Annotated in this window: 51 protein-coding genes, 1 tRNA gene and 1 pseudogene (2 of these 53 cut by a window edge); 39 read left to right on the top strand and 14 right to left on the bottom strand. The window is 62.5% G+C overall.

All coding sequences use genetic code 11. The annotated features are described in order from the left end of the window. The 10 genes from ACVIGB_RS16950 to ACVIGB_RS16905 all read left to right on the top strand — a co-directional run. Positions 1–627 carry the 3' portion of an SDR family NAD(P)-dependent oxidoreductase gene (locus ACVIGB_RS16950; protein WP_456721756.1) on the top strand. Its footprint begins 291 nt before the window's first position, so the window shows 627 of its 918 coding nt (coding positions 292–918); its start codon lies off the left edge, out of view; its stop codon occupies positions 625–627. Positions 628–836: 209 nt separating this feature from the next. Next, entirely contained in the window at positions 837–1,289 is a 453-nt protein-coding gene (locus ACVIGB_RS16945; RefSeq protein ID WP_456721757.1) for a hypothetical protein, read from the top strand. A gap of 257 nt (positions 1,290–1,546) precedes the next feature. Then, positions 1,547–2,734, top strand: coding sequence for an efflux RND transporter periplasmic adaptor subunit (locus tag ACVIGB_RS16940; protein WP_456721758.1), 1,188 nt, complete (start codon positions 1,547–1,549; stop codon positions 2,732–2,734). 11 nt (positions 2,735–2,745) lie between these two features. Continuing rightward, the gene (locus ACVIGB_RS16935; protein WP_456721759.1) at positions 2,746–5,856 is read left to right on the top strand and encodes a multidrug efflux RND transporter permease subunit; all 3,111 of its coding nucleotides are present in this window, start codon (positions 2,746–2,748) and stop codon (positions 5,854–5,856) included. 168 nt (positions 5,857–6,024) lie between these two features. Further along, positions 6,025–7,335, top strand: coding sequence for an ABC transporter substrate-binding protein (locus tag ACVIGB_RS16930; protein ID WP_456721760.1), 1,311 nt, complete (start codon positions 6,025–6,027; stop codon positions 7,333–7,335). Between the two features lie 241 nt (positions 7,336–7,576). After that, positions 7,577–8,350, top strand: coding sequence for an ABC transporter ATP-binding protein (locus tag ACVIGB_RS16925; RefSeq protein WP_173637918.1), 774 nt, complete (start codon positions 7,577–7,579; stop codon positions 8,348–8,350). Positions 8,351–8,355: 5 nt separating this feature from the next. Then, complete coding sequence (locus ACVIGB_RS16920) at positions 8,356–9,060, top strand: ABC transporter ATP-binding protein (protein WP_342729148.1); 705 nt, start codon at positions 8,356–8,358, stop codon at positions 9,058–9,060. 187 nt (positions 9,061–9,247) lie between these two features. Further along, a complete protein-coding gene (locus ACVIGB_RS16915) occupies positions 9,248–10,129 on the top strand; it encodes a branched-chain amino acid ABC transporter permease (RefSeq protein WP_342727726.1) in 882 nt (293 codons plus the stop codon). Continuing rightward, entirely contained in the window at positions 10,126–11,136 is a 1,011-nt protein-coding gene (locus ACVIGB_RS16910; RefSeq protein WP_092115807.1) for a branched-chain amino acid ABC transporter permease, read from the top strand. The genes ACVIGB_RS16915 and ACVIGB_RS16910 overlap by 4 nt, the downstream gene beginning before the upstream one ends. After that, positions 11,102–12,046 carry a polyphosphate kinase 2 family protein gene (locus ACVIGB_RS16905; protein ID WP_456749173.1) on the top strand — a complete coding sequence of 315 codons (945 nt, stop codon included), beginning with the start codon at positions 11,102–11,104 and terminating at the stop codon, positions 12,044–12,046. Before ACVIGB_RS16910 ends, ACVIGB_RS16905 begins: the two co-directional genes overlap by 35 nt. 221 nt (positions 12,047–12,267) lie before the next feature. Here the strand turns inward: ACVIGB_RS16905 and ACVIGB_RS16900 are convergent, their stop codons facing one another. Together ACVIGB_RS16900 and ACVIGB_RS16895 are read right to left on the bottom strand one after the other, a co-directional pair. Next, positions 12,268–14,475: a spermidine synthase gene (locus tag ACVIGB_RS16900; RefSeq protein WP_456721761.1), complete on the bottom strand. Its 2,208-nt coding sequence runs from the start codon at positions 14,473–14,475 to the stop codon at positions 12,268–12,270. 359 nt (positions 14,476–14,834) lie between these two features. Further along, positions 14,835–15,260 carry a nuclear transport factor 2 family protein gene (locus ACVIGB_RS16895; RefSeq protein ID WP_456721762.1) on the bottom strand — a complete coding sequence of 142 codons (426 nt, stop codon included), beginning with the start codon at positions 15,258–15,260 and terminating at the stop codon, positions 14,835–14,837. A gap of 124 nt (positions 15,261–15,384) precedes the next feature. Between ACVIGB_RS16895 and ACVIGB_RS16890 the strand changes: the two genes are divergently transcribed. Together ACVIGB_RS16890 and ACVIGB_RS16885 are read left to right on the top strand one after the other, a co-directional pair. Beyond that, a complete protein-coding gene (locus tag ACVIGB_RS16890) occupies positions 15,385–15,954 on the top strand; it encodes a bifunctional transcriptional activator/DNA repair enzyme AdaA (protein ID WP_456721763.1) in 570 nt (189 codons plus the stop codon). A 402-nt stretch (positions 15,955–16,356) separates the two neighbouring features. Next, on the top strand, positions 16,357–17,919 hold the full coding sequence (locus tag ACVIGB_RS16885) for a 2-isopropylmalate synthase (RefSeq protein ID WP_456721764.1): 1,563 nt from the start codon (positions 16,357–16,359) through the stop codon (positions 17,917–17,919). Positions 17,920–18,025: 106 nt separating this feature from the next. On the opposite strand, the gene ACVIGB_RS16880 is transcribed toward ACVIGB_RS16885, so the two are convergent. Continuing rightward, on the bottom strand, positions 18,026–19,408 hold the full coding sequence (locus ACVIGB_RS16880) for an FAD-binding oxidoreductase (protein ID WP_456721765.1): 1,383 nt from the start codon (positions 19,406–19,408) through the stop codon (positions 18,026–18,028). A gap of 228 nt (positions 19,409–19,636) precedes the next feature. Between ACVIGB_RS16880 and ACVIGB_RS16875 the strand changes: the two genes are divergently transcribed. Further along, positions 19,637–20,773 (top strand): helix-turn-helix transcriptional regulator, encoded by a 1,137-nt coding sequence (locus ACVIGB_RS16875; protein WP_456721766.1) that lies wholly within the window; start codon positions 19,637–19,639, stop codon positions 20,771–20,773. Between the two features lie 293 nt (positions 20,774–21,066). Beyond that, entirely contained in the window at positions 21,067–22,059 is a 993-nt protein-coding gene (locus tag ACVIGB_RS16870; protein ID WP_456721767.1) for a LysR substrate-binding domain-containing protein, read from the top strand. Between the two features lie 58 nt (positions 22,060–22,117). Here ACVIGB_RS16870 and mobA read toward each other — a convergent pair whose 3' ends face one another. Together mobA and ACVIGB_RS16860 are read right to left on the bottom strand one after the other, a co-directional pair. Next, on the bottom strand, positions 22,118–22,735 hold the full coding sequence (gene mobA / locus ACVIGB_RS16865) for a molybdenum cofactor guanylyltransferase MobA (protein ID WP_456721768.1): 618 nt from the start codon (positions 22,733–22,735) through the stop codon (positions 22,118–22,120). Continuing rightward, entirely contained in the window at positions 22,728–23,612 is an 885-nt protein-coding gene (locus ACVIGB_RS16860; RefSeq protein WP_456749172.1) for a formate dehydrogenase accessory sulfurtransferase FdhD, read from the bottom strand. The genes mobA and ACVIGB_RS16860 overlap by 8 nt, the downstream gene beginning before the upstream one ends. A gap of 195 nt (positions 23,613–23,807) precedes the next feature. Between ACVIGB_RS16860 and ACVIGB_RS16855 the strand changes: the two genes are divergently transcribed. From ACVIGB_RS16855 to ACVIGB_RS16835, 5 genes and pseudogenes are all read left to right on the top strand, one after another. After that, complete coding sequence (locus ACVIGB_RS16855) at positions 23,808–25,061, top strand: molybdopterin molybdotransferase MoeA (protein WP_456721769.1); 1,254 nt, start codon at positions 23,808–23,810, stop codon at positions 25,059–25,061. A 207-nt stretch (positions 25,062–25,268) separates the two neighbouring features. Beyond that, positions 25,269–26,981: an NADH-ubiquinone oxidoreductase-F iron-sulfur binding region domain-containing protein gene (locus tag ACVIGB_RS16850; RefSeq protein WP_456721770.1), complete on the top strand. Its 1,713-nt coding sequence runs from the start codon at positions 25,269–25,271 to the stop codon at positions 26,979–26,981. Between the two features lie 34 nt (positions 26,982–27,015). Then, positions 27,016–29,803, top strand: a pseudogene (gene fdhF / locus ACVIGB_RS16845) (formate dehydrogenase subunit alpha). Positions 29,804–29,859: 56 nt separating this feature from the next. Then, positions 29,860–30,654 carry a dienelactone hydrolase family protein gene (locus ACVIGB_RS16840; protein ID WP_456721772.1) on the top strand — a complete coding sequence of 265 codons (795 nt, stop codon included), beginning with the start codon at positions 29,860–29,862 and terminating at the stop codon, positions 30,652–30,654. Positions 30,655–30,685: 31 nt separating this feature from the next. After that, positions 30,686–31,420 carry a substrate-binding domain-containing protein gene (locus ACVIGB_RS16835; protein WP_456721773.1) on the top strand — a complete coding sequence of 245 codons (735 nt, stop codon included), beginning with the start codon at positions 30,686–30,688 and terminating at the stop codon, positions 31,418–31,420. A gap of 38 nt (positions 31,421–31,458) precedes the next feature. Here the strand turns inward: ACVIGB_RS16835 and ACVIGB_RS16830 are convergent, their stop codons facing one another. Then, on the bottom strand, positions 31,459–31,998 hold the full coding sequence (locus tag ACVIGB_RS16830) for a hypothetical protein (protein ID WP_456749171.1): 540 nt from the start codon (positions 31,996–31,998) through the stop codon (positions 31,459–31,461). An 89-nt stretch (positions 31,999–32,087) separates the two neighbouring features. On the opposite strand from ACVIGB_RS16830, the gene ACVIGB_RS16825 reads away from it, so the two are divergent. The 7 genes from ACVIGB_RS16825 (at position 32,088) to ACVIGB_RS16795 (ending at position 39,784) form a co-directional block, all read left to right on the top strand. Next, positions 32,088–32,675, top strand: a complete 588-nt coding sequence (locus ACVIGB_RS16825; protein WP_375776042.1) for an exopolysaccharide biosynthesis protein — start codon at positions 32,088–32,090, stop codon at positions 32,673–32,675. Between the two features lie 108 nt (positions 32,676–32,783). Continuing rightward, positions 32,784–33,995, top strand: a complete 1,212-nt coding sequence (locus ACVIGB_RS16820) for an ABC transporter substrate-binding protein (protein ID WP_456721775.1) — start codon at positions 32,784–32,786, stop codon at positions 33,993–33,995. 1,608 nt (positions 33,996–35,603) lie between these two features. After that, on the top strand, positions 35,604–36,608 hold the full coding sequence (locus ACVIGB_RS16815; RefSeq protein WP_207831615.1) for a TRAP transporter substrate-binding protein: 1,005 nt from the start codon (positions 35,604–35,606) through the stop codon (positions 36,606–36,608). A 290-nt stretch (positions 36,609–36,898) separates the two neighbouring features. Beyond that, positions 36,899–37,471 carry a TRAP transporter small permease gene (locus ACVIGB_RS16810; protein ID WP_456721776.1) on the top strand — a complete coding sequence of 191 codons (573 nt, stop codon included), beginning with the start codon at positions 36,899–36,901 and terminating at the stop codon, positions 37,469–37,471. Next, on the top strand, positions 37,471–38,754 hold the full coding sequence (locus tag ACVIGB_RS16805; protein WP_092115778.1) for a TRAP transporter large permease: 1,284 nt from the start codon (positions 37,471–37,473) through the stop codon (positions 38,752–38,754). The genes ACVIGB_RS16810 and ACVIGB_RS16805 overlap by 1 nt, the downstream gene beginning before the upstream one ends. A 207-nt stretch (positions 38,755–38,961) precedes the next feature. Next, positions 38,962–39,543, top strand: coding sequence for a Spy/CpxP family protein refolding chaperone (locus tag ACVIGB_RS16800; protein ID WP_456721777.1), 582 nt, complete (start codon positions 38,962–38,964; stop codon positions 39,541–39,543). A gap of 165 nt (positions 39,544–39,708) precedes the next feature. Continuing rightward, positions 39,709–39,784 (top strand) — tRNA-Lys (locus ACVIGB_RS16795). 305 nt (positions 39,785–40,089) lie between these two features. On the opposite strand, the gene ACVIGB_RS16790 is transcribed toward ACVIGB_RS16795, so the two are convergent. Together ACVIGB_RS16790 and ACVIGB_RS16785 are read right to left on the bottom strand one after the other, a co-directional pair. Further along, positions 40,090–40,437, bottom strand: coding sequence for a hypothetical protein (locus ACVIGB_RS16790; protein ID WP_456721778.1), 348 nt, complete (start codon positions 40,435–40,437; stop codon positions 40,090–40,092). Between the two features lie 80 nt (positions 40,438–40,517). Then, positions 40,518–40,940 carry a hypothetical protein gene (locus ACVIGB_RS16785; protein WP_456721779.1) on the bottom strand — a complete coding sequence of 141 codons (423 nt, stop codon included), beginning with the start codon at positions 40,938–40,940 and terminating at the stop codon, positions 40,518–40,520. Positions 40,941–40,975: 35 nt separating this feature from the next. On the opposite strand from ACVIGB_RS16785, the gene ACVIGB_RS16780 reads away from it, so the two are divergent. From ACVIGB_RS16780 to ACVIGB_RS16765, 4 genes are all read left to right on the top strand, one after another. After that, a complete protein-coding gene (locus ACVIGB_RS16780; protein ID WP_076865209.1) occupies positions 40,976–41,179 on the top strand; it encodes a cold-shock protein in 204 nt (67 codons plus the stop codon). 349 nt (positions 41,180–41,528) lie between these two features. Next, positions 41,529–41,798 carry a hypothetical protein gene (locus ACVIGB_RS16775; protein ID WP_456749170.1) on the top strand — a complete coding sequence of 90 codons (270 nt, stop codon included), beginning with the start codon at positions 41,529–41,531 and terminating at the stop codon, positions 41,796–41,798. Positions 41,799–41,800: 2 nt separating this feature from the next. Beyond that, positions 41,801–42,028 (top strand): hypothetical protein, encoded by a 228-nt coding sequence (locus ACVIGB_RS16770; protein WP_456749169.1) that lies wholly within the window; start codon positions 41,801–41,803, stop codon positions 42,026–42,028. A gap of 52 nt (positions 42,029–42,080) precedes the next feature. Beyond that, on the top strand, positions 42,081–42,440 hold the full coding sequence (locus tag ACVIGB_RS16765) for a hypothetical protein (RefSeq protein WP_456721781.1): 360 nt from the start codon (positions 42,081–42,083) through the stop codon (positions 42,438–42,440). 128 nt (positions 42,441–42,568) lie between these two features. Here ACVIGB_RS16765 and ACVIGB_RS16760 read toward each other — a convergent pair whose 3' ends face one another. Then, entirely contained in the window at positions 42,569–43,828 is a 1,260-nt protein-coding gene (locus ACVIGB_RS16760) for a CaiB/BaiF CoA transferase family protein (RefSeq protein ID WP_456721782.1), read from the bottom strand. A 229-nt stretch (positions 43,829–44,057) separates the two neighbouring features. On the opposite strand from ACVIGB_RS16760, the gene ACVIGB_RS16755 reads away from it, so the two are divergent. After that, entirely contained in the window at positions 44,058–44,549 is a 492-nt protein-coding gene (locus ACVIGB_RS16755) for a MaoC family dehydratase (RefSeq protein ID WP_456721783.1), read from the top strand. A 3-nt stretch (positions 44,550–44,552) separates the two neighbouring features. Beyond that, positions 44,553–45,065: a MaoC family dehydratase gene (locus ACVIGB_RS16750; RefSeq protein WP_456721784.1), complete on the top strand. Its 513-nt coding sequence runs from the start codon at positions 44,553–44,555 to the stop codon at positions 45,063–45,065. A gap of 32 nt (positions 45,066–45,097) precedes the next feature. Here ACVIGB_RS16750 and ACVIGB_RS16745 read toward each other — a convergent pair whose 3' ends face one another. Continuing rightward, positions 45,098–45,967 (bottom strand): IclR family transcriptional regulator, encoded by an 870-nt coding sequence (locus ACVIGB_RS16745; RefSeq protein WP_456721785.1) that lies wholly within the window; start codon positions 45,965–45,967, stop codon positions 45,098–45,100. Positions 45,968–46,168: 201 nt separating this feature from the next. On the opposite strand from ACVIGB_RS16745, the gene ACVIGB_RS16740 reads away from it, so the two are divergent. Next, positions 46,169–47,410: a CaiB/BaiF CoA transferase family protein gene (locus tag ACVIGB_RS16740; RefSeq protein ID WP_456721786.1), complete on the top strand. Its 1,242-nt coding sequence runs from the start codon at positions 46,169–46,171 to the stop codon at positions 47,408–47,410. Positions 47,411–47,446: 36 nt separating this feature from the next. On the opposite strand, the gene ACVIGB_RS16735 is transcribed toward ACVIGB_RS16740, so the two are convergent. Next, positions 47,447–48,247, bottom strand: a complete 801-nt coding sequence (locus ACVIGB_RS16735; protein WP_456721787.1) for an SDR family NAD(P)-dependent oxidoreductase — start codon at positions 48,245–48,247, stop codon at positions 47,447–47,449. A 283-nt stretch (positions 48,248–48,530) separates the two neighbouring features. Here ACVIGB_RS16735 and ACVIGB_RS16730 point away from each other — a divergent pair, with 283 nt between their 5' ends. Beyond that, positions 48,531–49,445, top strand: coding sequence for an HpcH/HpaI aldolase/citrate lyase family protein (locus tag ACVIGB_RS16730; protein WP_456721788.1), 915 nt, complete (start codon positions 48,531–48,533; stop codon positions 49,443–49,445). Between the two features lie 26 nt (positions 49,446–49,471). Here ACVIGB_RS16730 and ACVIGB_RS16725 read toward each other — a convergent pair whose 3' ends face one another. Then, positions 49,472–50,302, bottom strand: coding sequence for an IclR family transcriptional regulator (locus ACVIGB_RS16725; RefSeq protein WP_456721789.1), 831 nt, complete (start codon positions 50,300–50,302; stop codon positions 49,472–49,474). A gap of 128 nt (positions 50,303–50,430) precedes the next feature. Then, on the bottom strand, positions 50,431–52,338 hold the full coding sequence (locus tag ACVIGB_RS16720) for a flavin-containing monooxygenase (RefSeq protein WP_456721790.1): 1,908 nt from the start codon (positions 52,336–52,338) through the stop codon (positions 50,431–50,433). 672 nt (positions 52,339–53,010) lie between these two features. Between ACVIGB_RS16720 and ACVIGB_RS16715 the strand changes: the two genes are divergently transcribed. Genes ACVIGB_RS16715 through ACVIGB_RS16705 form a run of 3 tightly spaced genes read left to right on the top strand, consistent with a single transcriptional unit; the run spans position 53,011 to position 55,277 of the window. Further along, positions 53,011–54,219 carry an ABC transporter substrate-binding protein gene (locus ACVIGB_RS16715; protein WP_456721791.1) on the top strand — a complete coding sequence of 403 codons (1,209 nt, stop codon included), beginning with the start codon at positions 53,011–53,013 and terminating at the stop codon, positions 54,217–54,219. Positions 54,220–54,268: 49 nt separating this feature from the next. Beyond that, complete coding sequence (locus tag ACVIGB_RS16710; protein WP_456749168.1) at positions 54,269–55,177, top strand: alpha/beta hydrolase; 909 nt, start codon at positions 54,269–54,271, stop codon at positions 55,175–55,177. Further along, entirely contained in the window at positions 55,140–55,277 is a 138-nt protein-coding gene (locus ACVIGB_RS16705) for a hypothetical protein (protein ID WP_456725319.1), read from the top strand. The genes ACVIGB_RS16710 and ACVIGB_RS16705 overlap by 38 nt, the downstream gene beginning before the upstream one ends. A gap of 14 nt (positions 55,278–55,291) precedes the next feature. Here the strand turns inward: ACVIGB_RS16705 and ACVIGB_RS16700 are convergent, their stop codons facing one another. Then, complete coding sequence (locus ACVIGB_RS16700; RefSeq protein ID WP_456721793.1) at positions 55,292–55,900, bottom strand: hypothetical protein; 609 nt, start codon at positions 55,898–55,900, stop codon at positions 55,292–55,294. A gap of 286 nt (positions 55,901–56,186) precedes the next feature. On the opposite strand from ACVIGB_RS16700, the gene ACVIGB_RS16695 reads away from it, so the two are divergent. Beyond that, positions 56,187–56,789, top strand: a complete 603-nt coding sequence (locus tag ACVIGB_RS16695; RefSeq protein WP_456721794.1) for a hypothetical protein — start codon at positions 56,187–56,189, stop codon at positions 56,787–56,789. A 634-nt stretch (positions 56,790–57,423) separates the two neighbouring features. Then, positions 57,424–57,671: the beginning of a CoA transferase gene (locus tag ACVIGB_RS16690; RefSeq protein WP_456721795.1), read on the top strand. Its footprint extends 907 nt past the window's final position; 248 of the gene's 1,155 nt are visible here — the first part of the coding sequence; the start codon lies at positions 57,424–57,426; its stop codon lies beyond the right edge, outside the window.

Raw genomic sequence — 57,671 nt, 5'->3', positions numbered from 1 at the left:
GCCGCGGTGGCGCGGCACCACGGCGTTGAGGCTTTCGTGAACATGTCGCAGATGACGGTCTCGCAGATGAGCATCAACGAGACCACCGACAGCCCGCAGCACAGGCTGCACTGGCTGGCGGAGCAGGCTCTGGCCTGGTCGGGACTGCCGGTCGTCACGGTGCGGCCGACAGTGTTCCTTGAGGGCTTCTTTCTGATGCTCGCCGCCGCCGGTGTGCGGGCCTCCGGCGAGTTGGCGCTTCCGATGGGCGATGGCAAGACCTCGCCGATCTCGGCGGTCGATGTGGCGCGCGCGGTCGCGGCGATCCTCGACGATCCCGCACCACATATCGGACGAATCTACGATCTGACGGGGCCGGAATCCGCCGATCTGAACCACCATGCGCGTGCTTTCTCCGAGGCGCTCGGCAGGCCCATCCGATATCGCGACGTCCCGCTCGCGGCGTGGAGCGAAGGCCTTCGGCGGGCGGGGTTTCCCGAGCATGTCGTCAGCCATCTCTCGGCCATGACCGAGTTGAACCGGCAGGGGCGTTACGACCGCATGACGGACACCATATACAAGCTCACAGGCGAAGCGCCGGTGAACACGCGCGATTTCGTGAAACTCCATGCCGCCAAATTCAAATAGTATAGACCTGCGCTTTGATGAGGTGCTCGGCACCGACCGAAGCGGAATCCGACCGTTGCGGCGCCAGGATGGCGTGCTTTGGATCGAGGCCGTGCAATGGCTCGGCCGACCGAAATTCCGGCGCAACAATCTGCCCGCGGTCACGCTCTGTCGTCGGTCTGGCGCAAAGCGTATCGGGGCTATCCGACGCGGGCAGTCCGATGAGACCGATGAGGCAAGGGCAGGCGCTTCTGGCACGCTTCGTTTTGCTGCTCTTGTTGAGCGGCTGTGACGAAGCGGACCAAATTGCTGAGCAGGAGTGTCGTTCTTTGAATGCCCGCAGTTCGGTACTCAAGACATTTTCGGACGATCAAAATAATAAGCTGGTGACTTTTACTCTCAAATACTCGAGTTCGCTTGACGCGATGATGAATGCTGCGAAATCGGAAACTGAAAAGTCGGCGATTTTGGACGGTGCAAAGAAAAGCGCTGTCTACAGCCTGGATGGCACGATACTCGTGAAGTCGAGGGACAAGGCAACGCGAGAAGTCACGTGCATTGCGATACTGTCCGTTAGCGTTCTGGATACGAGCGCGGAAAAAGAGATAGAATTTCGAGTGAAGCAAACGAGCGACGGAACGCCGCTCGTTTCAGTCAGTCCTTTTCTTTTCTCGGTAGACTAGTCCTGAAACCCCGAGCGGCCATGCTCGGTATTCGGTCTGGTGCACAGCGTAGTAGCGCTCCGCCTTCTCGCCCTCCGACTGCCACCGGGCCTCGGCGGCCTTCAAGATCCTGTGAGCCAAGCCCCCCGATCGGCGTTCTGCGGCATCAGCCCTTGCTTTTACGTCGTATAAGTTATACGTCGTATAAATAATAACCCCGTTCCGAGGGACGCGCCAGCGGAAGGACAAGTCAGCCCCTTCCATGACAGGACAACACGATGAAGGTTCCCAAGATATGGATTGCGGGCCTGTCTGCAGCCGTGCTTGCGGTATCAGGCACCTATCTGTGGCGCGAGGGCATTCCGTCCAGCGTCATGAAACCGGCCGCGAAGTCCGCACCTGCGCGGCCTGTACCCGTGACGGCCGGTGTGGTGAAGGATCAGGACTTCGCGATTTCGCGCGTCGGACTCGGCACGGTCCAGGCCTACAACACCGTGACCGTCAAAGTGCGCGTCGATGGTGAGGTGCAAAAGATCGCCTTTCGCGAAGGCCAGGATGTACAGGTCGGCGACCTGATAGCGCAGATCGATCCGCGCCCCTATCAGGCGCAACTGCATCAGGCCGAGGCCGACAAGGCGCGCGACGAAGCGCTGCTCGCCAATGCCAGGCTGGACCTGGAGCGCTACAGCAAGCTCGTGGTCAAGGAGTTCGCCACCCGCCAGAGCGTCGATACCCAGCAAGCGCTGGTCGCGCAATATCAGGCTGCGATCGCGCATGATCAGGCGGTGATCGACAATGCGCGCGTGCAGCTGGGGTATACAACGATCGTCTCGCCACTCGCCGGCCGCACCGGCATTCGCCTGATCGATCAGGGCAACATTGTTCATGCCTCCGATCCGGGCGGACTTGTCGTCATCACGCAAGTGGCGCCGATCGGCGTGATCTTCACCTTGCCGCAGAAATATCTCCCGGAGATCGTCGATGCGATGCAGGGCGGGGTGCTTGTCGTATCGGCGTATGATCAGGACGACCGCATCAAGCTTGCCGAAGGCCGTCTCGAACTGATCGACAACCAGATCGATCAAGGCACGGGCTCGATCCGGCTGAAGGCGATCTTTCAAAATCTCGACGGGCGGCTTTGGCCCGGCCAATTCGTCAGCGCCCGCCTGCTGCTCGGCGTCCGCCGCGGACCGGTCGTGCCGGAATCCGCGCTGCAATCGGGACCTAACGGCAGCTACGCGTTCGTCGTCCGGCAGGATTCCACGGTCGAACCCCACCTCGTGCGGATCGCCGCCAGCAGCAACGGCGAGGCGCTGATCGAGAGCGGCCTCGCTGCCCATGAAACCATCGTCGTCGACGGCCATTACAAGCTCCGGCCCGGCGCCCGCGTCGTGACCGCGCCCGCGCCCGCGCCGGTGGCTCCCGCGCGGGAGCGCGCCGCGTCCACAGCCCAGGGTCGAGAATAAGGCGACACGTGATGAATATTTCCGAGCCCTTTATCCGACGTCCGATCGCAACTGCGCTGGCGATGTCGGGTCTCGCAATGGTCGGCCTCGTCGCCTATTTGCTGTTGCCGGTCGCGCCGCTGCCGCAGGTCGACTTTCCCACCATTCAGGTGACGGCCCAGTTGCCAGGCACGAGCCCGGAGACGATGGCCTCTTCGGTGGCAAGCCCGCTGGAGCGGCAGCTGGCGCAGATGTCGGGCGTAGCCCAGCTCACCTCCGTGAGCGGCATTGGAATATCGGTGATCTCGATCCAGTTCGACCTTGCCCGCAATATCGACGCCGCCGGACAGGATGTGCAGGCCGCGATCAACGCCGCCGGTGGGCAATTGCCGAAGAATTTGCCGTCACCGCCGACCTATCGGAAGACCAATCCGTCGGACCCGCCGGTGATGGTGCTTGCGATGACCTCGGACACCCTGCCGATGACGACGGTCAGCGACCTTGCCGACGACATCTTCGCGCAGCAACTTTCCCAGGTCGACGGGGTCGGTGCCGTGCTGATCGCCGGCGCACAAAAGCCCGCCGTGCGCGTCGAAGCCAATCCGCTCGAACTCGCGGGCCGCGGCCTGAGCCTTGAAGATCTGCGGTCGGCCATCGCCACCGCCACGCTCAACGCCCCCAAGGGCACGTTGAACGGCCAGCACCAGGGCTTCACGCTTGAGAACAACGATCAATTGTTCAATGCTGCGGGCTATCGGCCGGTCATCGTCGCCTGGCGCAACGGCTCGCCGGTCCGGCTCGGCGACGTCAGCACTGTGGTGGATGGCGCCGAAAACATTCGCGGGTCCGGCACCTTCAACGGACAGCCGTCGGCCATCCTCATCATTCAGCGGCAACCCGGCGCCAACGTCATCGACACCGTCGAGCACATCAAGGCGGCGTTGCCGCGACTGAAGGCCTCGATCCCGTCGGCCGTCGACGTCCATGTCGTTACCGACCGCACCCAGACCATCCGCGCCTCGGTCGAGGAGGTTCAGTTCACGCTGATGCTCACCATCGCGCTGGTGGTGATGGTGATCTTTTTGTTCCTGCGCAACGGGTGGGCCACCGTGATTCCCGGCATCACCGTTCCGTTGTCGCTGGTTGGCACATTCGCGGTGATGTACGTCCTCGGCTACAGCCTCGACAACCTCTCACTGATGGCATTGACGATCGCGACAGGATTCGTCGTCGACGACGCCATCGTGATGGTTGAGAATGTGGCGCGGTACCTGGAGCAGGGCCACTCGCCGCTCGCGGCTGCGCTGAAGGGTTCGCGCGAAATCGGCTTCACCATCATCTCGATGAGCCTGTCGCTGATCGCGGTGTTCATTCCGGTATTGCTGATGGGCGGCATCATCGGGCGGCTGTTCCGCGAATTTGCCGTCACGGTGAGCGTGGCGATCCTGGTGTCGACCGTCATCTCGCTGACGCTGACGCCGATGATGTGCGCGCAATTGTTGCAGGAGGAAATGGGCAAGCGGCACGGCCGGCTCTATGCTCTGAGCGAGAGGTTCTTCGATGGCATGCTCGCGGTTTACGAATCCGGCCTGCGCTGGGTGCTGCGTCACCGGCGGCTCACGCTGACTGCGACCATCGCGACCATCATCCTGACCGGCTATCTCTATGTCCTGATTCCGAAGGGCTTCTTTCCGCAGCAGGACACCGGATTCATCGTCGCCGTATCGGAATCCTCGCAGGACGTTTCCTATCCAGCCATGCTGGAGCGGCAGTCGCAGCTGGAGCGCATTCTGTTGGCTGATCCCGGCATCGACGGCGTGATGTCGGCAGTCGGCGTCGGCGGCGTCAACCAGACCATGAATAACGGCCGCATGTTCGTCAATCTCAAGCCCCGCGACCAGCGCGATGCCAATGCGAGCCAGATCATCGACCGGCTGCGGCCGAAACTTGCCGCCGTGCAGGGAATTGCGCTGTTCATGCAGGCGTCGCAGGACATCAATGTCGGCGGACGCGCGAGTCGCACGCAGTATCAACTCACGCTCCAGGACAGCGATCTCGACGAGCTCGATCACTGGGCGCCGCTCCTGCTTCGCACCTTGCAGGGAATTCCGTTGCTGCGCGACGTTGCGACCGACCAGCAGATCGCCGGTCCGACCCTGCGGCTCGAGATCAATCGAGACACGGCATCGCGGCTCGGCGTTGCCACCCAGGCGATCGACGATACGCTCTACGATGCATTCGGACAGCGCAAGGTCGCGCAATTCTTCACCCAGCAAAACAGTTATTGGGTGATCCTGGAGGTCGATCCTCAGTTCCAGCTCGATCCTGGCGCGCTCGATTTGATCTACGTGCCGTCCAGCAGCGGGCGGCAGGTGCCGCTGAGCGCGCTGGTCGAACAAAAGCGCACCGTACGGTCGCTATCGGTCAGCCATCAGGGCCAGTTCCCGGCGATCACGCTGTCGTTCAATCTGGCTGCAGGCGCCGCGCTCGGACAGGCCGTCGAGGCGATCGACAAGGCAAAGCGTGACCTCAACGTCCCGGCCACCCTGATCACCACCTTCCAGGGCAATGCCCAGGCCTTTCAGGACTCGCTCAAGACCCAGCCTCTCCTGATCCTCGCGGCGCTGATCGCGGTTTATATCATCCTCGGTGCGCTCTATGAGAGCCTGATCCATCCGATCACGATCCTTTCGACGATTCCTTCGGCTGGTGTCGGTGCGCTTCTCATCCTGATGGCGTTCAACCTCGAGCTCAGCGTCATCGCGCTGATCGGCATCATCCTGTTGATCGGCATCGTCAAGAAGAACGCGATCATGATGATCGATTTTGCAATCCATGCCGAGCTGACCGAGGCTATGGACCCGGAGGAGGCGATCTTCCAGGCGGCGCTCAAACGCTTCCGCCCGATCATGATGACGACGTTCGCGGCGCTGCTCGGCGCCCTGCCGCTTGCGCTCGGGCACGGGACCGGCGCGGAGATCCGCCAGCCGCTCGGATACGCGATCGTCGGCGGCCTGCTGGTGTCGCAATTCCTGACGCTCTACACGACGCCGGTGGTCTACCTCGCGCTGCACCGCTTCAGCCGCAACCGAGCCCGCAAGGTCGTTCCCCGCCCGGTCGAACCGGCGATCGCGGCGGAATGAAATGGTTGGCTGTCGACCCGCCCGTGCGTCCGCAACCATTTGCTGAAGCTTTGATCACGCCTGCGCCGTGGGGACGCAGCCGTCGCGCTTGACATCATCGGCCGCTCCCCCTGTGATAGGCTGGCACGATAACAAGAAATGCAGTGCACAATCTCTGGGGAGGGATTCATGCCGGTCAGGAAGGCCGCCCGCTGGCTCGCGGGTCTGTCTGTCGCGCTTGCGGCGCTGGGCGTGGCCGGCGCCGCGTATGCGCAGGACAAGAAGATCAAGATCGGCGTGATCTTCGATTTGACCGGCCCGCTGGCCGGCGGCGGCTCCGAGCTGCAATATACCGGCGTCAAGATCATGCTTGACCATTACGCCAGGACCGGCGTCGAGGGGTACAAGGTCGAGGCCGTCTACGCCGACGCGCAGAGCAAGCCCGACATCGCCATCAACGAGGCCGTCCGTCTGCTCGAGCAGGAAAAGGTCGACATGGTGATGGGCTTCTTCTCCTCGGCGCAATGCGTGCCGGTGGCAGCCCGGGTCGACCAGATGAAGAAATTCATGTGGATCACGACCTGCATCTCCTCGGGCGTGTTCGACGGCAAGAACTACAAATACGTGTTCCGCCCGCAGGCCGCCGGCAACCAGTACGGCATGATGACGACCGACTTCATCGCGCAATACTCCATGTCCAAGTTCGGCAAGGAGCCGAAGGACCTCCGCGTTGCCATCATCCATGAGGACGGCGCATACGGCGTCGACGTCGCCAAGGGCAACGAAGCCGGTGCAAAGAAGGCCGGCTTCAACATCGTGCTCAAGGAGGGCTATTCGGCGACCGCGCCCGATCTGTCGGCGCTGGTCACCAAGCTGAAGCGCGCCAAGCCCGATGTGATCTTCCACACCGGCTACAATCCGGACATTACCCTGTTGTTCCGCCAGGCGCGCGAGCAGGGACTGAAGTTCGGCGCCATCGTCGGCCACGGTGCCGGCTACGGCGTCTATGAGAAGCTGAAGGAAGGCCTCGGCGCCGATGCCAATTATCTCTTCAACACCGACCCGATCTCGATCTGGCTCGCCAACCAGAAGACCATGGACCCGAAGCTGCCGCCGGTGATCAAGATGGTCGGCGAGGAGTTCGACAAGCTCAAGCCCGGCGTGCCGATCCGCTCCGCCCATGTCGGCATCGGCGCGGCCAACGCCTATGTCTTCCTCGACGACGTGCTGCCGCGCGCGATCAAGAAGTATGGCGGCATCGATCCCGATGCGCTGCGCAAGGCCGCGCTCGACACCGACATTCCCGAGGGCGGCACCATGCTCGGTTACGGCGTGAAGTTCTACGGCGAGGGCGAGCAGTACGCCGGGCAGAACGCGCGCTCGTTCCCGGTGGTGCTGCAATATATCGACGATAAATCCTATGTGGTGTGGCCGAAGAGCCAGATGCAGCGCGAGACCGTGCTGCCGCTGCCGGCCGGCACCACCTACAGCTACAAATAGCCGAGCAAGATGAGATCAGGTCGAACAGCAGCCGCGAAGGAACCGCGCTCCCTCTCCCGCTTGCGGGGGAGGGCTGGGGTGGGGGCTCTCTCCGCGAGTCTCATTGTGGAGAGAGCCCCCACCCGGATCGCATCTTCGATGCGGTCCGACCTCCCCCGCCAGCGGGAGAGGTGCAGCGAGTCTGCGGCCAAGCCGTCTCCACCTGACTTCTTCCTGCTCTAGCGCTCGCGAAAGGGACGCCGTGCTCGCCGTCGAAGGCCTGGTCAAGCGGTTTGGCGGCTTTTGCGCCGTCAACAACGTGTCGTTCCGCGTCGAGCAGGGCGAGATCCTCGGCCTGATCGGCCCGAACGGCTCGGGCAAGAGCACGATCTTCAACATGCTGTCGGGCACCTTGCCGCCGACCGAGGGCTCGATCCTGTTCGACGGCCGCGAGATCGCAGGGCTCGCCCCGCACCGGATCATCGTCGGCGGCATCGGCCGCACCTTCCAGATCCCGCGGCCGTTCCATCGCCTGAGCATTTTCGAGAATGTCGTGCTCGCCGGCTTCTATGGCCAGGGCCGCCATAGCCGCAGCAAGGCCGAGGAGGCGGCCGAACGCGCGCTGGCGATGGTCGGCCTGCCGACCGATCGGCATAGTAGTGTCGAGGGGCTGGGGGCCGCGGGGTTGAAGAAACTCGAACTCGCCAAGGCGCTCGCCACCGGACCGAAATTGTTGTTGGCCGATGAAAGCCTCGGCGGTCTTGACGAGACCGAGATGGACCAGGCTGCCGACATGCTGCGCCGGATCCGCGACGAACTCGGCATCACCATCATCTGGGTCGAGCACATCATGGGTGTCTTGATGCGCGTGGTCGATCGGGTGATGGTGCTGGATCACGGCGAGAAGATCGCCGAGGGCCTACCGGCCGATGTCGCGGGCGATGCCAGGGTGATCGAGGTCTATCTCGGCACCGATGCGGATGCGAGCTTGGCTGCCGCCGTCGCCGAGCAGGCGCGCCGCCGGATCGGGGCGTGACCGGCATGCTGGAGCTCCGATCGATCGACGCCGGCTATGGCAGCTTCCAGGCGCTATTCGACGTCAGCCTCGACGTCAAGGCGGGCGAGGCGGTCGGCGTGATCGGCCCGAATGGCGCCGGCAAGACCACCTTGATGCGCGTGATATCCGGCCTGATCCGCCCAAGTAACGGCAAGATATCGATGGAGGGCGCCGACGTCGTCAAGACGCCGGCGCATCGCATCGTCAGCCTCGGGATTGCGCATGTGCCGGAGAACCGCCGGCTGTTTCCGCGGCTCACCGTGGCAGACAATCTGAAGATGGGCGCCTACATGCCGGGCGCCCGCGCACACTACGCCGAACGGCTCGATTTCGTGTTCGAGCTGTTCCCGCGCATGAAGGAACGCCGCCACCAGATGGCCGGCACCATGTCGGGAGGCGAACAGCAGATGTGCGCGATCGGCCGCGCGCTGATGTCGAACCCGAAATTGCTGCTGCTCGATGAGCCCTCAGCCGGGCTCGCGCCGGTCGTGGTGCAGCAGGTGTTCGAGTTGGTCAAGCGCATCCGCGCCAGCGGGCTGACGGTGTTGATCGTCGAGCAGAACGTGCAGCAGGTGCTGCGCGTGGTCGACCGCGCGTATCTCTTGGAAGCCGGCAGCATCCGCGCCGCCGGCACGGCGGCGGAACTCGCGGCGAGCGACACCATCAAGCAGGCGTATCTCGGGGTGTAGGGGATGATTGGATTGGTCGGGACGATCACCGCGAGGACGCTCCACTCCCTCTCCCGCTTGCGGGGGAGGGCCGGGGTGGGGGTGTCTCCATGGTCGAGAACCTCCGCGGGGCGAGAGCCCCCACCCGGCGCGCGTCCGCGCGCCGACCTCCCCCGCAAGCGGGAGAGGTAAGAAAGGCAGAGCGGCCATGCAATCCTTCCTCGACATTTTCGACATCTACCTGCTGGAGGCCGTGATCAACGGCATCCTGCTCGGCGGAGTGCTGGCGCTCCTGGCGCTCGGGCTCAACCTGATCTTCGGCGTCATCGACGTCACCTGGATCTGCTACGCTGAGCTTGTGATGATCGGCATGTACGGCATGTACTATCTCGTGCAGGTGTTTCACTTGCCGTACTGGGCCGCCGCGCCGCTCGTCATCCTGCTGGTGGCGCTGCTCGGCGCCGCGCTGCATTTCCTGGTCATCGCGCCGCTGTTGACGGCGCCGCCGATCAACCAGCTGCTCGCCACCGGCGGCGTGCTGTTCATCCTGCAGAGTTTTGCCACCGTCGCCTTCGGCATCGACTTCCGCAATCTCGGCATCCGCCTGCCGGTGCTGGCGCTCGGCGAGATGAATTTCAGTTACGCGCGACTCTTGTCGTTCGGCGCGGCGCTGGTCGGCATGATCGGCGTCTATCTGTTCCTGACCCGCACCTTCACCGGCACCGCGATCCGCGCCATCGCGCAGGACCGCCAGATCATGCCGCTGATGGGCGTCGATCCCAAGCGCATCTATCTCGTCACCTCCGCGATCGGCGGCGGGCTCGCCGGCCTCGCGGCCTGTCTGCTGGTGCTGCAATATGACGTGCATCCGTTCGTCGGACTGTCGTTCGGACCGATCACCTTCCTGATCTGCGTGCTCGGCGGTCTCGGCAATTTCATCGGCGGCTTCATTGCCGCTTTTGTGTTTGCCGAGATCATCTCGCTCGGCGGCCTGTTCTCCGATCTCGAATGGGGCTACGTGCTGGCGTTCGCCTTCTTCATCGTCATGATGTTCATCCGGCCCGCGGGCCTCCTGGCGAGGCGCTCGTGAACAGAGGGCTCGCCGGCTGGATCATCGCGCTGCTCGCGCTCGTGGCGCTGCCCTTCGTGCATCGCGACCCCTACCATCTGCACGTGCTGGTGCTGATCCTCATCTGGTCGTTCGCCTATACGTCGTGGTCGATCATGGGCCGCTTCGGCCTGGTCTCGCTCGGCCATGGCGGCTTCATGGGCATCGGCGCCTATGTCACCGCGCTGCTCTGGAATCACCTCGGCGTCTCGCCCTGGATCGGGATTCCTCTCAGCATGGCGACCGCGGGCGTGCTCGCGCTCGTCGTCGCCTATCCCTGCTTCCGCTTCCGCATCACCGGGCACTATTTCGTGCTGGTGACCCTGGCGCTGTCCGGCATCGTGCTGCAAGTCATCACCGCGACCCGCGACTATACCGGCGGCTCGCTCGGCTACACGCCGCAGCGCGCGCCGAGCGGCAAGGGGCTGTTCGCGCTGCAATTCGACGACAAGATCACCTGGTACCTGATCGCGCTCGCAGTCTGGGTCGCAGGTCTCGTGATCTGGCGCGCGATCGACCGCAGCATGATCCGCCATGCCATGGAGGCGATCTCGGAGGATGAGGATGCGGCGGCAGCGGCCGGCGTCAATGTCACCGCCGAGAAGCTCAAGATCACCCTGATCAGCGCGCTGATGACCGCGCTGTCCGGCGCGCTCTACTGCCAGTACCAGATGTTCATCTCGCCGGACACGGTGAGCGGCATCGCGGTTTCCTTGCAGATGGTGTTCGCGGCGATCGTCGGCGGCGTCTATGTCGCGCTGGGGCCGACGGTCGGCGCCATCATCACCATCGTGCTGGCCGAGGTGCTGCGCATCTCGTTCGGTACCAAGGCGGTCGGCTGGGACAATCTGGTCTATGGCGTGCTGCTGGTGCTTTTCATCATCTTCCTGCCCAAGGGCATTCTTGGTAGCGTGATCGACCGGATCAAATCGCCACGCAAGCCGTCGAGAGGCCATGAGCAGCAAACCGTCCCCATCGCTCGCCGATGAACTGAAACCCTTTGTCGCGCCGTTCCGCTTCGATGGATCAGGCGAATTTCACCTGAAATCGTATCCGACCGCCGAGAAGGGCGGCATCGACAAGGACGCCGGCGGCAAGATCATCGAGGCCAATCGCAAGCGGCTCAACGACTTCCAGGAGAAGCTCTACGCCCAGGACCGCTGGTCGCTGCTCCTGATCTTCCAGGGCATGGACGCCGCCGGCAAGGACAGTGCGATCAAGAGCGTGTTCGAGGGCGTCAATCCGCAGGGCTGCGAGGTCTCCTCGTTCAAGCAGCCCTCGACCAAGGAGCTCGACCACGATTTCATGTGGCGCGCCATGATCGCGCTGCCGGAGCGCGGCCACATCGGCATCTTCAACCGCTCCTACTACGAGGAGTGCCTGGTGGTGCGGGTGCATCCCGAGGTGCTCGGCAAGCAGAAGCTCCCGAAGAAGCTGGTGACCAAGGATATCTGGCGCGAGCGCTTCGAGGACATCTCGGCGATCGAGCGCTATCTGTCGCGCAACGGCACCATGATCCTGAAATTCTTCCTGCATGTCTCCAAGGAGGAGCAGCGCCGGCGCTTCCTCGACCGGCTCGAGGAGCCGGCCAAGAACTGGAAGTTCTCGATGGCCGACGTCACCGAGCGCGCGCTGTGGGCCAAGTACCAGGCCGCCTACCAGGACATGATCCACCGCACCGCGACCGGGGACGCGCCCTGGCACATCGTGCCCGCCGACCACAAATGGTTCGCCCGCGTCGTGATCGGCTCGACCATCGTCAATGCGCTCGACAGGCTCGAGCTGAAATTCCCCGAGGTCGACAAGGCGGACCTGAGCGAATTCAAGCGCGTCCGCGCGGCGCTGGAAGCGGAAGGCAAGGGCGGCGCGGCGGAGAAGAATGCGCCGGCGAAGAAGTAGCGCCCATCGTCTGCCGTTCGCGCCGCCGTCACGTGAGGTGAGCAGGCCCGGTCAGGCTCCCTCTCCCGCTTGCGGGGGAGGGCTGGGGTGGGGGTCTATCCGCGAGTCATATCGTGGAGAAAGCCCCCACCCGCCGCGCTACGCGCGTCGGCCTCCCCCGCAAGCGGGAGAGGCGAAACGAGTCTGCGGTCCGACTGCTTCAACCGAAAATCATCCCGCTTCTATCCCTTGCGCGAGGGCATCCAGGCGGACAGTAGATAGAAGCCGATCGCCACGATCAGGAGGTAGCGGAAGCCGAGCAGGGTCGAGCACGACTCGGCGAGGCCGCCGATGACAGATCCCGCGATGTTGGATCCGAACGCCTGATCGGGATTGGCTTCGTCGCGGAACGAGCGGGCGAAGATCACGCCGGCGAAGAACATCGGGCCGAGCGCCAGCGCGCACGGGATCACGTAGCGCCAGACGATGCCGCCGCTCAGGAACGTGTCGAGCGGCACCAGCACCGAGACCGCCAGCAGCGCCAGCAGCCCGGCATAGTGCCGCGCCAGCCGGGTCGACGGCACCTTGATCACGTACAAATTGGCGGCGAGGATCAGCAGCAGCGCGGTGAAGAACACCGCCGAGTTGACCAGCCAGGTGCTGCCGAACAGCAGCGCCATCTGCACCACCGCCTTGGTCTCGAGCAGCATGAAGGCTGCGCCGAGGAAGAACATCCGGTTGTTGGGCCGCCAGACGCCCTTCGGCTTGAACAGATAGACGAGGCCAAGCCCGAGCACGCCGAGCAGGATCATCGAGCGAACGGTCAGATCGGGGATCAGCCTGCCGCTGACATAGAGGAACGGCCAGTCGTCGCTGGTCGATTGCTTGGCGCCTTCATTGTCGACCACCAGTTTCGCCGGCGCGAGCGGCACCCAGTCGCCGTGCCGCGCGGCAGCCTTGTCCTGTCCCTTTTCTTGCGGCTTGTCGAAGCCGTTGACCGCCAGGTTCTCCGGCGGAATGCTGTTCAGCCAGAACTGGCCGCGGTCACGGAACGCGGTCGAGATGCGCGGATTGCAGCCCGCGATGATGGTGGTGAAGCCGACCGCTTCGGACGAGGTCAGCGTTTCCTTGTAGGGCAGCGGCAGCACCAGCGGATCGCAGCCGAACACCTGCTTGGCCATTTCGGCGACGCGTTGCACGATCCAGCCCTGGCGATAGTAGTTGTACATCACGAAGACGCCGTCCTGCTTCAGCACGCGGCGGACGTCCTGGAACGCCTGTTCGGTGAACAGATAGCTTTCGAGGCGGATGTTGGCGTAGCCGCTGTGCAGGATCAGCGAGTCGACGAGGGCATACACCACCAGATCGTATTTGCGTTCGGTGGTGCGAAGGAAATGCCGGCCGTCGTCGAGATGCGGCACCACCCTCGGATCCTGATAGGGCTTGTCGGGATGGTTGTGGATTCCGATGTTCTGGATCACGGGATCGATCTCGACCGCATCGATGCGCTCCACGCCGAAGCGCAAGGCGTGCGAGAGGTCGTTGCCGGAACCGGCGCCGATGATCATGACGTCCTTGAACGGCGCGCCGCCGCTGTGCTTCTGCAGCAGGTGGATCAGCGAATAGGACGAGCCGCGTTCGCTGAACGGCATCATTTCCTGATGGCCGATGCTGTTGACGGTGATCACGCCGTTCGATTTGTTGAGGTCGACGGCGTAATAGGGCGACCAGCGGATGTCGTGGCTGTCGGAACGATCGGTGTAGTAGGCGGTAAATCCCACCACGATGATGATCGTCGCAAGGCGCAGGATCGACAGCGCCTTGTCCTGGTAGAGCAGGTAGACGATGCCGGCGCAGCTGATGCCGAACCAGACCACCGGCGGCGCCTGCGCGAACGACAGCAGCGAGAACCCGACGATGCCCGCGAGGCTGCCGCCGATATTCAGCGAATAGCCGGCGACGCGGTTGGGGTAGGCGTCGAAGGCGCGGCCGAGCGTCTGGCCGAGGCCGACGAACATCAGCGCGATCAGCACGAAGAACAGCCCGGCGATCGCCTCGATCGGCACGACGAATTTGGCGAGATCCGGGTTGCGATACTCGGTGCCGAAAAACACTTCCTGGGGCGAGGCCTGATGGCCGACGTCGACCGCGAACTGGCCCCAGTTGGAATACAGCGCCATGATCGTGGCCACGGCAGCGAAGGTCACGAGGGCGAGCCCCGGAAACAGCGCAAGCCAGTTGGTGGTCCGCCGTGCGGCAAGGCAGCCGCAGGACATGCCGAGGAAGGCCGCGAGCAGCACGATATTGGTGAAGAATTGCAGGAACACGACCTTGGCCGAGAACCAGCGGATGCAGGCCAGTTCGAGAAACAGGATCAGGAATCCGACCAGGAAGAGATTGAAGCCGGCTTGGCGCTGATTGGGCCCATCGGCCAGGTTCGTCGTGGGCATGATCCTGATATCTCCTTAACCAACCAAAGGACGCGCCCTAACACCCGGTCGCCGCCGGCACACTAGATGCAACCAGTTGAGCAAAGATTGATTTACCCGGCCGCATACGCGCCACGGCTGTCGCCGGCCGGTGCCGCGCATGCTGTCATGGTGTAGGAAAGGTTTCGCTGCGCTCGTGTTTTGGCCGGGACATAGGCGAGCGGAAGCGACGCCGTGCTTCGGACGGCTGAGCCCGGCCATGACGGTGCGGATAGGTTAGTCGATGCCAATCAGGCTGCGCGACCCGCGAGGGGAAGGAAGCCTTCCCCTCGCGAGAAGCGGGCGAAGTCACGCTCGAATCGCGCCGCGCGCAGCCGTCGTCACGCCGCAGCCTCTCCGAACACCATCTGCCACCCCTTGCGCGTATCCATGTATTCCCGAACCTGCTTGATGCGGCCTGCCTCGACCACGAACACGAAGCAGTAGTCGTTGTCATAGCGCCGGCCGTCCGGCAGCGTCGCGCGCATGCGCTCCTCGACGATCACGCTGTCGCCGTCGGCATGAACGGCGCGGAACGCGATGTCGACCTCGGAGAACAGGCGGTGCATCTCGGTTGCGATGAAGCGGGCGATCGCATCCGCGCCGATCATGTGATCGGTGTGATCGAGCGCGACCGCGGTGGCGTTGCGGGCTGGCGCGATCCATTCGGCATCCGGTGCGAACAGTACAGCAATCAGGTCGGCGTCGCGGGTCCTGAAGGTCTGCCAGGCGTTGAGGACGATTTGCTTGTTGGTCGAGCTCGTCATTGCGATGTCTCCAGGGTGATCGATCGGCTCGATCTAGGTCAGCATGGCGAGGCCTGCTGGCCGGAATCGGACCTCATCACCGGCGGCCACTTTCCCCGATCGCGCGATGCGCTAGTGTGCGGCCATGCTCAGCTTCGAGGTCTGCAACGCTGCGCGGCTGCGGCGCGACGCGCGCTATGACGGCCGTTTCTTCACCGCGGTGAAGACCACGCGGATCTATTGCCGCCCGGTCTGTCCGGTGAAGCACCCGCTGCCGCGCAACGTCATCTATTACCCGACCGCCGCCGCGGCGGAGGCGGCGGGCTATCGGCCATGCCTGCGCTGCCGTCCCGAAACCGCGCCGTTCTGTCCGGCGTGGAACGGCACGCGCTCCACGGTTGCGCGCGCGTTGAAGCTGATCGACGGCGGCGCGCTCGAGCGCGGCTCGGTTGCTGCCCTGGCCGACCGGCTCGGTATCACCTCGCGCCACCTCGGGCGGCTGTTCGAGCGCCACGTCGGCGCCAGCCCGCAGCAGGTCGCGACCACCCGCCGCGTGCAGCGCGCCAAGCGGCTGATCGACACCACCGATGATGCGATGACCGAGATCGCCTTCCGCGCCGGCTTCGGCAGCGTCCGCCGTTTCAACGCCGCCTTCGCCGGTCTCTACGGCCGCTCGCCGTCGAGCCTGCGCGCGTCTTCGCGCGGGCGGAGGTGAGGCGACAGGGACGGGCGCGCGTCGAGCCATGCGGCACGATAGGTCAACCCCGCTGACCATCTTTACCCATTGCGGCGGCTTGCCATAATCGTCTAGAACGACGGCGCATAGCGCGCCCCGGCAACCAACCGTCAACGGTTTTGCCCGAGGATTTCGGCGCTCAACAGGGTCTGGCAATGCTGATTCGCGGCCAAATCGATGGGATTTCGGGGGAGGTGGCCCAAGCTACCGCCACGATCCCGGCCGCACGGCCCACCCTGCTTATTGGCGGCCTTCTTCTTACTTGCCCCTGAGGGCCGGCTGGGCGTTTGCGCCTGGGCACTCAGGGGTTTGTACGAGATCACCGGACCCTGATATCGCCCAAGCAACATGACGGGCGCAAAGCTTAAAGGAATTTCTCACATGGCCACCACGAACAAGTCCGAGAAGGACCGCGTCATCATTTTCGACACCACCTTGCGCGACGGCGAGCAGTGCCCCGGCGCCACCATGACCTTCGAGGAGAAGCTCGAGGTCGCCGAGCTGCTGGACGATATGGGCGTCGACGTCATCGAGGCCGGCTTCCCGATCACCTCGGAAGGCGACTTCCAGGCGGTCAGCGAGATCGCCCGCCGCTCCAAGAACGCGGTCATCGCGGGCCTCTCCCGCGCCCATCCGGCCGACATCGACCGCTGCGCCGAAGCCGTCAAGTTCGCCCGCCGCGGCCGCGTCCATACCGTGATCGCGACCTCGCCGCTGCACATGCGCGTGAAGCTGAACAAGACCCCCGAGGAGGTCATCGAGACCTCGGTCGCGATGGTCGCTCGCGCCCGCAACCAGATCGACGACGTCGAATGGTCGGCCGAGGACGGCACCCGCAGCGAGATGGACTATCTGTGCCGGATCGTCGAGGCCGTGATCAAGGCCGGCGCCACCACGGTGAACATCCCCGACACCGTCGGCTACACGGTGCCGGAGGAATACACCCACTTCATGCGGACGCTGATCGAGCGGGTGCCGAACTCCGACAAGGCGATCTTCTCGGTGCACTGCCACAACGACCTCGGCATGGCGGTGGCGAACTCGCTGGCCGGCATCGTCGGCGGCGCGCGCCAGGTCGAGTGCACGGTCAACGGCATCGGCGAGCGCGCCGGCAATGCCGCGCTGGAAGAGATCGTGATGGCGATCAATGTACGGAACGACAAGTTTCCGTACTGGAACAAGATCGACACCACGCAGCTGACCCGCGCCTCGAAAGTCGTGTCGGCCGCCACCTCGTTCCCGGTGCAGTACAACAAGGCGATCGTCGGCCGTAACGCGTTCGCCCATGAGAGCGGCATCCATCAGGACGGCGTGCTGAAGGACGCCTCGACCTACGAGATCATGCGGCCCGAGATGGTCGGCCTGAAGCAGTCCTCGCTGGTGCTCGGCAAGCATTCCGGCCGCCACGCCTTCATCCACAAGCTGGAGGAGATGGGCTACAAGCTCGGCGCCAACCAGCTGGAGGATGCCTTTACGCGGATGAAGGCGCTGGCCGACCGCAAGAAGGACATCTACGACGAGGACATCGAGGCGCTGGTCGACCAGGAGATGGCGGCCGCGCACGACCGCATCAAGCTGGCCTCGCTGACCGTGATCGCCGGCACCCATGGCCCGCAGCGCGCGACCATGAAGCTCGACGTCGACGGCCAGATCAAGATCGAGGAAGCCGAGGGCAACGGCCCGGTCGATGCCGTCTTCAACTGCATCAAGCGTCTGGTGCCGCACGAGGCCAAGCTGGAGCTCTATCAGGTCCACGCCGTGACCGAAGGCACCGACGCACAGGCCGAAGTCTCGGTGCGTCTGGCGCACGAAGGCCGCTCGATGACCGCGCGCGCCGCCGATCCGGACACGCTGGTCGCATCCGCAAAGGCCTATCTCGGCGCGCTGAACAAGATCGTGATGAAGCGCCAGCGCGACGTCCCGGCGACCAAGGTCGCAGGCTGACGGTTCACTCGATCAAAGCATTCGGAAACGCGGCGCCTCGGCGCCGCGTTTTTTGTTGGATCACCTTCGCGAAGCCATCACCTTCGCGATATCGCGGGCCGCTACATCAGGCGGCCGGCCTGATGTTCTGGTTGACCCGGAACAGATTGGCGGAGTCATATTTGCGCTTCACCGCCGCCAGTCGCGCATAGTTGGACCCGTAGGTTGCCTTGAGGCGGGCGTCGCCCTCATCATCCATCATGAAATTCGGGTAGGCGCCGCCGAGGTCGAACGGGTGAACCGCTTCCCAATAGGCCTTGGTCCATCGGGTGAGCGGCCCCGCCTTTTGCGGATTCGGATCGATGCCGGCGATGACCATCGACCAGGTCGCATCGCGGCAATTCCAGGCGGTCTCGCCGCTGCCGACGCGATGCACCGCGCCGTCGATCGGGTAGAGATGCATGAGCGACAATTCGCTTGGCGCTTGCGCGGCCTGCTCAAGATGGACGTCGATCGCGGCGTCCGGCAGCGTCTTGACGAAATCGCCACGCCAATACCACTGCATGCCCTTGGGATAGAGCCCGTCGAACATGCTCTGCACCGCCGGATACGGCATCGTCCCCGTCCAGTTTAACCACGGCGCCGGCAATGCGTCGAGCAACGGCGCCAGAGCCTTCCTGGCCGCATCCTCCGGGCCGTCGTAGCAGCACATCAGGAGGCAGATGGGCTTTCCCCAAAGCTCTTCCGGAAACGGCGGACTGGACAGAACCGTCTTGAGCCCGAGGAAAATGCCGAGTTCCTCCGGTGCTGCCGGCAGGAAGTCGCGATAGCGCTGCATGATGGTGCGCGCCTGCTTCTGGTCCCAGGCGATCGGCCCGGCAAAGACCGTGTTGACGGGGTGGAGCTGGAACACAAAGGAGGTGACAACGCCGAAATTGCCGCCGCCGCCGCGCAGCGCCCAGAACAGATCGGGGTTGTTGTCCTTGCTGGCGACGACGAAGCTGCCATCGGCGAGCACGACGTCGGCCTCGACCAGATTGTCGATGGTGAGGCCGTATTTGCGGGTGAGATAGCCGTGGCCACCGCTCAGGGTCAGGCCGGCGATCCCGGTCGTCGAGATGATGCCGGCCGGCACCGCAAGGCCGAACGCGTGCGTGGCATGGTCGACGTCGCCCTGGGTGCATCCGGCACCGACCCGCGCTTGGCGAGTAACCGGGTCGACGCGAACGCCCTTCATGGCGGAGAGGTCGATGACCAGCCCGTCATCGACGCTGGCGAAGCCGGGTCCATTGTGGCCGCCGCCGCGGATCGCGATTGGCAGGTCATTGTCGCGGCCGAACGTCACCGCAGCGATCACGTCCGCGACATCGGCACAGCGGGCGATCAGCAATGGCCGCTTGTCGATCATGCCATTATAGAGCGCACGGGCTTCGTCGTAGTTGGCCTCGCCACGCTCGATGACTGTACCGCGCAGGCTCTCACGCAACTTGATCTTGGCTTCGTCACGCATGATCCTCTCCTGATCTCACGGGTCAGTTGGGTTGCCCGACAGGGCCTGTGCTCCCGTCCGTGTCGGAACTCGGCCCTGCCAGTCGCCGGCGTTATGCGGGTTACCCGACGGTCGTAGCTTGCCGGATCGCTGCGGTCGCCGCGTCACCCGATCGATTGAGGTGCTGGCTGCCGGCTCCCCGGACGTGCTACGATGCTGGGGTCGGTTCAGCAGGCTGGAGCCACCGACATGCGTGAAGCTGACGAACTGTCGCGGGTCATCGGCGACATCTACGATGCTTCGCTCGACCCGGCACTGTGGCCGAGCGCGTTTGAAACCATCTGCGGCTACATCGGCGCGGCCTCCGCCAGCCTGCATTCGCAGGACTCGGTCAGCAGGGCAACGGACGCGCTGTTCTGGTGGGGCCGCGAGTCCGACGCGCCGCACTATTTCAAGCTCTATCGGGAGGGGTACGGCAAGATCAATCCGATCTTTCCGGGCGTCGTCTTTTTCGAAGTGGAGCAGCCGGTCGCCGTCCCCGACGTGATTTCCTGCGAGGAGTTTGTTCGGACGCGCTTCTTTCGCGAATGGCTGTTGCCGCAAAACCTGACCGACGGCCTGTTTTCGAACCTGGAAAAGGGCGTGACGAGCTGCGCGCTGTTCACCGCCATGCGTCACGCCGGGCAGGGCCAGGTCGACGACCGCATGCGCCAGCGGTTCGAACTGATCACGCCGCACGTCCGGCGCGCCATGCTGATTGGCAAGGTAATCGATCTCCATCGCGTCGAGGCAGCGGCGCTGGCGGACAGTCTCGACGAACTCGTCTCGAGCATGTTCATTGTCGATTCGACCGGCCGCATCATCCATGCCAATGCCAGCGCCCATCGCCTGATCGCCGAGGCCAATGTGCTGCGTTCCAACCGCGGCCGGATCGCAGCGCTTGATCCCGAGGGCAACCGGCATCTGCTTGAAATATTCGCGGCGGCCCAGGCGGGCGATGCGGCCGTCGGAAAGAAGGGGATCGCGATGCCGCTGACCGCGCGCACCGGCGAGCGCTACGTCGCTCACGTGCTGCCCTTGACCTCGGGCGCGCGCCGCAAGGCCGGAGTTTCCTACTCGGCAGCGGCGGCTGTGTTCGTCCGCAAGGCCGCGCTGGATTTGCTGTCACCGCCCGAGGCTATCGCCGACGAGTTCAGGCTGACGCCAGCGGAGGTTCGGGTCATGTTTGCGATCGTCGAGATCGGCGGCGTGCCCGAAGTCGCCCCGGTGCTCGGCATTTCCGAGCAAACCGTCAAGACTCATCTGCATCGCATCTATGAAAAGACCGCCACGAAGCGACAGGCCGATCTCGTGAAGCTGGTCGCGAGCTATTCCGGACGGCTCTGAGTCAACCCGCCGCGGCATTATGCGCCATCTGGTCGGCATGCTGGATAGATTTGCGTAGCGTGATCCGCTAATCCCGCGAGCATCATGGTGGGTTCCGCTTCGCTGATCCGCGCGCGAAAAGAATGAACCTAATATTGCGCATTCGTCGCCTGACCGATCGGTTTAGGATAGAATCTGCCCACTGAGCTTATTGTTGGAACCATTTCCCAACGATCCGTCTCATTTCGCACTGCTTTGGAATCTTCCGCGCCATCTCCAGCGCTACCCTGCGGTCTTTCCCGGGGACGCCGCCCATGCCGCTTGCCTCCATCGACGTCGACAACATTTCGCGCGCCGCCACACCGGCGGAAACCGCGCTGACGCGCCGGGTGGACCTCACCACGCTTCGCCTGTTCGTCGCCGTCTGCGACGAGCAGAACCTCACCCGCGCCGCGCAGCGCGAGGGGATCGCGGCGTCGGCGGTGTCGAAGCGGATGAATGATTTCGAGCTGGCGTTCGGCGTCACGCTGTTCAAGCGGCTCGCCAAGGGCATGGCGCTGACGCCGGCCGGCGAGGCGCTGCTGCATCACGCCCGGGTCACGCTGCTCAATGTCGAGAAGATCGCGGTCGAGCTGTCGGAATATTCGCAAGGCGTGCGCGGCCATGTCCGCATGCTCGCCAACCTCTCGGCGATCGTGCAGTATTTGCCCGAGGACCTCTCCGCCTTCTTCGCGGCGCATGAATTGCTTCGCGTCGATCTGCAGGAGCGGCCCAGCGGGCAGGTGGTGCGCGGCATCGAGGAGGGCGCCGCCGAGATCGGCATCTGCTCGGCCGAGGCCGACAGCCGCGCGCTCGAGGCCTTCCATTATCGCCACGACAATCTGGTGGTCGTGATGCGGCCGGACCATCCGCTGGCCGGCCGCGAAAAATTGCTGTTCACCGAGACGCTCGATTTCGACCACATCGGCCTGCACACCGCGAGCTCGATCTATCTGCGCTCGCAATATGCGGTGACGCAAGCCGGTAAGACGATGCGGCTGCGCATCAACGTGCCCGGCTTCGATGCGGTCTGCCGCATGGTGCAGGCCAACATGGGGCTCGGCCTGATTCCCGATCGCGCCTTCGCGGTCGTCGGCGCCGGCATGGGTCTTCGTGCGATCCCGCTGCGTGACGATTGGGGGCGGCGCGAGCTGAAGATTGTGGTCCGCGATGCCGCGCATTTGTCCGCAACCGGCCGCCTGATGCTGGACTACCTGCGCGCGATCGAAGCGGATCGGAGAGGGCGGGCCGGCGGACAGCTCGGCTAGCTGCGTGCGTGCTCGCAGCCGGGCATGTCCGTTCCGGACGCAAGCGCAGGCGCGCGTCTCAGCCGCCGTCGAGTGCGGCGAGGCGATCGGCTTCCATGATGTCTTCAACGGTGTTGGCGTTGAAGAACGGATCCAGCGGCTCGGTTGGCCATTCGACTGTTGCCAGCGGATAGCGCGCGGTCCAGCGATCGATCTTGCGTACGTCCTCCTCGACCAGCGCATGGCGCAACTCGTTCCGCAAGCGCACGCTCCAGAGACCGATGACCGGATGCACCTGGCCGCCGGATGAAGCGACCGCGAGCTCGGCATTCTCCGCCGCGCGCGCCTGCTCCAGGCGTGCGACAAGATCGCGCGGCAGAAACGGACAGTCGCCCGCCGCGCTCAGCACCCATTTCGCATCCGGCCGGTTGGCGGCGGTCCAGTCGAGCGCGGCCAGGATGCCGGCGAGGGGGCCCGGATAATCGGCGACATCGTCGGCGACGACGGGAAGGCCGAACGCTGCGAAGCGCGCGGGGTCGCCATTGGCGTTGATGATCAGCCCGCTGCATTGCGGGGCGAGACGGTCGATCACCCGTTGCAGAATGGTCCGGCCGGCGATCTTGCGCATCGGCTTGTCGCCGCCGCCCATCCGCCGCGCGAGGCCGCCGGCCAGCAGCACGCCCGGGATATCAATCATTGTCGGCCTCGCCCTTGCGCTTGTGACGCATCGATTCCTCTTCGACATAGTCGAGGTTCTGGTCGTAGACGATCCGCCCCTCACCCGACAGCGCGATGAAGCGCTTGCCGCGGGCGCGGCCGACCAAGGTCAGTCCGACCTGCCGCGCCAGATCGACGCCCCATGCGGTGAATCCGGAGCGGGAGACCAGGATCGGGATGCCCATCCGCACCGTCTTGATCACCATCTCGGAAGTCAGCCGTCCGGTGGTGTAGAGGATCTTGTCGGCCGGATCGACATTGTGGCGATAGATCCAGCCCGCGATCTTGTCGACGGCGTTGTGCCGGCCGACATCCTCAGTGTAGCAGACCGGCGTGCTCTCCTTGCACAGCACGCAACCGTGAATGGCGCCGGCTTCCAGATAGAGCGACGGCATCGTGTTGATGGTGTGGGTCATCTGGTAGAGCCACGAGGTCCGCAGCTCGGCCTTCGGCAGCGCGACCTTCTCGACGGCTTCGAGCAGGTCGCCGAACGCTGTGCCCTGGGCGCAGCCCGAGGTCTGGGTGCGCTTCTTCAGCTTCGCCTCGAAATTGGTGTGGTGCTCGGTGCGGACCACCACCACCTGGAGGTCGTCGTCATATTCGACCTCGGTGACGACGTCGTCGTATTTGAGCATGTTCTGGTTCAAGAGGTAGCCGAGCGCGAGGTATTCGGGATAGTCGTTGATCGTCATCATCGTGACGATCTCCTGCGCGTTGAGGTACAGCGTCAGCGGCCGCTCGACCGGTACCCTGATCTCGGTCCGCGCGCCGGTCTGATCGATGCCGATGACGCGCTCCGTCAGTCGCGGGTCGTCCGGGTCCGGAACAATAATGGGAGCGGTGGTCTTCTTGGTCACAGGTCGGCGTCCCAATGGGTTCACATGGCAGCGAAGCAGGGGATATAAGCACGATCAGAGACGGACTGGCCACTCTCCGCCGCCTCGCCGGAACTGCCAAGGATTCGTCACGGATGGTCCGGCTTTGAGGATAACGCCGCGGTTCGCGATGTGGGTCGAACAAATCTTGTCGATGGCCGAGGACTGAGGAACATCATGGCGCAGCTTTCCGACGACTGCTTCGCGTTCGGCGGACCGCTGATGTCGGTCGACGAGGCCGTCGTGATCATCGCCTCGCGCGTCAAGCCTATCGGCGAGACGGAAGCCGTCGCCCTGGTGGACGCGGACGGGCGCATCCTCAGCCACGACGTAGCAGCGCCGCTGCCGCTGCCGCCTTTCATGAATTCCGCCGTCGATGGCTACGCGGTCTCCGGCGCGGACCTGCCGGCGAGCGGCGAGCGCGCGTTTCCCGTCGCCGGGCGCGTGCAGGCGGGAGCGCCGGCCGAGCCCGCGCGGCCCGGCCAGGCGGTGCGTATCTTCACCGGTGCACCGATGCCCGAGGGCACCGACACCGTGTTCATGCAGGAGGACGTGCGGATCGACGATGCGGGCAACGTCATCCTGCCGTCGGGCCTGAAGGCCGGCGCCAATGTGCGTCCTGCCGGCGAGGATATTCCATGCGGCCATGTCGCGCTGGCGGCGGGGCGGCGCTTGCGCCCGCAGGACATCGCCGTTGCCGCGGCCTTCGGGCTGACCACGCTGGACGTGGTGCGGCGCCTGCGTGTCGGGGTGTTCTCGACCGGCGACGAACTGGCTGCGCCGGGGAGCCCGCGCGCCGAAGCGCAGCTGTTCGATTCCAACCGCTTCATGCTGATGGCGATGTTGCGGCGGCTCGGTTGCGAGGTCGGCGATCTCGGCATCCTGCGCGACGAGCGGGCCGGGCTCGCCGCGGCGCTCAAGCAGGCCGCGCGACGCTACGACCTGATCCTGACCACCGGCGGCGTCTCGACCGGCGAAGAGGACCACGTCAAGGCCGGCATCGAGCAGGCGGGCTCGCTGGTGCTGTGGCGGATGGCGATCAAGCCGGGCCGTCCGGTGGCGATGGGAATCATCGACGGCACGCCGCTGATCGGCTTGCCCGGCAATCCGGTGGCGAGCTTCGTCACCTTCGTTCACGTGGTGCGGCCGACCGTGCTGGCGCTGTCGGGAGCAACCCTGTCTCCGTTGTTGCCGATGCCGGTCCGGGCCGCCTTCAGCTACAAAAAGAAGAGCGGCCGCCGCGAATATGTCCGCGCCTCGCTGCGTCGGGCGGCGGACGGCGCGCTGGAGGCGACCAAGTTTCCCCGCGAAGGGGCCGGCCTGTTGTCGTCGCTGATCGAGACGGATGGGCTGATCGAGCTCGGCGAGGCCATCGTGCGGGTCGAGCCGGGCGATGTGGTCGGCTTTCTCGGCTACGCCGACCTGCTCTGAGGCCGCAGACGAGGTCGAGATCGCGTGAGCCGGACGCTCCCGCGATTGGGAATTCAGATCGACCGATAGGCAAACATTAACAACGGCCTGCGCGGCAACCCGACGCTGCTAGAGGCGTTCTAAATGTGCTTGCCTGTGGCATGCCAGGGAATAGAGTTGGTTGAACCGGCGCAACTTGCGCAAAGCCGGGTTCCAAGGCGAGGTTTCATGAGTGGAGACGACGTTCACAAGGTCCGCGCGTTCGAGCATCCCGGAGCAGGCAGGAAGCGGGCGAAAGCCACGCCCAAGGGACGCCAGGTCGACCCTGCGGCCGCTCATGAGATCGAGGCGCTGCTCGCGGACCGGCCGCGGCGTCGCGACCTGCTGATCGAATACCTCCATCTGATCCAGGACAAATACCATCAGATTTCGGCGGCGCATCTTGCGGCGCTCGCCGACGAGATGAGGCTGTCATTCGCCGAAGTGTTCGAGACCGCGACCTTCTATGCGCATTTCGATATCGTGAAGGAAGGCGAGCCCGACATCGCGCCGCTCACCGTGCGCGTCTGCGATTCGCTGACCTGCGCGATGCTCGGCGGCGAGAAGCTCTTGAAGGATCTCCAGAGCCGCGCCGGCCCCGGCATCCGCGTCGTGCGGGCGCCGTGCGTCGGCCGCTGCGACACCGCACCCACCGCGGAGGTCGGCCACAACTTCGTCGACCATGCGACCGTCACCAACGTGCTCGCGGCGGCGAAGATCGGCGACACGCATGTGCATCTTCCCCCTTACGTCAATTACGACGCCTATGTCGCCGACGGCGGATACAAGCTGCTGGCGCGCCTGCGCTCGGGCGAATTGCCGCGGGAAGACCTGTTGAAGGCGCTCGACGATGCGTCGCTGCGCGGTCTCGGCGGCGCCGGTTTCCCGACCGGCCGCAAGTGGCGCGCCGTGCTCGGCGAGCCCGGTCCGCGGCTGATGGCGGTGAACGGCGACGAAGGCGAGCCCGGCACGTTCAAGGACCGATACTATCTCGAGACCGATCCCCATCGTTTCCTCGAGGGGATGCTGATCGGGGCCCACGTGGTCGAGGCGCCCGAAGTCTACATCTACATCCGCGACGAGTACCCGGCGTGCCGCGAGATCCTTGCGCGCGAGATCGCAAAGCTTCCGCCTGGTGGCCCAGTGCTGCATCTGCGGCGTGGTGCCGGCGCCTATATCTGCGGCGAGGAATCCTCGCTGCTGGAATCGATCGAGGGCAAGCGCGGCCTGCCGCGGCACAAGCCGCCATATCCGTTCCAGGTCGGGCTGTTCGACCTGCCGACGCTGATCAACAACATCGAGACGTTGTGGTGGGTGCGCGATATCGTCGAGAAGGGCGCCGACTGGTGGAAGAGCCACGGCCGCAACGAGCGCCACGGCCTGCGCAGCTTCTCGGTGTCGGGACGCGTCAAGGATCCCGGCGTCAAGCTCGCGCCGGCCGGCATCACCCTGCGCCAGCTGATCGACGAGTTCTGCGGCGGCATGGTCGATGGCCACACCTTGCAGGCCTATCTGCCGGGCGGCGCGTCCGGCGGCATCCTGCCGGCCTCGATGGACGATATCCCGCTCGATTTCGGCACGCTGGAGAAATACGGCTGCTTCATCGGCTCCGCCGCTGTCATCGTGCTCTCGCAGGCCGATGACGTCAGGGAGGCCGCGCTGAACCTGATGAAGTTCTTCGAGGACGAGAGCTGCGGGCAATGCACGCCCTGCCGCGCAGGAACCGAGAAGGCGGCGCTCTTGATGCAGCAACCGGTCTGGAACAAGGAGCTGCTCGACCAATTGAGCCAAGCGATGCGCGATGCGTCGATCTGCGGGCTCGGTCAGGCGGCCTCCAATCCGCTGACCTCCGTCATCAAATATTTTCCGGATGGGTTTCGTCCGCAGCAAGCCGCCGAGTAGGCGGACCAGCAGGCGACTTTCGACGAGGATTTGAATGAGCAACAATCACAACTCCGGCCAGACGATCCAGTTCGAGCTCGACGGCCACCAGGTCGAAGCGCGGGCCGGCGAAACGATCTGGCAGGTCGCCAAGCGCCAGGGCACCGAGATCCCGCATCTCTGCTATTCGCCCGCGCCGGACTATCGGCCGGACGGCAATTGCCGCGCCTGCATGGTCGAGATCGAAGGCGAGCGCGTGCTGGCGGCGTCCTGCAAGCGGACGCCTTCGGTCGGCATGAAGGTGAAGTCGGCCAGCCAGCGCGCCCGTCGCGGCGCAGAAGATGGTGATGGAGCTGCTCGTCGCCGATCAGCCGGCGCGCGAGACCTCGCACGATCCGGACTCGAAATTCTGGCACTGGGCCGAGAAGACCGGCGTGACCGAAAGCCGCTTCCCTGCCACCGAACGCTGGCACGCCGACACCAGCCACCCGGCGATGCGCGTCAATCTCGACGCCTGCATCCAGTGCGGCCTCTGCGTGCGGGCGTGCCGCGAGGTGCAGGTCAACGACGTGATCGGCATGGCTTATCGTAGTCACGGCTCGAAAATCGTGTTCGACTTCGACGATCCGATGGGCGAATCGACCTGCGTCGCCTGCGGCGAGTGCGTCCAGGCGTGTCCCACCGGGGCGCTGATGCCGGCCGTCATGCTCGACGACAAGCAGACGCGCGTCGTCTATCCCGACCGCAAGGTGGACTCGCTGTGCCCGTATTGCGGCGTCGGCTGTCAGGTCACCTACGAGGTCAAGGACGAGAAGGTGATCTACGCGGAAGGCCGTGACGGTCCCGCCAATCACAACCGGCTCTGCGTCAAGGGCCGCTTCGGCTTCGACTACATCCATCATCCGAACCGGCTGACCAAGCCGCTGGTGCGGCTGCCGGGCGTGAAGAAGGATGCCAACGACCAGGTCGATCCGGCCAATCCCTACACCCATTTCCGCGAAGCATCCTGGGAAGAGGCGCTCGATCTTGCCGCCGCGGGCTTGAAGAAGATCCGCGACGAGAAGGGCGCCAAGGCGCTCGCCGGGTTCGGCTCGGCCAAGGGCTCGAACGAGGAGGCCTATCTGTTCCAGAAGCTGGTCCGTACCGGCTTCGGCTCCAACAATGTCGACCACTGCACGCGGCTGTGTCACGCCTCGTCGGTGGCGGCTTTGTTCGAGGGACTGAGTTCCGGCGCGGTGTCGGCGCCGTTCTCGGCCGCGGCCGACGCCGAGGTGATCTGGGTGATCGGCGCCAATCCGACCGTGAACCATCCGGTCGCCGCGACCTTCATCAAGAATGCGGCCAAGCGCGGCGCCAAGCTCTACGTGATGGATCCGCGCCGGCAGGCGCTGTCGCGCCACGCCACGCAGCATCTCGCCTTCAAGCCGGGCAGCGACGTCGCGATGCTGAACGCGATGATCCATACGATCATCACCGAGGGCCTGACCGACGAGCAGTACATCGCCGGCTATACCGAGGGCTATGACGAGCTGAAGGCGAAGATCCAGGAGTTCACGCCGGAGCGCATGTCGCCGATCTGCGGCATTCCCGCCGAGACGCTGCGCGAGGTGGCGCGTGCCTATGCCCGTGCCAAATCGTCGATCATCTTCTGGGGCATGGGCATCAGCCAGCATGTCCACGGCACCGACAACGCGCGCTGCCTGATCGCGCTCGCGCTGATCACCGGCCAGGTCGGCCGGCCCGGCACCGGGCTGCATCCGCTGCGCGGCCAGAACAACGTGCAGGGCGCCTCCGACGCCGGCCTGATCCCGATGTTCCTGCCGGACTATCAGCCGGTCGGCCGCGACGACATGCGCGGCGCGTTCGAGAAACTGTGGGGGCAGGAGCTCGATCCGGTGCGCGGGCTGACCGTCGTCGAGATCATGAACGCGATCCACGCCGGCGAAATCCACGGCATGTATGTCGAGGGTGAAAATCCCGCGATGTCCGATCCCGACCTGCAGCACGCGCGCCAGGCGCTGGCCAAGCTCGATCATCTCGTCGTGCAGGATCTGTTCGTCACCGAGACGGCGTTCCATGCCGACGTCATCCTGCCGGCCTCGGCGTTCGCCGAAAAGTCCGGCTCGTTCACCAACACCGACCGCCGTGTGCAATTGGCGCGCGAGGTGATCAAGCCGCCGGGCGATGCGCGGCAGGATCTCTGGATCATCCAGGAGATCGCCAAGCGGATGGGACTGCCCTGGAATTATGCGGGGCCGGGCGAGGTCTTCACCGAGATGGCGCAGCTGATGCCGTCGCTGAAGAACATCACCTGGGAGCGGCTGGTTCGCGAGGGCGCGGTGACCTATCCGGTCGACCATCCCGACCAGCCGGGCAATGAGATCATCTTCACGACCGGCTTCCCGACGGAGAGCGGCCGCGGCAAGATCGTGCCGGCCAAGGTGATTCCGCCGGACGAATTGCCCGACGACGAGTACCCGATGGTGCTGTCGACCGGGCGCGTGCTCGAACATTGGCACACCGGCTCGATGACGCGCCGCGCGCAGGTGCTCGACCAGATCGAGCCCGAAGCGGTCGCGTTCATGACGCCGAAGGACATGCGCAAGAAGGGGCTCGCGGCGGGTGATTTCATCCGCCTCGAGACGCGCCGCGGCGCGGTCGAGGTCAAGGTGCGCGCGGACCGCGACGTGCCCGAGAACATGGTCTTCATGCCGTTCTGCTACGCGGAAGCGGCGGCGAATTTGCTGACCAACCCGGCGCTCGATCCGTTCGGCAAGATTCCGGAGTTCAAGTTCTGCGCGGTCCGCGCCGAGAAGATCGATATCCGGACGGCGGCGGAATAGCAGTCCGGGCCAAAACAAAACGCAACGCGGCGACGCCAACCCGCAGGGAGATCAGCATGCGAACGATCATCGTCGGAGCACTTTGCGCCATCGCAACGCTCGCGAGCGCACACGCCGCGGTCAAGGAAGAGCCGGTCACCTACTCGGACGGCGAGACCACGATGAAGGGCTTCGTGGTCTATGACGACGCGACGAAGGCCAAGCGGCCCGGCATCGTCATGGTGCACGAATGGTGGGGCATCACCCCGCATATCCATAACGAGGCGCGGAAGTTCGCGGAGCAGGGGTACGTGGCCTTCATTGCGGACATGTACGGCGACGCCAAGACCGCCGACAACCCGAAGGACGCCGGCGCACTCGCGGGGTCGGTGATGAAGGATGCGAAGGTGATGGAGCAGCGCTTCAACGCCGCACGCGAGCAACTTGCCAAGCAGGCTTCGGTCAATCCCCAGCGGATCGGCGCTGTCGGTTACTGCTTCGGCGGCGCGGTGGTGCTGAACATGGCGCGCACCGGCGCCGATCTCGCCGCCGTTGCGGGCTTTCACGCGACGCTCGGGCTCAACACGCCGGCACCCGCGCAGGGCACCGTCAAGGCGCAAATCCTGATTCTGAACGGCGCCGACGACCCGTTCGTGAAACGCGAGCAGTACGATGCGCTGAAGAAGGATTTTGACGCAGCGAAGGCCGATTACCGGATCATCGAGTATCCCGGCGCCGTGCACGCGTTCACGAACCCCGAAGCCACCGAGCTCGGCAAGAAGTTCAACCTGCCGCTCCGATACGACGCCAAGGCCGATCAGGAATCGAAGGCCGAGGCGGCCAAGCTGTTTGCCGCAAACCTTCAGAAATGAGCCAACTTGCCGCCGACATGGTGCCGCAGCCTTGACGCCGGCAATCGCCGATAGCCCCGAAACGATCAGGGTCATCATTTCCGGCGGCTTCGCTGCGGTCTACCGGGAAGTCCTGCCCGAATTCGAGCGCAGCACCGGCATCAAAGTGGAAACCGGATCCGGCGCATCGGAGGGCGTCGGTCCGAAAACGATCAGGCACCAGCTCGCGCACGGCACCAAAGCCGACGTGGTGATCCTTTCGCGGGAAGGACTGCACAAGCTGAACGAAGACGGGTGGATTCGTGCGAGATCCGATACGGGCCTGGCGACGGCTCCCTTGGCGGCCGCGGTTCGCTCAGGCTCTGCGAAGCCCGACATCGGCAACGCTGCCACGCTCAGGACAGCCTTGATCGATGCGGGGCATGTGGTGGCGCCGAGCAGCACGAGCGGACAATTCGTCCGCGACAAGATCTTCCCCAGGCTGGACTTGCCGGACACGGTGCGGCTCACCCTCGAGGCGCGGGGAACCGAGGCGGCCGCAGCGCTACGCGCGGGCAAGGCGAATTCCTCGATCGGGCCGACCAGCGAGCTGGTGCAGGAGACCGGCATCGAGGTGGTCGGTCTGCTGCCCCCGGATCTCCAGCTTGTGCAGACCTTCACGGCTGCTGTTGTCGGCGACTCAAAGTCGCCTGACGCAGCCAGGCGCCTGATCGATTTTCTTTCCTCGGATACCGCTATCTTGCGCGCGGCAATCAAGCGGGCGGGCATGGAGCGGCCCGGCGGATAGGCTGCCGTCGCCGACTGTTGCGCTGATCGCGGCGCGGCTCAGCGATCCCTGGCGCCTGGTGCCACGTTGAGCGGCGCGCCACCGGTCGAAATCGGACCAGCGGGTTTTGGCGCCCGAACTGGCGGCGGCTTTCTGGGCTTCGGGGCAGCCTGCGCGACCGGTGCATGCGGCTGCTGGTCGGCCGCTGCCGTGGCCGGCAATGGCACGGGAGCCGGAGCGGGGCGTTGGAGCGCGTCGACCTTCGACGTCAGGCTCGCCAATTGGTCGACGACGGTCTTCAGCTGCTCCTGCTGGTCCGCCACCGACTTGCCGAGTGCGCCGATGTCATCCTCAAGCTTCTGCTGGGTCGCGAGCAGATCCGGCAACGTCTCCTTGTCGCCTGCGGCCACCCTGTCGCTGGCCGCTTCGTTGCCCAAGGACGGGACCAGCGGCGCGATCTGGGGCCAGGCGTAGACACCCCCGGCGCCCGCGCAGGCGATGATGACGATCAGCAGGAACCACGGCCAGCGGCGGCGCGTGGCGGGAATTGGGCTTGACGGCGCATGGTGCTGCCATGCCTGGTCGGAATCGTTGGTCACCCATGCTTCCTAGTCTGCTTCGGCAGCTGTTGCAATCGATGCCGAGTCTGACCACCTTGGGAGCTATGTCCCCCTCGTCCGGAGCCCCATTGGCGCCCACGCACACGTCCCAACTTCTTGAGGAACTCGTCGCTCAAGCACCGGACGGCCCCGTCGATCTCGAATGGCTCCTCAGCAACCTGGACAAGCGGTCGTTCGGCCTGCTCCTGCTGCTCCTGGGGCTGCTGGTGATCATCCCCGGCGTCGCGACGGTTGCGACGCTGGCGTTGCTGTTTCCGGCAGTCGAGATGATGCGTGGCCGCAGCGCGCCATCGTTTCCGCGCTTCCTGTCGAAGCGACAGTTCGACTTCAAGCGCTTCAAGCGGTTCACCGTCCTCGTCCGTCCAATGCTGCAGGCGATCGAGCGCATCAGCCGGCCGCGCTGGGACGCGCGTCGCGACGTGATCGACCGCCTCGTCGGATTGGTCGTGTTTCTGCTCGCCTTCTCGGCAGGCTGGCCGCTGCCTCTGGTGAACGTCATTCCGGGAATGGTGGTCGTCCTGATCGCGGTCGCCTACCTGCAGGAGGACGGCCTGCTGCTGACGATCGCGATGGCGGCTGCGCTGATCTGCCTGCTCGGGCTCGGATGGACGCTCTGGGCAACGTTCGGCGCCGTGATGAATTGGATGGGGCTGTGACGGCTGGTGCAGCGAGATGTCCCGACGTCAGGGGTCGACATCTCGCGCGGGCTTGATCATGATCTCGCCGGACGTCGCGGCAAACAGCGACGCGAATGGGGAGAACACATGCGTTGCATCACGCTCGCGGCCGTCGCCGCGCTCAGCCTTGTTTCCACTTCGGCGGTTCTCGCTGCCGACAAGAAATACGATCCCGGCGCCAGCGATACCGAAATCAAGATCGGGCAGACCATGCCTTACAGCGGTCCGGCTTCGGCGTATGGCACGCAGGGCAGGGCCGAAGCCGCGTATTGGAAGATGATCAACAGCCAGGGCGGGATCAACGGCCGGAAGATCACGCTGCTGAGCATGGACGACGGCTACAGCCCGCCGAAGACGGTCGAGCAGACGCGCAAGCTCGTGGAGCAGGATGAGATCCTAGCCAATATCGGCTCACTGGGCACGCCGACAAATTCGTCGATCCAAAAATATCTGAACGGCAAGAAGATCCCGCATCTGCTGATCTCCACCGGGGCCTCGAAGTGGAACGATCCGAAGGAATTCCCGTGGACCACGCCGTTCTATCCGCCCTATGCGCAGGAAGCGAAGATCTACGCCAAGTACATCGCCAAGGAGCTGCCCAACGCGAAGATCGGCGTGATCTACCAGAATGACGACTTCGGCAAGGACTATCTGAAGGGCTTCAAGGAGGGGCTGGGAGAGAAGGCCGGTCTCATCGTCAAGGAGCTCAGCTACGAGGTGACCGATCCCACGATCGATTCCCAGATCGTCAATCTGAAGGCCACCGGCGCCGACGTGCTGATGACGATCACGACGCCGAAGTTCGGCGCACAGGCGATCCGCAAGGTTGCCGATCTCGGCTGGAAGCCGACGCACTTCATCGTGTCCGTCGCGAGCTCGATCGGCGGCGTGCTCGAGCCTGCTGGCCTCGAAGCATCGACCGGCCTCATGACGGCACTGGCGACCAAGGTGGTCGGCGACCCGGCGTGGGACACCGACAAGGGCGTGCAGGATTATCTCGCCTTCATGAAGCAGTGGTATCCGGAAGGCAATCCGATCGATGGCAGCAACCAGATCGGTTATCTGTCCGCGCAGTTCACGGCCATCATCCTGAAGAACTGCGGCGACGTGCTGACGCGCGAGAATCTTTTGAAGCAGGCCACTAACCTGAGCAAGGTCTCGCTGCCGCTCTTGCTGCCCGGCATCACGGTATCGGTGTCGCCGACAGACTATTCGACCTTCGACACGTTCAAGCTCGCGAAGTTCGACGGCAAGACATGGAAGTTCTTTGGCGAGAATATCAGCACCGCATCGCGGTGAGGACAAGCGAGCGGCGGCCGTGCTGGCATCCGTGGACGCAGCAAGCTCGCTGCGTCCATGCGGGGGCGTTGCCGATATCGCCGTGTAGCCCAGGCGGTCAGCCGAACGCCTTAGATTCCTGTTGACGCTTTTTCTTCGCGCGAGCCGGTATCCACTTCACGCGAAAACGTCCTAGTGCGGATGTCTGGATCGCTTGAGTTCGGCGACTTGAAACTTCCCGGCGGCGGACAGACTGCTACAAACCCAGTAGGCTCGATTTCGGTACTCGCCCAGGAACACCTTGGTCTCGACGCAATCCTCGTAGGATTTGTAGGTGAGGTTGTCCCTGCATGTTGACGAGAAAGGTCCATGTGTTTGTCCGCCCGCCGACTCGCTACACCCAACCCAGGGATCTTTGCCGTGTGGTAGGCTCGACTCGCATCCCCCGTTGCAGTTGCTGGCGACCTTCTCCAGACTGGCAATCCTCCCCAAGACTGAATCCGGCGCAGGCGATGGCATTCGCGCGCTTGAGGATGGCGTGTGACCGGTTGACGATGGTCGGCGAGCAGCCACTCTGCTGCTTGAGACCTCCTTCGGCCTGATTGGCCTTGCCGCCGGCTTCGGCGCGTCGACGGTGATGGAGGGAAGCGGGGCGCTGGAGCCTGTTGCGGTTTGCGACACAGCAGGGCCGCACAGCAAGAATGTTGACAGGAAAGCGACGGCGGAGGGCGCAACAAACCTTGACGACAATTTCATGACCTTGTCCTCTCGAGAACGGACATGCCGTCCTAATTGCATTGCCACGCAGATTCAACTAGCCGAAATTCCAGAACTTGGCCACTGAGGGTCAGAAGAATTTCTGCCCATGACCGCCCTTGACATGGTCGCCGGGGAGGATGCGGGGGCAGTCGCCCGAAGCCCTTGCCGTCTGTTATTGGTCCAACGCGGATATCGCGGCGGCGCTGCTCGAGATCGCCCTTTGATCCAGCTGGAGTCATTCCACCTGATCGACATGTTTCAAAAGAGATCGATCACACTGCGAGAATTCCGACCATCAAGATTGTCGACAAAACACTGAACGCAGTGACATTCGCATCCCATAACCACGGCCCTACCGGCGATCGAAAGGGCGGGTAGCCATTTTGATCATAAAGCGCGCCGCCCGCGGGCAAATGATGTCGCGAGAACGCAGATGTATGGCTCACGACCGCACCACATTCGGTGTCGTCCCGGGCAAGCGCAGCGCGACCCGGGACCCATAACCACAGACGACGATTGTTGTGCGACGCCGGGGCCACAGCTCACTTCTTCAATACAGGACTGCGGTTATGGGTCCCTGCTTTCGCAGGGACGACATCGGATGTGGACACCAGCATTCGCGCCCGGCGAACTCGCCATTGCCAAACCTCGTATTGACCGCGCCGCCATGGCCGGGCACAGCGTGCGGGCGGTGTCATTGAACGGTCGCAAGAGCCGAAAGGGATACCGCCGCATTGGGTTTTGCAGTGCAGCAATGGTGCAATTCAGCCCCTGCTAAAGGGGCAATGGCAATCGCCGTTGCTTGTCTGTAATGGTGCGACCGGATGTCTCGGGGCCGGTATTCGTGCTCCGCAATACGCGGGAGGAAACATGCGTAAATTCATATTGGCTGCGGCATCGATCGCGGCTTTGACCTTTGTCGGGCAGGCCTCGGCGCAGTCGCCGATCGTCATCAAGTTCAGCCACGTGGTGGCCTCGGATACGCCGAAGGGCAAGGCCGCCGACAAGTTCAAGGAACTTGCCGAGAAGTACACCGGCGGCAAGGTGAAGGTCGAGGTCTATCCGAACTCGACGCTCTACAAGGACAAGGAAGAGCTCGAGGCGCTGCAGCTCGGTGCGGTGCAGATGCTGGCGCCGTCGAACTCGAAGTTCGGCCCGATCGGCATCAAGGAATTCGAAGTCTTCGATCTGCCCTACATCCTCCCCGACCTGAAATCGCTGCGCAAGGTCACCGACGGTCCGCTCGGCGCCCAGCTGCTCAAGAAGCTGGACTCCAAGGGCATGACCGGTCTCGCCTATTGGGACAACGGCTTCAAGCAGATGAGCGCGAACAAGAAGCTGGTCGCGCCCGCCGATTACAAGGGACTGAAATTCCGCATCCAGTCGTCGAAGGTGCTGGAGGCCCAGTTCCGCGCGCTCGGTTCGATCCCGCAGGTGATGGCGTTCTCCGACGTCTACCAGGCGCTGCAGACCGGCGTGGTCGACGGCCAGGAGAACACCTGGTCGAACATCTACACCCAGAAAATGCATGAGGTGCAGAAGTACGCGACCGTTACCAATCACGGCTACATCGGCTACGTCGTGGTCGTGAACAAGAAGTTCTGGGACGGCCTGCCGGCCGACATCCGCGACGAACTCAACAAGGCGATGAAGGAAGCCACCGAGTTCGGCAACAACCAGTCGGCCAAGGAGAACGAAGACGCGCTCGCCGAGATCAAGAAGGCCGGCAAGACCGAGATCATCTCGCTGACGCCGGAGCAGGACGAGGCGATGCGCAAGGCGATGATGCCGGTCTACAAGGACGTGGCCTCGCGCGTCGGCCAGCCGCTGATCGACGAATTCCTGAAGGAAACGGGCCGCAGCCCGATGAACTAAGGCGGATCGCCTATTAGCCGCCGAACAGGCGGTGCGCTCCCTCTCCCGCTTGCGGGGGAGGGTTGGGGTGGGGGCTCTCTCCGCGAGTCACGTTGTGGAGAGAGCCCCCACCCGCATTGCATCTTCGATGCAATGCGACCTCCCCCGCAGGCGGGAGAGGTGGACTGAGTGTGTGGACAGGCCTCTCAGCCGAGAGCCGTCTCGCAAATCTAACGAATGCCGCGGCCGCGCGAGGCCGCGGCCTGGGTGCCGTGGCCGGTTGCCGCATCAGGCCATGACAGGGGAGATCAATGCTGCTGAAAATTCTGGACCGGCTCGAGGAAATCATCATCGCGAGCCTGATGGGCGCCGCGACGCTTCTGACCTTCGTCACGGTCGTGCACCGCTTCCTGGTCGACGTGCCAGTGCTCTATCCATATCTGTTCGGCATCAATCTCGCCTGGTCGCAGGAACTGTGCATCTACATGTTCATCTGGATGGCGAAGTTCGGCGCCGCCTATGGCGTGCGCACCGGCATCCATGTCGGCGTCGACGTGCTGATCAACCGCCTCAATGACGCCTGGCGCAAGCGCATCATCACCTTCGGCCTGCTCGGCGGCGCGCTGTTCACCGCGATCGTCGGCACCATGGGCGCCAAGTTCGTGTTCGAGCTGATGCACACCGACCAGGTCTCGCCCGATCTCGAGATCCCGAGCTGGATCGTCTACGCCTGCATCCCGCTCGGCTCCTATCTAATGTGCTTCCGCTTCCTACAGGTGTGCTGGAATTACTGGTGGACCGACGAGCTGCCGCACCATGACGCCTCCCATGTCGATGGCGTCGAGACCAGCAAGACCGCGCCCGTCGCGCTCGGAGAAGCGTGATGAGCGCCGCACTTATCTTCGGACTGCTGTTTGCCCTTATGCTGACGGGCATGCCGATCTCGATTTCGCTCGGCCTGACCGTGCTCACCTTCCTGTTCACCATGACCGAGGTACCGATCGAGAGCGTCGGCCTGAAGCTGTTTTCGGGCCTCGACAATTTCGGCATCATGGCGATCCCGTTCTTCATCCTGGCCGGCACGTTCCTGACCCGCGGCGGCGTCGCGCGGCGCATGATCGCGTTCACGACCTCGCTGGTCGGGCATCTGCCCGGCGGCCTTGGGCTCGCCGGCGTCGCGGCCTGCGCGATGTTCGCGGCGATCTCGGGCTCGAGCGTCGCCACCGTGGTTGCGATCGGCTCGATCATGATGCCGGCGATGGTCGATCACGGCTATCCGAAGCGATTCGGCGTCGGCGTGATCTCGACCTCGGGCGCGCTCGGCATTCTGGTGCCGCCCTCGATCATCCTGGTGCTCTACGGCGTCTCGACCAACACCTCGATCGGCGCGCTGTTCATGGCCGGCATCGTCCCGGGCGTGCTGCTCGCGCTGATGCTGGCCGCGGTGACCTTCTTCGTGGCGCAGCGCAACGGCTATCCGAAGATGCCGCGCGCGACCATCGGCCAGCAGTTCACGGCGTTCCGCGAAAGCATCTGGGGCCTGTCGCTGATCGCGATCGTGCTCGGCGGCATCTATGGCGGCATCTTCACGCCGACGGAAGCGGCGGCAGTCGCCGCGACCTACGCCTTCTTCATCACCGTGTTCGTCTACAAGGAGCTGAAGCTCTCCGAGGTGCCGAAGGTGCTGTTGCAGGCGGCGAGCATGAGCTCGATGCTGCTCTACATCATCACGAACGCGGTGCTGTTCTCGTTCCTTATGACGCATGAGCAGATCCCGCAGGAGATGGCGGCCTGGATCATCGACAAGAACTTCTCGGTCTGGATGTTCCTGCTCGTGGTCAATGTCATCCTGCTGCTCGCCGGCAACGTGATGGACCCGTCGTCGATCCTCCTGATCATGGCGCCGATCCTGTTTCCGCTGGCGACCAAGCTCGGCGTGCATCCGGTGCATCTCGGCATCCTGATGATCGTCAACACCGAGGTCGGGCTGTGCCATCCGCCGGTCGGGCTCAATCTCTACATTGCGAGCAGCATCGCCAAGATGGGCATCAGCGAGATTACGATCTCGGTCCTGCCGTGGCTATGCGCGATGCTGGTGTTCCTCGGCCTGATCACCTACGTGCCGGAGATCTCGCTGTGGCTGCCGCGGCTGTTGGGAATGATTTAGCGCATGATCCGGAAAAGTGCGTAGCGGTTTTCCGACAAGATCATGCGCAAACAATCAGAAAACCAAAGCGCGACCTCGCGCTTTGGATGTTTCTGTCGGGCAATGAAGCGGATTACATCTTGGCAAGAAAGGTCTCTCTGTCCAATCCGTAAGTTGAAGGCCGCAGCAGGCGGTATCATCCTCAGGCAACCTTCAAAGGAGGTTTGGATGAAGAAAGTTCTGCTCGCCGGTATCGCGGCGCTCACGATTGCCGGTTCGACCGCGGTCTATGCCCAGCATCGCCCGTGGTTCCATGGCCAGATGCGGATGAGCCCCGAGGACCGGGCCGCCTTCCTCGACGCGCGCATTGCCGCGGTGCACGCCGGGCTGAAGCTGACCGCCGATCAGGAGAAGCTGTGGCCGCCGGTCGAAACCGCGGTGCGCGACTTCGCCAAGATGCGGCTCGATCGCGCCAATGCGCGGATGGCCGCGGAGAAAACCGATGCGGACAGGGCGCAGAAGCCGGATGATCCGGTCGCGCGGCTGCGCGAGCGCGCCGACAACATGGCGGCGACCGCGACGTCGCTGAAGCAGATCGCCGATGCCGCCGACCCGCTCTACAAGACGCTCGACGACAACCAGAAGCGGCGGCTGACCATGCTCACCCACATGGAAGGGCGCGGCTTCGGCGCCGAGGGCTGGCGCCGCCATCGCCTCGAGCGCGGCATGGACCGCTGGGAGCGCGGCGGCCGCGACCATCATTTCGACCGCGACGACGGCCCGGATCAGGAACGCTCCGGCCGGCTCTGAGAGCCAGCCGCCGGCATCCTCGCCAAGCCTATGAAAGGCCGCCGGAATCCGGCGGCCTTTCGGCTGTCAGAAAGTCGGGAAAAGTTGCGCCAGCTTGCTGGACATCGCGGAATCGCTTTGCTAAACGACGGCCTCTCTTGCGAGGGTCATTTCCGGACAAGTTCCGGGCGCATAGCTCAGTTGGTAGAGCAGCTGACTCTTAATCAGCGGGTCCCAGGTTCGAGCCCTGGTGCGCCCACCACTCGTAAAGGATTGGCCCTGCGGGGCTTTTTACATTTTAGCCGATAGAACAAATTATGCTCATGCGACGTTTTTCGTGGTCGCACGCCGTGCGACGCGTCCTCGTCGACAGGAGATAAGCTGGGCCGCCAGGGCTGGCCGCGTGCCGTTGGCGGGAATCGACCGTGATTCACAGCGGGGACTCCGGGCGGAATTGTGAGCCGGTTTGGAGCGGCAATCGATGGGATCGCGTTGGTCGTTAGCGGGCTCGCGCACCGCGCGGTATTATTATGCCGAGCACGATAGAATCGAGTGCCTCTGTTACGATCAGCCCTTCATCCCGTCCTTGCGCACCTGCAATTCGAGCCGGTCGATACCGGCGTCGGCGCGATCGGCATTGCGAGCACGATAATGCTTCACGATGGTCTGCGCGCTTCGGTACGAATGCCAGGTGATGTCGAAGATCGTCAGCAGGTCGCAGCCGGCGCGGTCAAGCAGCATGACGCAAGTATCGCGCAGATCCTGGTCGTGCTTCTGGTCAAGTTCGCCGGCACCATTGACGAACGTTAGCGTCGGGCACGGTCTCAGGTGCCAAGCTTCGTCATCACCATTGCTGTTGCGCGCAGACTGTGTGTCCAACCACTCCGATAAAGCACGCGCGCGCTGATCGACCAAACGAGCTCGCAACGCCTTGTTCTCTTCATCGAGAGGGAAACGCGCGAAAAGAGTTTCGACCGTTCTAATCAGTTCAGTGGTCAGTCGCTCCGCACGGGTGATCGCCTGACGTATGCCATCGCTGCGAGAAAGCCGAACACGGCGACGGCCCGCGCCGTCGACACCCAATGGCGGTAAGTGCTCTCGTCATAAGGCTCGCCATTGTCTTCGTTGACGACGAGTTCGCGCGGCACTGTTTCAAGCTGATGTCGCAGCTTGAGCGCTTTTATTCGGGCGCGCGAGGCGTTCAGCCGCACGCTGAGTTGGCGTGCCTCCTTGATGTCGACGAGTTCGCCCGTTTTTCTTTGCCTGAACGCATGTCGTCCTGGAATATCGCTCTCATCGCGCATGATCAGACGGTCAGTCTGGCGCTGCCCGGTGAACAACGCCAGATAGAAGCTGTCACCAATTGACGCCCGTTCGATCGCATCGGCTGCGGCGACCCAGGCAGAAAATTCCTGCATCGCTGGAAGCCTTACTTAAAAGCTGGAGAGACGACGTGGCTACAGGTACTGTTAAGTGGTTTAATCCAACCAAAGGATACGGATTCATTCAGCCCGACAACGGTGGCAAAGACGTATTCGTGCACATCTCTGCGGTCGAAAAGGCCGGTCTGAGCAGCCTGAATGAGGGTGCAAAGGTTAGTTACGAAGAGAGGGAAAACCGCGGCAAAACGTCCGCCGAGAACTTGAGAGTGGGCTAACGCGCGGCTGCCTGACGATCGAAAAAATGCGCCGCCGGGCTCGAAATACACCGTCCCGGCAGCGCCCTGTTCTTCCAGCCCTGGGCCCTGAAATCCCCAGTAATGGTAGTCTAGCAGGATCAAGGACAAACGACTGTGGCGTCGTTCACATAAAGCTTTATGGAAGAGGAGCCGGCGGCAGGGCCCGGTGCGCCAGGCTGCTCCCCGAAACGCGACCGCGCTGCGTCCCCAACGGTCCCGTCCCACAAGAAGCCTGCGCCCATGACGTTGCGGATTTGCTAACCGGCTGTTTGCCGCCCTCCTGATCTGCTCTCCACGTTTCGCACAGGATGGAACTTTCTGGTTCCACATGAAAAAGAGTTTTTCCTTGCGCGGCTGGCTCGACCATTGTCTCAGCCTGAAGATGATCAGCGTGGATCCGCTCGCCGAGGTGAAGCCGGCCAAGATGCCGCGGACCGGAGGCCGTCATCCGTGGGAGATAGCGGAGTGCGAACTGTTCGAGAGGCGACACGCCATCGGCACTAGGCGAGGTTGGCCTACGAGCTACTTCTGCAAGCCGGTCAGTCTCGCTGTGATGTCGTCCGGATGGGCTGCCAGCATATCCGCGGTGGCATGGTGACGATGGGACGCCAGAAGACTGGCGTGCCGTTCAACGTCGAAGTCATGCCACGCCTGCAGACCGCGATCGATGCGATGCCGGCGAGCAATCACCTGACCTTCTTCGTCGCTGCGCAGGGCAACTCTTCACCGCTGCGGGCTTTGGAAGCTATTTCCGCGATCTCTGCCGTGAGGCGGGGCTGCCCGAGCGCTGCACGTCGCACGGTCTCAGGAACTCAAGGTTTGGAGTGATGCCGCCCGCGAACTGTCCGCTTCAGGTTACGCGCTAGTGGATGGCCGAAGGATGGCGGAATTTGCCTCTGGACACCGTGCTCGGGCACGCGGTGAAGAGTTGAAGAAGCGATTTCCAATGCTTCAGATCTTAATCTATGACGCACAGACAAACGCTCGCGAGGAAACCAGAAGCCTCAATTTGGCTCTTCCTTCCGTTTGTGGGCGTCCGATGGCAGATCAGCAGGTCAAGTCTTCGGACCTTGTCGAAATCGCTTGCAGAAGCAGGGAGTTTCGCAAGCACTATGGCGTTGTACTGGGAGCGCTCCTCTACCCCAGCTCGATCAGCGCCGCGCGGCCGCGCTCAATCTGGTGGAGCGGTTTGCTGACGGCTTTCATCGGCGCGGCCGCTGTTTGGCTCAAGAACCGATAGACCAAGTATGATGGGGCCGAATGCCTCGCTGTCCTGAAGAGCCTCAGCTCCGATGCCTGGATCCGGGCGTGGTGGGGCTTGCGGCCCGGTCGTCCAAAATGTGGTCCGGCAGAAGGTGACGCTTTGTCTTATATTGCAAGGCCGGCGAGGATTTGCTCCGAAGAGAGTTCGTTCTCGACATAGGCGATCTTGCGGTCGAGCACGGAGCGGATCTCCGGGGGGCTCATTCCCATCGAGCTGAGCACCTCCGCGGTATGCTCACCCAAGAACGGGCTTCGGGTCACAATGGCGCCGGGTGTCCGGGTCATCTTGACCGGCACACCGGCGATCCTGGCCAGCTCCCCGCCCGGATGCTCGACCTCGACGATCATGTCGCGGGCTTCGAAATGGGGGTCTGAAACGATGTCCAGGACATTCATAACCGGCCCGAACGGCATGCGGCCACCCAGCTTGGCCGTCAGCTCAGCTTTTGTGAACTTTTGGGTGTTCCGTCCGATCAAGGGGATCAGAAGCCGCCGATTGTCGGCGCGCTTGCCCTTTGACGAGAAGCGAGCATCTTGCGCAAGAGTTTGCAGATCAAGCTCGCGACACAGCACGTCGAAGAAGCTCTGATCATGAGCGGCGAGCGCGACATGCCCATCAGCCGCGGGGAATATGCCGAATGGACACAGGAACGGATGATGGTTTCCTTCCGGACCGGGTATCAGCCCCTCGGCGGTGTGTTGCCAGACCGCGCGCTCGCAGATCGAAAGAATGGCGTCCACCATCGAAACGTCCACAAATTGCCCCGAGCCGGTGCGCCGTGCGTTGTGTATCGCCGCCAAGACGCCAAACGCCAGCATCAGGCCTGGAATTGTATCGCCGACACCAGGACCGACCTTGGTCGGCATTCCGCCGGGCTCCGCGCCGGTGATCGCCATCATTCCACCCATGGCCTGGGCAACGACATCGAACGCCGGCCAGTCCACGTATGGCGAACGCCCGGTGCGACGATCGCCGAATCCCCGGAGCGATCCGTATACGAGCCGGGGATTGACTTCGGAGAGAACCTCGTAGCTTAAGCCGAGCCTGTCCATCACGCCCGCGCGAAAATTCTCAATGACGGCGTCGGCGTCCCTGCAAAGGGTCTTGAAGATCTCCCGGCCTTCCTCGGATTTCAGATCCAGGCACACCGACCGCTTGTTGCGGTTTATGCTTTGAAAGTACGCGCTGAGGGGTTCTACGTCGCCCGCATGCCGGCCGCCCCGGGTGACGTCCCCGGCCGGAGGTTCGATCTTGATGACCTCGGCGCCCTGGTCGGCGAGAACCATGGTTGCGTATGGACCTGCCAGCATCTGTGTGAGATCCAGGATGCGAATGTCCGACAGAGCACCAAATGACTTTCGCATGCCGACTCTCCTAGCGCCAAAAGGGCACATGCAAACCACTACGGTGCCCCTCGCGCGTGCGCCAGCGATCGGGAGCGGCCGGGGATCGATATTACAAATGCATTTGACCGATCATTCCGCCCGTTACAGCGATTACGGATGCAATATGAGATAGAGCCGGTGTCCTCCGGCCGTCAGCTCGTGCATTCTTGGCTCTGGCGGAAGTGCAAGTGTCGAACGAAAGGATGAAATGTCGAACGATTTTCGTGCACGCGCGAAGCTCAGACCAAGGGGACACCTCTACGAGGACTTCTCCGTCGGCCAGGAGTTCGTACATCATTGGGGGCGAACGATCACGGAGAGCGACACAATCGCATTTTCGACATTGACGCTCAGCTTCAATCCTCTCTACTTCAATGCGGAATACGCAAAAGCCCACGGTCACGAGAGTATCGTCGTAAATCCGCTTCTGGTCTTCAACGTCGTCCTTGGATTGAGCGTGGAGGACTGCAGCGAGATCGGGGGCCCGTTCGTCGGATTGGGCAAGCTTACCTACCGCAAGCCGGTATTTCCTGGAGATACCCTCTACGCACGCAGTACGACCATTGCCTGTCGGCTTTCAGCAAGCAATCCGGCAAATGGCATCGTTACCTGGCACACCGAGGGGTGCAATCAACATGACGATTTGGTGCTCGACTTCGAGCGGTCAAATCTGGTTCGCCTTCGGGCTCCGAAAGGATGACAAATGAAGCTGCCGGGCAAGGAGTGGTGGCGTCTCACGTCACCGGACAACTACTTCGAGGACTTCGAGGTGGGGCAGGTCATTCGTCACGCGCGTGGAAAAACGATTGAGCCTCTCGAGAACGTCCTGATTACCAACCTGGTGATGAATACAGCCCAGGGCCATTTCAACGAGCACGCGATGTCGGTCTCACCGTTCAAGCAGCGCATCAGCTATGGAGGCGTGAATTTCTCGGTCATTATGGGGCTCGCGAGCCAGGACACCTGCGAGAACGTGCTTGCGGAGCTCGGACTGGACAACATCCGGCTGATGGCGCCCGTCTTTCACGGCGACACACTGTATGCGTACTCGGAAGTTCTGAGCAAAGAAGACGGCCCGCAGGCAGATGTCGGCATCCTCGTGTTTCGGCACTACGGCGTCAATCAGGAGGATCGGCAAATCTTTGAAGGTGATCGCCGCGTTCTGATGAAGCGTCGGCTTCATTGGGGGAAGGAAGCCGGCGGGCAGGACAGGTAATCGCCGCCGTGCGGTATGCAGGCGGCAAACCGTCACGTGAACCGATTGCTGAGCCATGAAGGCAAGGATGCGAGTTGTGAGCCAACGACAGTGCTCCCCGCACCTTCGGCGTCACCACTCGTTTCAGCAGCAGATCGACCCGCGTCGGCGGGTGGCTGTCTGGCGGCGATCAAGGAAGCGGCTCGGCGAAGGCCCAGAATGATTGCCTCGCGCTTCTGGGCGATGCGTTCGACGCGAGCGCCCGCACCGATTGCAAGAGGAGTGCCTCCAAGTGGAGAAGGAACCGCAACAGCGATGGCGCCAAATCCGAGTGAGATGTCTCCAGCCGTTTCGGCATATCCATTGCGCCGATCGGCCGCAATGAGGTCGAGATACGTCGTTTCTTTTACGCGAAATCGCGGCTCGGTCGCTTCAGCATTGCAGCGGCGAATCCAGCGATGGAGCTCTTCTTCGCCGGTCATGCTCAGAAGGATTCTGCCCATTGCAGAGCAGGTCAACGATCGGTGCATGCCTGACGTTATCAGCAGGCTGTCACGCTTCTTCGGCGTCACCACGAATATGTACTGCGCCGTCGACTTGTTCTGCATGCCGATGAAAACGGTCTCCTGGAGCTCGAGAAGCAGAGATTTGAGGATTGGGACAAACTTCGCCGTGCCTTCGTATCGATCAAGCAGCCAGCTGTTGAGCAGCATCACTCGCAGCGTAGGGGCGTATCGTCTCCGCACCGGATCGTATTCCAAGTACCCCATGTTTGTCAGGTTCTTGAGCAACATGCTCACGCTTGGTTGCGGTATATCCAGGCTCTTGCTGACGTCGCCGACGGTCAACGTCTCCTGGCGAACTGAGAAGAGTTCGAATATCGCCAGGGTGCGCTCCGCCGATTTGATTGAGCGATCGCTCATGACCTTGTCCTTAAGCTTGCAGCGTCGTGTGCGTCCGGCGCGATCGGCATACTATCGAGCCGCAAGCCGTTCATTCAAGTATCACGCTGACGCCGGGCCATCGGTGCCCGTGCTGCGTTGCACAGTCGGGATTGAAGATTGCGGCTCCGCAATTGCCAAACCGAGCCACTTTTTGATCCCGGCCACTTTGGAGACATGAACATGTACGATCGGGAATCTGCCTCTGGTGCATGGAGATCTGACTCAGAGTCAGCGCTCGAAGGTATCCGGGTCGCCGACTTTTCCCACTTCATTGCCGGGCCGATGTGCACGCGATTTCTCGCGGACATGGGCGCCGACGTGATCAAAATCGAGAATGCGGCGTCTGGCGACGATCTACGGCGCTTCGAGCCAAGGCTTGCCGGCCAGAGTGTGCCGTTCCTGTGGGCGAATCGTAACAAGCGCGGGATGACGCTCGATCTCGCCCGCGATGACGCCAGGCAGGTTGCAATGGATCTGGTACGGTCGTCCGATATTCTGGTCGAGAATTTTTCGACCGGAGTGATGGAGCGCTTTGGGCTCGGCTATGATGCACTCAAGGAGCTGAATCCGAAGCTGATCTATTGCAGCGTGTCTGCCTACGGCCGGGAAGGCGAGCTTGCGGACCGTCTCGGATTTGACTCCGTGGTGCAGGCAGAAACCGGCTTCATGTCGCTGAATGGATTTCCTGACGGGCCTGGCTTGCGAACCGGACCGGCCGTCATGGATATCGCAACCGGGCTCACGGCGACCATTGCAGTCCTCGGCGCACTTGCCGCCAGATCCAGGACAGGGAGCGGGCAGAAGGTCGAGACGTCGTTGTTCGATGTTGGCACGTTGATGCTAGGTTTTCAGGCGCTTGGTTATCTCGCCACGGGAAAGAATCCCAACCGTGTGGGCAACGATGGCACCGACACCATGCCTACCGGGGTCTTTGCGACCGCAGACGGGACGCTCTACATCATTTGCGCCAACGACAGGACCTATGGCCGGCTGGTTCGGGACGTCTTGCATCGTCCGGACCTGGTTGAGGATTCGCGCTTTCGAAGCAATCGCGACCGGATGGAAAATCGTGCTGAATTGAGAGCTATCCTCGAGCGAGCGCTGGCCGCAGACGGAAGCGAGGCGTGGGCGCAGCGGATGCGTACGCATAAGGTCCCCGCAGGTGTCATTCGAACGGTAGAGGAAGCCTTTCAGTCGAGCGAAATGACCGCACGCGGTATTGCGAGCACGATCGCTCATCCGACCGCCGGGACAGTCCCCGACATCGCTTGTCCGCTACGCCTCGCAGCGACCCCGGTTGTAGCCGCGGTGGCTGCACCGACACTCGGACAGCACACCCGCGAGATCCTGGAACTGCTGGGATATGCCTCGGATCGAATTGCTGAGCTGTCGGCGGCTGGTGCGTTTGGGGCGCCGGCCTAGACCGGCGGGTCCTGTCCTGCCGGCGTATCAGCCGCGCTAGTGGGGTGTCAGCAAGGCGCCCCCGCTTGCGGAAATGCACTCTCCCGTGACGTAGCGAGACAGGTCGGTGGCGAGAAATTCGATGACGCCGGCGCAGTCTTCAGCCTCGCCAAAGCGGCGCATTGGAATGCCTTTCAGCTCAGAGTCTACGCCGATACCGCGGGCCTGTGCCTGAGCCTTCACGCGCGGTGTCATGATGATCCCGGGCGCGATACAGTTAACACGGATGCCGTGCGGTCCAAGTTCGGCGGCCAGATTTCGCGTGTAATGGGTGACTGCCGTTTTCGCGGCCCCGTAGAGCGCGAGCCGGCCATTGGGCGCCACGGAATGGGCGGCTACGGAGGACGTGTTGATGATCGAGCCGGACGATTGGGATTTCATGATCGGGACAATTGCCTGGCAGCAGAAGACGGTGCCCCAGAGGTTCGCGCCAAACAGTTTGAGCATGTCTTCCTCGGGGCAATTCGAGGGTAAACTGCGCTCGACTGGCGTAATGGCTCCTCCAGCATTGTTGACGAGGACATCGATGCGCCCGAATGCCCACATGACGGCGTCGATTGCCGCATATGCGGTTTTCTGATCGCTGAGGTCGCCCTGGAAGGTTACGCACTGTCGTCCCTTGGACCGAACTTCGTCGGCGACCGTGCCGTCCGGCGTCTGGAAGCCGTTGCCCGCGCCATCGAAGCTCAGATCGACAACGCCGATATCGGCGCCAAGTGACGCCAGCCGATTGACATAGGCTCTGCCTAACCCGCCGGCCGCGCCGGTGACGATCGCTACTTTGCCCTCTAGTTTCACGTTTGCTTCTCCCAGAAGATGTTCCCACCGTGCTGTCGACCTGCAAGCAGCGTACGACCGCTGATCAAGGAGCACGACGTTCTTGCGGCCGCGTCCGTTGCTGGATTCTATCATCCAGGCCGATGCGCGACATTCATTTTGCCTTCGCTCCTGAAACATCACAGACGTAATCATCGCGCTGAGGCGTCTGCCAACGCTTGCGATCTATCGAGAAAGTATGCGCACCTGTCGATAGCGGCGGTCTCGATCGCTGCAGCCTCCGTTTTTTTGCATGGAGATCCTGATGACGACGACGCGTATTCGACGGGCCCGGCGCTGCCAATTGTCGGTACCTGGCAGCAATGAAGCGATGCTGAAGAAGGGGGCCGCATCGGATGCTGACCATGTGTTCTGCGATCTTGAGGACGCCGTGGCGCCTAGCGCAAAAGTAGAGGCTCGCTGCAAGATTGCTTGGGCGCTCAACAATCTCGACTGGGGTAAGAAGACACGATGCGTTCGAATCAACGACGTGACTACCGAATGGTGTCATGGGGATGTGATTTCGATCGTCGAGAGCGCCGGTGAGAACCTCGATACGATCATGCTGACAAAACCGTATTCGGCGGCCGACGTCATTTTCCTCGATCGTTTGCTGACTCAGGTCGAGAAGAAGCTCAAGCTTGCGCGTCGCATCGGTATCGAAGTTCTTATCGAGGAAGTTCAAGCCCTGCAGAATGTCGAGGAGATCGCGAAATGCTCCGACCGGCTTGAATGCCTGATTTTCGGGATGGGGGACTATTCGGGGTCGCAGGGGATCGATACCCGCGAAATCGGCGGCAATGGCGGCTATCCGGGCGACATTTTCCATTTTGCCCGCTTCCGCATCACGATGGCCGCGCGGGCGGCGGGTATCGATGCGGTCGACGGGCCTTATTCCAACTTCAAGAATGAGGAGGGGTACCGCGCTGAGGCCAACAAAGCCCGTGCCCTCGGCATGATCGGAAAGTGGGCCATCCATCCTTCCCAGATTGCACCCGCGCAGGCGGTATTCTCACCGAAATCGGAGGAGATCGCGCGCGCAAGAAAGATGGCCGCAGCCTATCGTGAGGCCGAGGCGAAGGGATTGGGAGCCGCGCAGGTTGATGGCGTCATGATCGATGTGGCCGTCCTTCGGCTCGTTCAGAATACCCTGGATAAGGCCGATCTTTACGGCTTGTAGGGAGCGCACGTCATCGCTCGCCTTCTCTAGCCGGTGGCCGTGGCCAACCGAAAGCCGAGGAGGCGGGACACATCGGTGGCGCAGCGAATTGTCGCGGCCGTCAGCCGTTCCAGCTGAGCTCCGCTGACGCGATGCGCCGAGCCGCCGGCCGAGATCGTCGCGACCACCTGTCCGCGATGATCGTAGATCGGCGCCGCCACGTGCCGCAAGCCCTGGATCAGCTCCTCGTCGTCAAGAGCGAACCCGGCTTTTCGAACGCGGGCCAATTCGTCCATGAAAGCGTCAGCGGACGTTATCGTCCGCGAGGTGAAGGCATCCATTCCGTTCTCGGCAAGCATCTGCCGGACGTAGCGAGCGTCCTGCCAGGCTGCCAGAACCTTTCCTGGCGCGCTGCCATGGACCGGAACGACCGACACCATGGTGATGTCCCGCCGCAGAGTGTCGAGCGTGCGGCCACGCATGATCACGACCTTCCATTTATGCAGCCGGCTGAGGCTGATATACTCCTTGAACTCGGCGGACAGTTCGGCCATGGCTGGCAGCGCGACGAGGTCAAGCTCCCGTCGCCCCAAGGCCGAATTTCCGAGCAACGCCAATCCCAGGCCGAGGTAGCACCGGCCCGTCTCCGGTTCTTGCTCGACCAGACCTGCAGCGGCAAGCGTACTGACCAGGCGCGAGACGGTGCTTGACGAGGTATCGAGCAATTCAGCGAGGTCGACGATGCGGAGCGGACGACCGGCCTGGTAGAGTTCCTGGAGGACAGCGATAGCCTTCCCGACCGACTTTATCAGGCTGAGATCCAGCACCTCCGCCGCTCCCGTCGCTGGCTTCTTCGGCTTGGAGGGCTTGGCGGCCACGTCGTTCTCCCAGGCTCAATAGAGTGTGTCGTCGCTGGATGAATGCTCCGCGATCAGTGAGATCTGTGCAGGATAGCTGCCTCGATGCTCGGCTGCCATCCCTTTGTTCATCCGGACACAGCTCTGAACTAGGACCCTTGTCGTGCGGTGGATCGTTGTTTCCGGACGTCACTCTGTCGCGGTGGCTCGAGAGACATGCCTTTGAGCTGGTCGTCTGCGCGCCATGACTCGAGCATCGCGTAGAATGGCATCGGACCATCACCGTATCGGCCGCCCTGAAAGATGTCCTCGCTCTTCGCAGCCTTGCCTTCCGCGTTGTAGTATCCCGGCGTACATTGCTGATAAAAGGCGACCTGTGCGATGTTCTTCGGTGAAGTGCGGATCAGCTGCACATAGTTGTCGACGGCTTCGGAGGTCGGTTCGACGTAGTCCTTCGACAGGGCTTTGACCCGACGCAGGGTATAGGCCACGTGGATGGCCTGTTCGTCGAGCAACTGAACCGCGTTCGTGGCCGCCGCGGTCTGTTGGTTTCCACCCATGAAGAAGCAGTTCGGAAACTTGTCGGTGGTCATTCCCTGGAACGTCCGAACCCCCGGGCGCCAGTGCTCGCTCAGGGCAAGTCCGTCTCGGCCGAACAATTCGAAACCGGTGAGTCGAGAATAGGAGATTCCCGCCTCGAAGCCGGTCGCAAACACAATGCAATCGACGGGATATTCGGACCCACCAGCCACGATGCCCCTTTTCGTGACTTGCTCCACTCCGCGTCCTTGGGTGTCGACCAGCCTGACGTTGGGGCGATTGAAGGTCTCGAGATAGTCATCATGGAAACACGGCCGCTTGCATAGCCAGCGGTACCATGGCTTCAGCGCTTCGGCGGTTGCTCGGTCTTTGACAACGTCATCCACGCGTCGGCGGATCTTGTTCATGACCTGATAGTCGAATATCTCGGCCAGCAGAGCGCGTTCTTCCTTCGTCGGTTTTCGGCCAAGCCGTTCTTCGATCTCGTTTGGTCTCAGCGGGTTCAGAGAAGCTGCAATCTCCGTCCATCCGTCGTTGACGTGGTTCACATCCTGCTGGAGGCCGGACATGAGACGTTGGAAATTGTCGCGTCGTCTCTTTTGCCACCCAGGAGTTCGTTCGCCGACCCAATCCGGCCCGGTTTGCTGATTGGCCCGAACGCCTACCGATGATGGAGTCCTTTGGAATACAAGAAGCTGCTTTGCCCATTTTCCGAGCTCCGGAACGATCTGAACCGCAGTCGCTCCTGTGCCGACGACGGCAACTCGCTTGTCGACAAGGCGAGTGAGGGCAAAGTCCCGCTCGCTTCCTCCCGTATAAGCGTAGTTCCAACGGCTCGAGTGGAAGGCATGCCCGTCGAATTCCTGGATGCCCGCTATGCCCGGAAGCTTGGGAAGGCTCTGCCTGCCACAGGCGAGCACCAGATAGTCTGCGGTCAGTCGATCTCCGCGGTTTGTTTCGACGAGCCAATGCCGCTCAGAGTCGATCCAGCGAGCCTCCGTTATGGCCGTTTGAAAGCAGGCCTTGCGGTATAGATCATAGTGTCGGCCAATATTGCGGCTGAGCTCGAGCATCTCAGCTGCATAGGCATATCGATGCTTCGGCGCATAGTTGAGTTCTTCGACAAGCGGTAGATAGATATGAGCCTCGATGTCGCACATCGCGCCGGGATATCGATTCCAGTACCACGTCCCACCGAAGTCTCCCGCTTCATCGATGATGCGGATATCGCTAAAGCCAGCTTCTCTCAGGCGTGCGCCGGCGAGAAGGCCCCCGAAACCGGCGCCAGCAACGATGACTTCGGTGTGTTCGATGATCGGCGGCCTGACGAACCCGGCTGGAGTCCATGGATCGCGGTCGAAATGCTCGAACTTGCCCGCTGTCGGAACGTACTGCGCGTTACCCTGCTCGAGGATTCGCCCATCGCGTTCGCCGTCGTACTTTGATCTGAGCTCATCGCAGTCGAAGGGAAGCGGGCCCAATATCTTCTCGATGACTTCTTGTGTGTCCCGTTGCATGCGACTGTCCCCCGATCGTGTTGTGTGGCGGTTGCGCATCGGCCAAGCGACAGAGGGACAAGAAATTCCAAATCTGCACCGCCAATGCATAATACGCAATCCTATTGCAAATAATGCTCGATGCAATCCTCGGCGCCACTCAATCGATATCGTAAGCTATTGAAACTATGTATGAAAATACGGAGGTGGGCTTATTACAGGTGTGATCGCCTTCAAGGGCCGATCCTCGCTTGGTCCAGCATGTTGATTGGCGGGTCAGCCGTCTTCCCGGGATTGTCGATGTCGACGATTGTGCCGCTTACCTTTCGCGGACCGCCATGCGCGCGGTCCGGTCGAACGGATTTGATCGGGGCTCCGTGCAAGCGATCCGGCTCAGCTGGCGAATGCTTCCGCCAAGAGGAGGTACATTGAACGCGAACTGTCGCTCACGTCCGTTTGCCGTTCCGTGCACCGGGTTCGCTTGAGCGGAAGGCGCAGCAGTGTGTCACTGCGGCAGCATCGGCGGCGCTCGGCGCTCGCGCTACTCGTACAACGTCCACCTGGGCTCGATCACACTCGTAATATGCGACTGACATTGCCTCCGCTTTGTTGACCGCTCCTCGTCCTCGTCAGAAGTTCAGCAAAACGCGCATCCACACAGAGATGCGAAATAATGGCTCAGGGAGGTACGGTGTGATCAGAGCGACCATTCTTACGCTGGCGATTGCGGTGAGTTGTGCGCAAGCCTTCGCCCAATCGGGCGACAAGAAGTACGATCCCGGTGTTACAGATCAGGAGATCAAGCTCGGGCAGACAGAGCCCTATAGCGGTCCTGTCTCGTCGAGCTCGGCACTTGGCCGCGGGGCAACCGCCTATTTCGAAAAGATCAATCGCGAAAAGGGCGGAATCAATGGTCGAAAGGTCAAGCTGATATCGCTCGACGATGGGTATAGCCCGCCGAAGGCTTTCGAGCAGGTACGCAAGCTGGTCGAGGAGGAGGGGGTACTTGCGATTGTCGGGTCGAACGGCTCGCCGACCGGAGTGGCGTCGCAGGCCTACCTTAACAAGGCGCAGGTACCGCAACTGTTTCAAATCTCGGGCAGCAGGAAATTCAACGATCCAAAGCATGCGCCCTGGTCAACCGGGTTCTTCATCCCGTTCTATACTGAAGGGCAGATCTTCGGCAGATTGATCTTGAAGTCCTGGCCGAATTCCAAGATCGCCGTTCTGTATCCGAACGACGAACTCGGCCGGGAATATCTTGCCGGGCTGCGCGCGGGTCTTGGCGATAAGGCTGACGCGATGATCGTGAAGGTCGCAAATTACGAATCGACGTCGCCAACGATCGACTCCCAGGTTGCCCAGCTTGCTTCGTCCGGCGCGGATCTGTTCTTCAACGCTGCGCTGACCAAGTTCGCCTCACAGTCGATCCGCCGTGCGCGAGAGATGGGTTGGAATGCACGAATGATCGTTCCGTCGATCTCCGGTTCGATCGGTGCAATTCTTCGCCCTGCGAGCCTGGAGAATGCAAAGGGGTTGATAAGTTCGCAATGGCAGAAAGATCCCACCGATCCGAGGTGGGCTGACGACAAAGACGTCCGTGACTACATGGAGTTCGTCAAGGCATATCTTCCCGGTGTGAATCCCGAAGAGACTGCGTATGCGACGGGTTACATGGTCGCAAATCTTATGGAGACGATTCTGAAGAGTTGCGGAGACGAACTGACACGAGAGAATGTCATGAAGCACGCGACAAATCTGAAGAACGTCTCCCTGGTGTTGGGGCTTCCAGGTGTCACGTATGAGAACTCTCCCGAAGATTACAACATCATCCGCAACTTGCAGTTTGTCGAGTTTGACGGGACCAAATGGACCCCGTTCGCCGCACAGGTCGGCAACTAGACGTTGGCTCTATCCTTGGCGGCATACGTTCGAAGCAGGTGGAATTGGCATGGCAAGTCCAGAATTCGCGGCGTTCCTGAACACATTGCGGTCCAGGCCGACGCCTGCCGGTCTTTCAATTGCGGAGTTGCGTGAGCGCTTCTCAACCTTGGCCACTCAGTTTGTACCTGATCCTGACTTGCAGTTCGAGCCGGTCGATGCGGATGGCGTCTCCGCCGAGTGGTGCGTTCCGCCGGAAGTTCGGGCGCATGGTGTGCTGCTCTTTCTCCATGGCGGCGGCTACTGCATCGCCTCGGTTCGCGATTATCGCGAATTTGTCGGTAGACTTGCCAAGGCGACGCGCTGCAGGGTGTTGAGCGTCGAGTATCGGCTGGCTCCCGAGCATCCGTTTCCAGCGGCGCTGAATGATGCAGTCCGAGCCTATCGATGGCTGCGGACTTCGAGGCCTCGCCAGAATATCGTGGTCGGCGGAGACTCGGCCGGCGGGGGTCTTTCGATGGCCCTGCTTATCAGCCTCAGAGATGCAGACGAACCGCCCCCCTGCGGCGCGTTCCTGATCTCGCCCTCAACCGACCTGGCAAAGGAAGGGGCGTCAATGCAAAGCCGCGCCGCGGTGGACCCGATCATCACACCAGAGACGACTTTCCGATATGCGAAAGCGTATGCCGGAGAGCGAAGCGTCCGGGAGCCGCTGATCTCGCCGCTATACGCCGATCTCGGAAATCTGCCTCCCTTGTTCATCCTGGTGGGTGACTGCGAGCGGTTGTTGGATGACTCAACGCGTCTAGCGGACAAGGCGCGCGAGGCGAATACCCAGGTGATGATCGAAGTCTGGGACGAGATGATACATATCTGGCCCTTCTTTGCATCCCTACTTCCTGAGGGACGGGCCGCGATCCAGCGAGTCGCGGAGTTTGTCGGTGACCGATTTGAAGCATCGCGGCAGGATCAAGATTGATATCGCCGAGCAAGGCATTGTGACAGCCAGACCCGGCGATCAGCAGGACGAGAACGTGACATTCACCTTTCGCAGCGAGCCGCCCGTCTGCGGCTGGTAATCTTGATCGCAGCTTCATTTCGACCCTATCACGTCGAACAAGCTCGCGATCCAGGCAACCTGGAATACCAGCGCAAAGGCGACAAACAGAACATGGTATCGCTTGGAGTTCGAAATAAGTGCTCCTATCGTGCCGCCGATCAGCAAGCCCTGCCTGATCGGATAATACCAACCATAGACTTGGTGATAGTAGCTCGATCCCTTCAGCAACGTGTCGAGAACGTCGACCAAGAGCAAAATCAAAATGAGACCATAGAACGTGTTCCTGTGATCCCAGAAATACTCACTTAATCCACTGTGATCTCCGACGTTGTCGGGGAAGGCCATTGCAGACAGCATAACGAAGACAACGGAATAGCATATGAGAAGAAAATAGCTTTCGAATGTCCATCGCGCGATTCCGGACAACGCAAATTCGAACCACCAGAAATGGATTATGGACAGGAATACAAAGACAGCCCACCCAAGATGGAGGAGATCGATTCGTTCCTTTCCGGGATGTTGAATAAAGCGCGTTACGCCAGTGACGAGTCGGGCAACACTGATGCCCAGTATCATCCCGACGATGATGCGAATATGGACGAATATCTCATGGCTTTGATTGAGATCGCTATGGCCATCCATCCAAATTTATCTTTCTGGAGCTGACGTCGTAATCAGCTTCGTCTCAAGTTTCGTTGACGGGCGAAGGAAACTGCATTCGATAGATGATTGATCTGAGGCAGTTCATCTCAGGATGAGGGGCGCATCTTCGGGCCGCGCGATCGGCGCAGCGCGTCACGTCGCGCGCCTTGACTACTAGCAACTTATTAAACTCCTGTTGGTAGGTCCACACATGTTCGCATGTCAGACTAGCGTTACGAGTGATGCAGCCCCCTGAAGGCTGCCGGCCTGCGACTTGGAGAGCTTGATGTTACATACCCCCGCGTTTTCCCTGGTCCTCTTCAGCTGGCTGAGGCAGATCGGGGAGATCCTGCTTCTGATAGGGTTGAGCGGCGAAGTCGCTCTTCTGGTTCTTGGGATCTCGAAAGGTGCCTGGGAGCGAAGGCTGGCGATTGCATTTGCTGCACTCGTCTTGGTCGGCTGTGGTCTGGAGTATTGGGCCGATAGCCCGAGGACGTTCGGCCCTGCGTCGCAACAACGATTGGCCGCCGCCCTCAAGGAATTTCGTGGCACTGCATTCGATTTCTCGGTCGAGCTTGATCCCGAAGCTGTTGCCTTGATGGAGGATATTGGACAAGCGCTTGATGCCGCAGGCTGGAAGAGACAGGCGGTCCTACCTGGCTCTGGATATATCCCTCCCGGAAAGCCCGCGGCCGGCATCGTCGTGCTCAAGGGGGTCGAAGTGCAGATTGCCGAATCGCGACAGTCGGATGGAGGAGCGCTTGATAAGCCCGCCGCCGCCCTCTTGCACGCCATGCGGAACGAGGGATTGACCGCTGTCGCAAGGCAGGTCCCGGATGGTCAAGAAAGCGCCGACGCGATTCATATCAAGATCGGCGCCAAGACATAGCAGATACTGGCGGCTGTCGATCGGTCGCCCTACCCATTGAGTTCAGCGACACTCACTGGACTTTCTTTCGGCGGACTGCATATTCGTCGTGACAATCGCCGAGATTTGTACTTCTCAATCAAACACTGGCTTATTTACCATTGAGCGCTGCGCCGCGCGTTTGCGCCGTGCACGGATTACCATCAACCTTGAATGACAACTCTCTGGCGCCAATTTCAACTGGCCAAGTAGGCGCATTTCGCTCGGGACCATTCTCACTACGCAAGCTGACGGTGGAGCTGGCCGCGCGCGGGATCAAAGCCGATCGGCGTCGCATGGGTTTTCGTTCACGCTGAAGGACCGAGCTTCAAAAAAGGATCCGGCCGGCAGCGCAGGATCGTCATGACATCGGCCGCGTCGGCAGCCAAAATCCACAACCAAGATCGGGAAAATGCACAATCCTCGAATATCACATCCGTGATTTCTGATCGCGAAATGCGCAGCTAGACTAGACGCTGAACTCAAGGGCTTGTCACAGTGCGGGGGCACGCATCGATATCACGATAACAGCTGGGTGTGGTTCGGGCTCTTTCCCCGACGAGAGGAATCAACATGATTTGGCGATCGACGATCCGTCCAGGTCTCAATCAGATTCATGACTAAGGCCGCCGGACCGGTTGCCGCGGGCGGGAGCGACCTGCCGCTCGCCGGCCTTGTGATTCTCGAGATCGGCAACAAGCTGGCGCCGGTCTGCGTTCGTCTGGCAACGTCGCTGGCGGGCAGGATTGTGGCCGACCTCGGTGCCCGGGTGATCAAGCTTGAACCACCAGGTGGCGATCCTGTGCGGCACAAGCCGCCACTTCTGCCGCGCGGCTCCGCAGCGACGGCGCGTAGCGCACTGTT

The organism is Bradyrhizobium sp. USDA 4341 (assembly GCF_054063755.1).
Note: the sequence above shows the minus strand (reverse complement) of the source record. Positions and strands in the feature narration are given on the sequence as shown.

Coding starts and splice junctions, on each gene's coding strand:
- ACVIGB_RS16945 (WP_456721757.1), top strand. CDS start 837: ATGAGGCAAGGGCAGGCGCTTCTGGCACGCTTCGTTTTGCTGCTCTTG.
- ACVIGB_RS16940 (WP_456721758.1), top strand. CDS start 1,547: ATGAAGGTTCCCAAGATATGGATTGCGGGCCTGTCTGCAGCCGTGCTT.
- ACVIGB_RS16935 (WP_456721759.1), top strand. CDS start 2,746: ATGAATATTTCCGAGCCCTTTATCCGACGTCCGATCGCAACTGCGCTG.
- ACVIGB_RS16930 (WP_456721760.1), top strand. CDS start 6,025: ATGCCGGTCAGGAAGGCCGCCCGCTGGCTCGCGGGTCTGTCTGTCGCG.
- ACVIGB_RS16920 (WP_342729148.1), top strand. CDS start 8,356: ATGCTGGAGCTCCGATCGATCGACGCCGGCTATGGCAGCTTCCAGGCG.
- ACVIGB_RS16915 (WP_342727726.1), top strand. CDS start 9,248: ATGCAATCCTTCCTCGACATTTTCGACATCTACCTGCTGGAGGCCGTG.
- ACVIGB_RS16905 (WP_456749173.1), top strand. CDS start 11,102: ATGAGCAGCAAACCGTCCCCATCGCTCGCCGATGAACTGAAACCCTTT.
- ACVIGB_RS16900 (WP_456721761.1), bottom strand. CDS start 14,475: ATGCCCACGACGAACCTGGCCGATGGGCCCAATCAGCGCCAAGCCGGC.
- ACVIGB_RS16895 (WP_456721762.1), bottom strand. CDS start 15,260: ATGACGAGCTCGACCAACAAGCAAATCGTCCTCAACGCCTGGCAGACC.
- ACVIGB_RS16890 (WP_456721763.1), top strand. CDS start 15,385: ATGCTCAGCTTCGAGGTCTGCAACGCTGCGCGGCTGCGGCGCGACGCG.
- ACVIGB_RS16885 (WP_456721764.1), top strand. CDS start 16,357: ATGGCCACCACGAACAAGTCCGAGAAGGACCGCGTCATCATTTTCGAC.
- ACVIGB_RS16880 (WP_456721765.1), bottom strand. CDS start 19,408: ATGCGTGACGAAGCCAAGATCAAGTTGCGTGAGAGCCTGCGCGGTACA.
- ACVIGB_RS16875 (WP_456721766.1), top strand. CDS start 19,637: ATGCGTGAAGCTGACGAACTGTCGCGGGTCATCGGCGACATCTACGAT.
- ACVIGB_RS16870 (WP_456721767.1), top strand. CDS start 21,067: ATGCCGCTTGCCTCCATCGACGTCGACAACATTTCGCGCGCCGCCACA.
- mobA (WP_456721768.1), bottom strand. CDS start 22,735: ATGATTGATATCCCGGGCGTGCTGCTGGCCGGCGGCCTCGCGCGGCGG.
- ACVIGB_RS16855 (WP_456721769.1), top strand. CDS start 23,808: ATGGCGCAGCTTTCCGACGACTGCTTCGCGTTCGGCGGACCGCTGATG.
- ACVIGB_RS16850 (WP_456721770.1), top strand. CDS start 25,269: ATGAGTGGAGACGACGTTCACAAGGTCCGCGCGTTCGAGCATCCCGGA.
- ACVIGB_RS16840 (WP_456721772.1), top strand. CDS start 29,860: ATGCGAACGATCATCGTCGGAGCACTTTGCGCCATCGCAACGCTCGCG.
- ACVIGB_RS16820 (WP_456721775.1), top strand. CDS start 32,784: ATGCGTTGCATCACGCTCGCGGCCGTCGCCGCGCTCAGCCTTGTTTCC.
- ACVIGB_RS16815 (WP_207831615.1), top strand. CDS start 35,604: ATGCGTAAATTCATATTGGCTGCGGCATCGATCGCGGCTTTGACCTTT.
- ACVIGB_RS16810 (WP_456721776.1), top strand. CDS start 36,899: ATGCTGCTGAAAATTCTGGACCGGCTCGAGGAAATCATCATCGCGAGC.
- ACVIGB_RS16805 (WP_092115778.1), top strand. CDS start 37,471: ATGAGCGCCGCACTTATCTTCGGACTGCTGTTTGCCCTTATGCTGACG.
- ACVIGB_RS16800 (WP_456721777.1), top strand. CDS start 38,962: ATGAAGAAAGTTCTGCTCGCCGGTATCGCGGCGCTCACGATTGCCGGT.
- ACVIGB_RS16785 (WP_456721779.1), bottom strand. CDS start 40,940: ATGCAGGAATTTTCTGCCTGGGTCGCCGCAGCCGATGCGATCGAACGG.
- ACVIGB_RS16775 (WP_456749170.1), top strand. CDS start 41,529: ATGAAAAAGAGTTTTTCCTTGCGCGGCTGGCTCGACCATTGTCTCAGC.
- ACVIGB_RS16770 (WP_456749169.1), top strand. CDS start 41,801: ATGGGACGCCAGAAGACTGGCGTGCCGTTCAACGTCGAAGTCATGCCA.
- ACVIGB_RS16765 (WP_456721781.1), top strand. CDS start 42,081: ATGGCGGAATTTGCCTCTGGACACCGTGCTCGGGCACGCGGTGAAGAG.
- ACVIGB_RS16760 (WP_456721782.1), bottom strand. CDS start 43,828: ATGCGAAAGTCATTTGGTGCTCTGTCGGACATTCGCATCCTGGATCTC.
- ACVIGB_RS16755 (WP_456721783.1), top strand. CDS start 44,058: ATGTCGAACGATTTTCGTGCACGCGCGAAGCTCAGACCAAGGGGACAC.
- ACVIGB_RS16750 (WP_456721784.1), top strand. CDS start 44,553: ATGAAGCTGCCGGGCAAGGAGTGGTGGCGTCTCACGTCACCGGACAAC.
- ACVIGB_RS16745 (WP_456721785.1), bottom strand. CDS start 45,967: ATGAGCGATCGCTCAATCAAATCGGCGGAGCGCACCCTGGCGATATTC.
- ACVIGB_RS16740 (WP_456721786.1), top strand. CDS start 46,169: ATGTACGATCGGGAATCTGCCTCTGGTGCATGGAGATCTGACTCAGAG.
- ACVIGB_RS16730 (WP_456721788.1), top strand. CDS start 48,531: ATGACGACGACGCGTATTCGACGGGCCCGGCGCTGCCAATTGTCGGTA.
- ACVIGB_RS16720 (WP_456721790.1), bottom strand. CDS start 52,338: ATGCAACGGGACACACAAGAAGTCATCGAGAAGATATTGGGCCCGCTT.
- ACVIGB_RS16710 (WP_456749168.1), top strand. CDS start 54,269: ATGGCAAGTCCAGAATTCGCGGCGTTCCTGAACACATTGCGGTCCAGG.
- ACVIGB_RS16700 (WP_456721793.1), bottom strand. CDS start 55,900: ATGGATGGCCATAGCGATCTCAATCAAAGCCATGAGATATTCGTCCAT.
- ACVIGB_RS16695 (WP_456721794.1), top strand. CDS start 56,187: ATGTTACATACCCCCGCGTTTTCCCTGGTCCTCTTCAGCTGGCTGAGG.